Genomic DNA, 57,671 nt, shown 5'->3' on the forward strand with positions numbered 1-57,671 from the left:
ATTCGATATTGCTGTCCCACTACCCCAAAAGGTAAACCCTTTGGTTTAGGCTCTTCCCCTTTCGCTCACCACTACTTGGGGAATCTCTATTGATTTCTTTTCCTCCAGCTACTAAGATGTTTCAGTTCGCTGGGTTGGCTCATACCTGTCTATATATTCAACAGGCTGTACATAGGGTTGCCCCATTCGGACACCTCCGGCTCAATGTTTGCTTCCAACTCCCCGGAGTATTTCGTCGGTAACCACGTCCTTCTTCGCCTCTGTGTGCCTAGGTATCCACCATTAGCCCTTATTAGCTTGACCACAATACATTGGTTTCCACCTGCATCCACTCAACACCCATTGGATGTCTGTGTCTGCCTGCTTATAAATCGCGTTTCTATGCAGTTTTCAAGGTTCTGGCTAGGCATTCACCCAGCAGTCTAACGAGTTTCTCTCTATTAGTTGCTGACTTTTTCCTAATTCTTTTTTTGTTAGCTTCTCGCTTCAGGTGGAGGTTAGCGGACTCGAACCGCTGACATCCTGCTTGCAAAGCAGGCGCTCTACCAACTGAGCTAAACCCCCATCATGAATTTTGGATCTTGGATTTGCGATTTTAGATTTAAAAATACAATCTAAAATCCAAAATTTAAAATCTAAAATTCTTCAGGTGGGCCATCCTGGACTCGAACCAGGGACCTCACCCTTATCAGGGGTGCGCTCTAACCACCTGAGCTAATAGCCCATATCGAACCAAATCATAGTTTGAAAGCTTCAACAATATCTACGACCGACCTAGAGTAGACCATCTCACTTCCTATTTGCTTTGTGCTTTCGGTCACTGAGTTGGGTAGGTCTCCCTAAAAAGGAGGTGATCCAGCCACACCTTCCGGTACGGCTACCTTGTTACGACTTCACCCCAGTCACCAGCACTGCCTTAGGCATCCTCCTCTCCGAAAAGTTGGAGTAATGACTTCGGGCGTTGCCAGCTTCCATGGTGTGACGGGCGGTGTGTACAAGGCCCGGGAACGAATTCACTGCAGTATGCTGACCTGCAATTACTAGCGATTCCTCCTTCACGCAGGCGAGTTGCAGCCTGCGATCTGAACTGAGCTACGGTTTACGGGATTTGCTTGACATCGCTGTTTAGCTGCCCTCTGTCCGTAGCATTGTAGTACGTGTGTAGCCCAAGACGTAAGGGGCATGCTGACTTGACGTCATCCCCACCTTCCTCCGGTTTGTCACCGGCAGTCTCTCTAGAGTGCCCAACTTAATGCTGGCAACTAAAAACGAGGGTTGCGCTCGTTGCGGGACTTAACCCAACATCTCACGACACGAGCTGACGACAGCCATGCACCACCTGTGTTCGCGCTCCCTAAGGCACCTCTTCCTTTCAGAAAAGTTCGCGACATGTCAAGTCTTGGTAAGGTTCTTCGCGTTGCATCGAATTAAACCACATACTCCACCGCTTGTGCGGGCCCCCGTCAATTCCTTTGAGTTTCACACTTGCGTGCGTACTCCCCAGGCGGGATACTTAACGCGTTGGCTCCGGCACGGCTCGGGTCGATACAAGCCACGCCTAGTATCCATCGTTTACGGCTAGGACTACTGGGGTATCTAATCCCATTCGCTCCCCTAGCTTTCGTCCCTCAGTGTCAGTACAGGTCTAGCAGAACGCTTTCGCCACCGGTGTTCTTCCTGATCTCTACGCATTTCACCGCTACACCAGGAATTCCTTCTACCCCGACCGTACTCTAGCTATGTAGTTTCCACTGCCTTGATGAGGTTAAGCCTCATTCTTTGACAGCAGACTTACATTGCCACCTGCGGACCCTTTACGCCCAATCATTCCGGATAACGCTTGCATCCTCCGTATTACCGCGGCTGCTGGCACGGAGTTAGCCGATGCTTATTCCTCAGGTACCTTCATTTTTTTATTCCCTGAGAAAAGAGGTTTACAACCCAAGAGCCTTCCTCCCTCACGCGGTATTGCTCCGTCAGGCTTTCGCCCATTGCGGAAAATTCCCCACTGCTGCCTCCCGTAGGAGTCTGGGCCGTGTCTCAGTCCCAGTGTGGCTGATCATCCTCTCAGACCAGCTACTGATCGTCGCCTTGGTGCGCTCTTACCACACCAACTAGCTAATCAGACGCGAGCTCATCTCCAGGCAATAAATCTTTCACCTCTCGGCACATCCGGTATTAGCAGTCGTTTCCAACTGTTGTCCCCGACCTGGAGCCAGATTCTCACGCGTTACTCACCCGTCCGCCACTATCTCCGAAGAGACCGTTCGACTTGCATGTGTTAAGCATACCGCCAGCGTTCATCCTGAGCCAGGATCAAACTCTCCGTTTTGAAGATTTTGTTTTTAGCTCATTGGCTGCTCTTTTTACACCTCAGCCTGGTGTTTTTTATTTTCTTGACGCAGGCTATTGTTGTATACTAGCTTTCAAACTATAATATTTTCAAGGTTCGGTTCCCTTGGAAGCGTCGCTCTTTCGCGTCCGCCTCTCAGGCACTTATCCAATATATCTAACCCAACTAGAACTGTCAACTACTTTTCCATCTTTTTTTGGAAAATACTTTTTCGTCTCCTTAAAACTCGCCACTCAACAGCTTTTCAGGCAACAATAGTGTTGGCATTTTGCTGAGAAAGGGAGGGTAGAGCATGAATTTTCAATCGGTAATAGCTACGTTGCATCAGTTTTGGGGCGAGTCTCTTTCAGAGAGACCTGGCGGTCAACGCGGTTGTTTGATTGCCCAGCCTTACGATATTGAAAAGGGGGCTGGTACGAAAAATCCGCATACGTTTTTGCGGGCGTTGGGGCCGGAACCTTGGGCGGTGGCTTATGTTGAACCTTGTCGTCGTCCTACTGATGGGCGTTATGGTGAGAATCCTAATCGGTTTCAGCATTATTATCAGTACCAAGTTTTAATTAAGCCTTCGCCAGATAATATTCAGGAGATTTATCTTGATTCTTTACGGGCTTTGGGTATTCGTCCTGAAGATCATGATATTCGGTTTGTGGAGGATAACTGGGAAGATGCGACGGTGGGCGCTTGGGGTACTGGTTGGGAAGTTTGGTTGGATGGGATGGAAATTACTCAATTTACTTACTTCCAGCAGTGTGGAGGGATTGATTGTCGTCCGGTGTCGATTGAGATTACCTATGGTTTAGAACGGTTGGCGATGTATCTTCAGGAAGTTGAGGCGATTACTAAGATTCAGTGGACGGACAATATTACTTATGGTGATATTTTTCTGCAAAATGAGATTGAGCAGAGTACGTATAATTTTGAAGCATCTAATCCTGAGTTGCTGTTGACGTTGTTTAATTTGTATGAGCAGGAAGCTACTCAGTTAACGGAGAAGGGTTTGGTTTTACCCAGCTTGGATTATGTGATGAAGTGTTCGCATACTTTTAATTTGCTGGATGCTAGAGGTGTGATTTCTGTGACTGAACGCACTCGTTACATTGCTAGGATTCGTCATTTGGCGCGGAAGGTGGCTAATTTATATGTAGAACAAAGAGAAAAGTTGGGCTTTCCGTTGTTGAAAAAAGCCGCAGTGTAGCTTTGATTGGTAGTTTTTAATTGATTAGTGGAAAATGAAGAGAGTAACAAGTTACTGTATTTGATTCTCTCTTCATTGTTTTGGTGATTATTATGGTGGTTTTTGAGCAATTAGAAATTGGTGTTTACTTTCGTATACCTGGCATAAGTAGAAATTGTATCTACAGGAAGGCTAGTACTTCCCAGTGCAGCTTAAACTCTCTGCTACAGCCTATTAGAGCGAAAACGCAGGTTGTAACTTTGACTCCAACAGAAGTTAAGGCTTTTTTAGTAGCTAAACGAGATTATCTAGAAAGCTTAGTAAGTTTTTAGCGTTACTGAAAGTGTAAATCTGTCTCACGCATTCGCCGTTAGATGTTCTCGCAGAGTAGACGCAAAGGCGATGAGGATAGGGTGAGAAATGTTAGTTATGAGGTTTATTTTTCAATTGAGCTATTTTATGTTGATTGACTGATGCGATGATGGTTTTACTGTATTAAAATTTACAAAAATTGCGAATAAATATGGTGAATTGGAGTGAAGCTTTAGAACCGATCGCAGCTTGGTTTCGTTCTTTGGGTATCCCTCAACCGATTGTGCAGTGGGGACATCCTCTGATGATGGCGATTGTGATTTTTGTTTTGGGTAGCTATGTTGCTTGGGCTGGTTGGCAAGGTAAATTGCTGGAGGGGAAAGACAAGGATGCAGCTATTAAGAATCGAAGCAATCATCGACTCTTAGCACCTTGGCTATTTTTATTTTTGGCTGGTGGTTATACGGGTGGAGTGTTGTCTTTAGTGATGCAGCATAAACCACTGTTTGAAAGTCCTCATTTTTGGACTGGTTCGCTAGTTTTGGGGCTTTTACTCGTCAATGGTTTAATTTCTTTGAGTGGATTTGGTGGGGATAAGAAGGCGTTAAGAGCAGTTCATGCTTATTTGGGAACTGTGGCGATCGCAATTCTCTTCGTCCATGCGGTTTTAGGCTTTAATTTAGGTATCTCTTTGTAATCTAAACGATACAACATTATTTATAATATAAAGCCCGCATAGTCGGGCTTTGTTTGTCTAGACCTAATGAACTATACTTCACGAAACAACTATTAATAGTGCTGCTCTCAGGTGTTGCTAGAAGTCTTATGATTCAAGCCAGTGGTGTCATTATCTGCCTTAGCTACATTTTAGGATTGTTATTGACGGCGGTTCCTGGGGGCGGAGTATGGGTTTTAGTCTTAGGCATTGTATGTGCTGTTTTTTTTAGGAGAATAAAATCACAAAAATTTCTCCAGAAATCAACAACTGATACAACGTCTAATAGTTGGCAAGTGACTCCACTGGCACAAGTTTGGTTAATTGCTGGGTTTGTGGGCTTATTGGCAAGTTTCTATTTTCAATGGCGTGTACCTCAACCGACGGGAACAGATATTAGTAAATTTGTGCCGCCAGATGGAAATAACCAGGAACAGTTGGTAATTGTACGGGGGGAGGTAGCTAGTACTCCGCGTTTAACTCGCAGTCAACGGGGACAATTTTGGCTGGATGTGTCTCAGTTAAATGAAGTCAGAAATCAAAAAGATACACAACAAACTCAACAAGGGGCTACGGGTAAGTTATATGTGACTGTGCCAATACTGAAAGCAACTGGACTGCATCCTGGGCAAGAGATAGAGGTGACAGGGCTATTATATAGACCAAAAGCTGCTGTTAATCCCGGTGCTTTTGATTTTAAAAAGTATTTAGAACGCGAGGGAACATTTGCTGGGTTGATAGGACGGCAAATCAATATTGTGGATGAGGACAAACGGTGGGGATGGTGGCAAATTCGAGAAAAAATTGTGCGATCGCAAGTTCTGGGCTTAGACATACCAGAAGGGCCACTTGTAAGTGCAATGGTATTGGGTAGCAAAGCTGTTGATTTACCCTACGATATCCGCGATATGTTTGTACAGGCGGGTTTAGCCCATGCTTTGGCGGCTTCAGGGTTTCAAACTTCGCTGATTCTGGGTGTGATTTTACAGCTAACTAGGCGAGCGAAAAAAGTAACGCAAGTAAGTCTAGGTGCTTTGGGTTTGATAATTTTCCTCAGCCTGAGTGGATTTCAGCCTGCTGTACTGAGGGCTGTAGTTATGGGATTTGCAGCTTTGATTGGTTTGGCTTTAGATAGGAAGGTGAAACAGTTAGGTTCACTGTTATTAGCTGCAACTATATTATTGTTGTTTAATCCTTTGTGGATTTGGGATTTGGGTTTTGAGTTCAGTTTTTTGGCGACGTTGGGGTTAGTGGTGACTGTACCAGCAATTACTAATCTTTTGAGTTGGGTTCCGCCTGCGATCGCATCCTTAATTTCTGTTCCTCTGGCTGCTACAATTTGGACTTTACCTGTGCAACTATATGTGTTTGGTGTTGTGCCTGCTTACAGTTTGCCACTGAACATTATTACCACACCATTAATTTCTGTTATTAGTATTGGTGGCATTGTTAGTGCCATATTTACATTAATTTTACCTGGGGCTGGTAGCTTTGTTGCTGGGTTTCTGCACTATCCTACTGATTGGTTAATTAGGTTAGTGGAGTATTTCAGCAAATTACCAGGCAATTCTCTTATTATTGGTAGCATTTCCACTTGGCAGTTATTGAGTATTTATGCGCTAATTTCTCTAGTATGGTTGGTAGGTTGGTGGCAAAAACGCTGGTGGTTTGCAGGTTTAATTGGGTTTGGTTTAGTATTATTTCCCGCTTGGCATTCTGCCAGTACATTATTACGGATAACGGTATTAGAAGCTGGGGCTGAACCTGTTGTGGTTGTGCAGGATAGAGGAACGGTAACTCTAATTAACAGTGGTGATGAGGGTACGGGGCGCTTCACTATTTTACCTTTTTTACAACAGCAAGGGGTGAATCAAATTGATTGGGCGATCGCCACGGATTTTCAAGGTAATAACAATAATGCTTGGTTGGAAGTTCTGCAACGTCTGCAAGTTAAAAATTTTTATACCTATGCCACTAATAAAGAAAATTCTCTAACAGATCAAGCAATTCCTCAAGTATTGCAACAACAGAAAGGCATTTATCAGGTTTTACCTGTGGGGCAAACTATTAATCTTGGTTCTACGATAGCGCAGTTAATTAACGAACAACCAATTTTGCAGTTGCAACTTTTTGGACAGAGTTGGTTATTGGTAGGAGATGTAGAACCTAAAGAGGTAGAGAGAATTATGAAAACAGGGGCATGGCCGAGTCCGCAAGTATTGTGGTGTAATGCTGAGTCTTTAAAGGATTTGGTAACAATTTTGAAACCACAAGTGGCGATCGCTTCTTCTGGTAATGTTGAGAGTAAGGTCGTATCTGAACTCAGTAGCATACCTACTAAAATTTTTGTCACCGGACAAGATGGAGCGATTCAATGGACTCCTAATGGTGCGTTTGAGTCTTTTACTCAGGTGAGTGAGAGTAAATCTTCGGTGTTATAGTTGTGTGATGTTTTCTTTCACAAATGAAATACCTATATAGCTAGAAAAGTAGCTATATAGGCGAGAACATGGATAAATTATTCAATCTTTATAGTAAGTAGCTTTAGTGCTTGTCTCTGCTATTTATCAGAGCAATAACCATTAATTTCTTTAACGATTAAACCTTCTTCAACACTGCTCTTTTGCAAGTTAGCAAAAAAGCGATTTGCTGACTTGATGTCTTTTTTATTGATGGCTGTAGCTGCATCATTTAAACCCTTACTAATATCTTGATAGAGTTTGAGAAAACGTCCTTGGAAACCTTGTAGTTTTTCATCTTTAATTTCCAAGCCCTTCATCTCTGTGCTAACTTTGTCTATTTTACTAGCAAGTTCAGTTAAGCCTTGAGAGCCTTTAGCAGCTTTAGGATCTTTACCATATTGCTGACCTAATGTTGCTGCCTGATTAGCAACTTTGATAACTTTGTTACATTGAGAAATTTTACTTTCACCGCAACCTGTTAATAAAAAGGCGATCGCTGCTACTGTGGAAAATGTAGCGGTTGATTTATATATACGTAGCATATTTTTTATAACCCCTAAATATAAAACGCAAAAATTAGACTAAAACAACTTTTTGGCTGTTGTATTTAGTCCTGCTACTTTATAATTCATATTTTTTTAAATGTGTATGTAATTACACTCAGAACGCAAAAATTTAATATTTGTTATTGACTAGTCTCTAATAACTTACCAGTAGCATTGACTACAATTTGTGCTGCACCAAGAAAGAATGATTTCTCAATATTATTAGGTATATCGCTAGGTTGGTGATAGTGTGGCGTGCGGAGATTAGCAGTATCGGTCACTAACACAGCACCAACGCCTTGATACCAGAATGGAGCATGATCACTACGCAATGTGTCAGGTGTAAGTAAGCCTTTGAGGGGTATTGGTATAGTTAAAACGTTTGGCAGATTGGTTGTATTGGCATTACCAAAAGCATTAAGTAAAAATAAGTTCTCAGTATCACCAACCGCCACTAAGAAATCACCTTTATCGTTGGGTGGGGTAACGGGTAATCCAGGCGGATATTTTTGACAGCCACTAGTGTAACAAGCATAACCAACCATATCCATAACTATCACACCCTGGAGTTTTTTCAGGCGTTGAGTATTAGTAATGAAGGCTTTACTACCAAGCAGTCCCGTTTCTTCGGAGTCAAAAAAAGCTAATTGCAAAGTCCTGGGTGTGGGATGGGAAGCAAATAATTTAGCTATTTCTAGTAACACAGCCACACCACTAGCATTATCATCAGCGCCAGGAGAGCCGGGTACAGTGTCATAATGAGCGCCTACTAAAATTGCACCGGCTGTGTTGTCAGTTCCCCGACGTTCAGCAGAGATATTAACACCATGAGGAAACTTTTCTAATTTAGGTGTCCAGCCAAATTCTCGTAGTTTATTAATGATATATGCGCGAGTGCGCGATCGCTCCTCTATCGTATAGCGTTGAAAATCTAATTTTTGAATATGTGCCAATAATCTATCATCAGATACTTGTAGATCATTCATCGTTTTCTGAGGCTCTGGTTGTGGTTGAGGTGTTGTGATTGGCACACTCTCCGTAATTTTAGGGGAAGATCGCTGTTCAAAAAAGGCGCTACCCCTACTACCTACAATGACAACCACTACTAACACCAGCAATGTCAGCCAAATGCGCTTTTTCATTATTAATACCAATAAGTTTGACAGTTTGTCTTTTGACAAAGTTACCAATATGACCTAAAGTTTTGCCCAGTTGTCAGTTGTCAGTGGTTAGTAGTTCTTTCTCCTCTACTCCCTCATCTCCACTCCCCACTCCCATCTATATGCTAGATTTATCACTCATCACCATCTTGGGGTTCTTAGGTAGTTTTGGGCATTGCTTCGGGATGTGCGGGCCACTAACTGTAGCCTTTTCCCTGTCTCATCAACACAACACTCCAGAGAAAGACTCTCAAGAAAAGTTGTCATCCCCAAAAACACAACCGACTTGGAAGCAGCAATTAAAGTTTCATTTTCTGCTTAACTTAGGACGGATGTTGAGTTATGGACTTGTAGGTGCTGGACTTGGGGGAGTGGGTTCAGTGCTATTACAAAGTGGACAGTTAGCGGGTGTTGGTAGCGACTTCCGCCGTATTATGGCGATTGTGACTGGAGTGATGTTGATTTGGTTTGGCTTAGGACAATTAGCACCAAATTTATTACCCCATATTCCTATATTGCATCCCATATTAAGAGGTAACTTGCACAACCGCCTGAGTACAGGAATGGTGAAACTCTCCCTACAGCAGCGATGGTGGACTCCTACACTTTTGGGTATGACTTGGGGTTTAATGCCCTGTGGCTTTCTCTACGCTGCGCAAATTAAAGCGGCACAGACAGGTAATTTATGGATGGGTGGGGCTACTATGTTGGCTTTTGGCTTAGGAACCATACCCACTATGTTAGGTGTGGGCGTGTCTAGTTCCTTGGTGAGTCAGGATAGGCGCAGTCAGTTATTCCGCTTAGGTGGTGTGATTACTCTAACTATTGGGTTAATCACCTTGCTACGAACTGGTGACACAATGGTAGATTACACTGGACACGCAGCTTTACTCTGCTTAACTCTGGCGCTAATTGCCCGTCCTGTAAGTAGGTTGTGGGCATGGCCTTTACATTATCGCCGGGCGTTGGGGGTAGGGGCGTTTGTTTTATCTGTAGTACACACTACTCACATGATTGAACATTCATTGCAGTGGAATTTTGCCGCCTTTTCCTTTTTACCGCCACAATTTCAGTTGGGGATGGCTGCTGGTACTGTAGCATTAGTATTGATGACCCCCGCAGCTTTCACAAGTTGGGAATCACTGCAAAAATCTTTAGGCAAACACTGGCGACAACTTCATTTATTGAGTGTACCAGCTTTGCTTTTGAGTGCAATTCATACTGTGTTGATTGGCTCTCATTATTTGGGTTCTCTGCAATTAAATTGGGGGAATAAGTTAGCAACAGTGCTGTTAGCAATTGTGACTCTCGGCGTGTTGCTTGTAAGAACACAGTTTTTTTGGTCAAAGTTAGCCGTAGAAAAATTTTATGTTCCCCCTAACAAATCACGCTAAAAAAACCCAAGAAAAACAGCAGGTGTATTCTCAACCCTCAACCGCAGCATTAAAGTACCTCATATTACTAGGTTGTGCCATCTCCATTACAGGTGTTTATCCAGCTAGCGCCCATAAGGTAGAGACAGCAACAGATGTAGGCGCTACTCTACACATTGAACCAAATGATAATCCCCGTGCTGGAGAATCGACACAAGCTTGGTTTGCCCTCACTCGTAAAGGTGGTCAAGCAATTCCTCTCCAACAGTGTAATTGTCAGTTAGCCGTTTACGCTCAACCCCACACACCAGACGAACCAGCGTTATTGGAACCATCATTAAAGCCTGTGAATGCCGAAATTTATCAGGGTATACCAGGCGCAGATATTACTTTTCCCAAACCAGGAATTTATCAACTACAGCTAAGTGGTAAACCGACAACTGGGGCAAATTTTAAAGCATTTAAGTTTGCTTTTGAAGTAACTGTAGCGGCTGGAACTAGAGTAGATACAGCAAAGCCCCAAGATTTGAAAGATAATAACTCAGTTGGAGTAAAGGCTGAATCTAACTCTATCCCAATTTGGGCGATCGCACTGCCCATTTTCATTGTCTTAGGTACGTTATTCGCCATTTGGCAAAATAAAAAGAGATGAGTCATGCCAATCCAAAATTAAGAAAGTGAAATTTAGCATCGGTTTGGGCGTTTTGTTATATGTATGGTTAGCAGGAAAGCACCTCCAAGCTTTTAACCCAACGTTATTAGGCTTAAGAGCTTAATTCTTGGTTAGTCCGTATGGATAACAATAAATTTTGTTTATCGATTTGAGAAATAAAAATATTTGCTTCTATCGTTGAAAGTATTTAAAGTTAAACTAGCCAGCGACTAAGGAGTTAGTGTAGTTTCCCGCAAGCTATAGCTGAAGGAAACATCATTAGCAAGTTAGTAGCATTAGGTGTTAGTTAAAAACATTACGCCTGTGGAACTCTCTAACAAATCTGAATATGCACTTTTAGCCTTGTTGGAACTGGCGGATCGTTACACCAGTGGCGAATCCCTGCAAATTCGACAGATGGCTGTGTTGCAAGATATACCTAATCGATATTTAGAACAACTACTAGCTACTTTAAGGCGACGAGGTTTAATTAAAAGTATTCGCGGCGCTAAAGGAGGCTACGTCTTAGCACGAGACCCGCGTACAATTACTCTACTGGATGCAGTCAGCTGTATGGAAGGTATCGATGCAGTTGCGCCAGGGGTAGATAAAAATACTACACACATTGAAACTCAACTCATCCAAGAAGTTTGGCAAGAAGCTTGTCAGGCGGCTAATGCAGTTTTACAAAAGTACACACTCCAAGACCTTTGCGATCGCCGCGCTATCCACGGCAACAAGGAATTAATGTACTATATTTAACTGCTAGTAGTAAGAACTTTAGTTCTAGCTGAATCTCAGCACTAAAGTCCTTACTACGGAATAAACGTCAAAACTCTAACAAGTTGGCTGAATTACTGTCTAAAAATAGAGTTGCTTGTGGTTGTCGGCGTAAAACAGAAGCTGGACAAGCTTTATCAATTACACCTTGTAACAATTGCTTGACAATCTGTGCTTTCCGTTTCCCTGGCGCGAGACACAATATTTTTCTAGCGGAACAGATTAAAGGCAAAGTCACAGTAAAAGCATATTGAGGTACATGATCAATATTAGGAAATTGACCTGTATTCACTTGTTGTTGGCGGTTTACAGAGTCTAGTTTTACCAACTTGACACTGTAAGGGTCTTGGAAATTCGCTACTGACGGATCATTAAAAGCCAAGTGTCCATTTTCGCCAATACCTAGACAGCATAAATCTATAGGTTGTGCTTGCAGCAATTGAGAATAGCGATCGCATTCTGCCAAGGGTTGCAACGTATCACCCTCAATATAATGGAATTTTTGCGGACTAACTCGCTTTTCTACACGTTCCCGTAGATAACGGCGAAAACTTGCAGGATGATCAGCCGTAATTCCTAAATATTCATCTAAATGAAACAAAGTAACTTTTGACCAATCTACGCCACCCAAAGCAATCAAAGCATCCAAAAATTTGAGTTGAGAATTTCCTGTCGCTAACACAACAGCAGCCGTCTGTTGTTGTTCAAGTACAGATTGCAAATACTTACTGACAATTGCTGCAACATCAAAAGCCATGTCGGCTTCAGATTTGTAAATTTGTACCGATAGATGATCAACATGGAAAAAGTTTGTAGCGGCTACCATATTGGGGATTGGGGATTGAGGAATTTTAGATTTTAGATTTTGGATTTTGGATTGAATGTCTCAAATTTAAAATCGTATATCCAAGATCGCATCAGGATGAAGACGAAACAGGACTCTAATTTAAGCTTCCATCTCTATCAGCTAGATGACTTACGAACACAAAACAATGTAGACTATGGGGGTTAAGTTAATAATTATTTACATTTTACCTAAACCTCATGCTATCTGCCATTCTTTTTGACTTGGACGGTACTATTGTCAATAGTGACCCCATACATTACCAAGCTTGGCAACAAATATTGTTGAGATACAATATAGAAATTGATGAAGTATTTTACAAATCCCGAATTAGTGGTCGGTTAAATCCAGAAATTGTTCAAGATATTTTGCCAGAACTGTCAGTAGCAGAAGGTGTAAAGTTTGCAGATGAGAAAGAAGCACTGTTTCGTCAATTAGCTTCTTATCTGCAACCACTAGATGGATTTGCTGAACTGCTAGAGTGGACGAAAACACATAATTTAAAGCGTGCTTTAGTAACGAATGCGCCGAGATTAAATGCAAAGTTTATGTTAGACGTATTAGGAATAACAGCAGCGTTTGACCAAATTGTTATAGCTGATGATTGTGTAGCGGGTAAACCAAACCCAGCACCGTATCAAGTTGCTTTAAGTAAGTTAAAAATTACAGCAGAAAATGCGATCGCTTTAGAAGACTCGCCTTCAGGGATTCGTGCAGCCGTAGGTGCAGGTATTCAGACTATTGGTATTGCCTCCACTCATGAACCCGAAGTTTTACAAAAAGTCGGTGCATTTATGGTAGTTCCTGATTTTACAGATTTGCATCTTTGGACATTACTTAATTCATCAATTGAAGGAGATTTGAGTTTATTGCAGAAAAATTAAAAATTATTGATTAAACTTATCTCTTCCGCTTCCTACTCATCCTGATGTACGCATATAGATTCAATTACCTTTACTCATACTAATTATTTCCATAATTTTCTCAAACTGAAAATTCTGAGCTAAATCTGCAAAATAGTTTTTTAAATCTACATTTTCACAGCTTTGTTCTTCAATTAATTGAAAAATTAAGTCATCGCTACATTGGGCAGCAGCATTATACAAACTTATTAACCACTCTTGTGGTAGTGTTGCTAGTAGAGGTAATACATCATTAGATGCGACAATTTTCTCGCTGTTCTTGAGGCAAGAACAAGTATCTTCTTGATAAATATATTGTATATTTAGATATTGATTAATTTTTTCTAGAATTTGTTGTTCTGAGAAAGGCTTATTAATCAAATCATCACAGCCTACTTGGAGCATTGTTTGACGTTGTTCTTCAAAAGCGTGAGCAGTCAAAGCAATAATAATTGTGTGGGGATTAGGAATTAACGGTTGATTTTCTTGTTCATAGACGCGAATGAAGTGGGTAGCTGTGTAACCATCCATAATTGGCATTCGCATATCCATAAAAATTAATTGTGGATGCCATTGTTGCCAGATAGAAACTGCTTCTTGTCCGTTTGTGGCTTCTCGCACCACAAAGCCAACAGATGATAAAACTTTTACCAGCAACAGCCGACTATCAACCACATCATCTACTACTAAAATTCTGTGTTCTCTTTGCTGGGATGCTAAACCAAGAACAAAGCGTACACTTGGCTGAGGGGAAATTTCACCCGCAGATACTAAATCTACCTTTATATGGAAACTAAATGTACTTCCTACTCCTACAGTACTAGTAACGCTAATATCTCCTCCCATCAGTTGCACATATTTACGGCTAATGGCTAAACCTAGTCCTGTACCTTGTTGTGAGTTTCTGCCAGCTTCGGTTTGTCCAAAAGCTTCAAACAACATACCCATTTCATCATCACAGATACCAATACCAGTATCTTCTATTTCAAAGATGAGGGAGTAGGGAGTGCTGAGTGCGTGGTTTCTCTGCTCTCCTGTTTCACTGCTTTCTCCTATTCCTCTCTCTTCCATTCTTACCCGCAAGGTAACACTACCAGTTTCAGTAAATTTGGTGGCATTGCCTAAGATGTTGAGTAAGACTTGACGTAGTTTACTTTCGTCGGCGCGGATGTGTCGGACGATGTTAGTTGCGTATTCAAATTTGAGTTGTAAACCTTTGGCGGCTGCGCGTCCTTGCATCATTTCTTGCAAGTTATCTAAGAGGTGAATTAAATCAAAGTTATGAACATTTAATGTAATTTTGCCGGCTTCAATTTTTGACATTTCTAGAATGTCGTTAATCAAGTCGAGTAGATGTTCTCCTGCACGGTTAATAATGGTCAGATTCTTTTGATGTTCGGCTGATAGTGTTTTGTCTCGGCTCATGATTTGTGCGAAACCTAAAATTGCGTTGAGAGGTGTGCGCAATTCGTGGCTCATGTTAGCGAGAAATTCGCTTTTGGCTCTATTGGCTGCGTCTGCGGCAAAGGCAGCTGCTTGTAATGCTTGTGATTGGCTTTGGGTTTGTGTCAAAAGTTGTGCTTGTTGCAAAGCTACTTCTAGTTGATTGCCAATTTGCCTTACGATGTTGATTTCGCCAGTTTTCCATTGACGAGGGCCAGAGTTTTGATAAGTTGCTAATAATCCCCAAACTTGGTTTCCAGATAAAATAGGGACGATAATATAAGCTTTTGCTTGCAAGCTTTCTAAAAATTCGATATAACAATTATCAAATCCAGCTTGGTAAATATTTGGAATACAAAGGCAGTTAGACTCTGGGGTAGCTGAGGAGTTATTGGTAATCTCCAGAAGCTTGGCAAGACAATATTCGTTTTCTAGGGTATTTTCTGCCAAATTGAGATCATCTTTGTGTGCTTCTATCAGAGAAATCCAACCTTCACGGACAGATTCAGCGACAAATTCACCTTTCCTCTGGGAATTGAAACGATAAACTAGAACACGATCGCAGTTAAGAACTTGTCTTAATTCTTCGGTAGTAGCGGCAAATATTGTTTCTAAATCTAAAGTCTGGCGCATTCTTTGAATTACTTGTGCGATCGCTCTTTGCCTTTCGGCACTTTCTCTAAGTGCTTCTTCTACAAGTTTGCGATCGCTAATCTCTACTATGACTGTACCCACACCAGAAAGCTGATTATTCTCCCCAGGAATGGGAAAATAAGAAACTAAAAAATGACGCAGCCTATCTGCTTGGTTGGCGACTGGAAGGCTCAATTCTAAATTAAGTATTGGTTGGCCTGTTAAGAGTACCTGTTGGCAATATGGGGTAATTAGGGGAGCAATTTGTGGTGCTATTTCTTGGAGAGTTTTACCAATGTGTGCTTGTGCCGATTTACCATGAATATCTGCTATCAACTCGTTGATTTGCACAAACCGCAGTTGATTATCTAAAATACTCATACCTACAGGAGCGCCACTGAAAAAGGCATTCAGACGAGCTTCGCGCAGTTGTAATTCTTTTTCTAAAATTTTGCGTTCTGTAACGTCTTTATGAGTACCAGTCATCCGTAAAGGAGTACCCTGTTCATCCCGTTCTACAATTTGACCACGAGATTGTATCCATTTCCAATCGCCAGAAACGCAAAGCAATCGTACCTCTATCTCATAAATGGGAGTAATACCTTGCAGATGGCAAGTAATTGCTGATCTAACGGCTGGTAAATCTTCAGGATGTATTAGTTGCCTAAGTGGTAATTGATCATCTTCCTTTTCCTGCTCTGGGTAGCCTAGCATTTTTTGCCAGCGACAATCCCGATAAATTTTACCCGTCTTAAGATTCCAATCCCACAAACCTAAATCGCTGGCTTCTAAGGCTAGTTGTAAACGTTCTTCGCTGTTACGATGAGCTGCTTCTATTAGCTTACGTTCAATCAATGCACCGAGTTGGGTGGCTACAGCACCCAATAGCATCAGGAGGCGTTTATCTACTAGGGTGGAACTGCGTTTGAAAAATATCAAAACGGCTAATACTTCTTTTCTAGCAATGATGGGAATACCAAAACCAGCTCTTAACCCTACTTTTGCGGCTTGTGGCGATCGCAAAAACTGCGGCGGCTTTAACTGAGAGATATCTTCTATCCATTCTGGTTGCTGAGTTTGCCAAACTCTTCCGGGTAGTCCTTCACCTGGTGCAATGGTTAGATTTTGACTTTGGTAACAAAATTCTTCTAAATCGCTTTCTTCACAGTAACAAACCAAACTATGCTCTAAAACCAGAGATTCACGCTTGGGTGTCCATGCTTCACCAAAATCCCAGCCAATAGTTTGACAAATCACCCGTAATACTAAGGTTAAGGCATTTTTCACATCAAATGCACGGGCGATCGCTTGGGTTGTTAAAAGTAATAAGCGGCTTTCTGCTTCTGCTTGTTTGCGTTCTGTAATGTCTTTAGCTGTACCCAAAATATACTTTTGTCCATCAATTTCTATTAATTCTGCACTAAACAGTGCCGTCTTAATTTCTCCACTACTAGTGCGAAAATCTACTTCATGGTTGCGAATGGTTTTAGTTTGTTCCAGAATTTGAGCGAGGAAATAAGGCTCTTGTATATTTACCCAAATATTTAATTCTTTATCAGTATTGCCAATGACTTGAGAACGATGATATCCAAATAGGCGACAAAAGCTATCATTAACTTCAATATAACGAGTTTCTGGATAAGTACACAGAACAATGGGGTCGGGGGATGCTCTAAAGGCTGATGCTAGTTTTTGTTCGGAAATGCGATATGCTGCTTGCACACGTTGTCTTTCTCGTGCTTCCAATGCCAAGGAGGCTAAATTAGTTAAAGAACGAGCAAAATTTTGGTCTTCTGGTGTCCAATGATGAGCTATTCCTACTGTTTCCAGGGATAAAACCCCTACAGTTTTACCTGCTAGACGAATAGGTGTATCTAATAAGGAGATAATATTTAAGGGAGTTAAGTAATTCTCAGAAAGTTCTCTAGTTTTGGGATCTGTATGAGCATGATCTGCGGCGATCGCTTCCTCCTGATGTAAAGCTTGAAAATAAGCTGGATAATCTGCTGCTAATACACATAATCCTTCACTATGTTGATTACGACTATATTCAAATAGGTCGATACATTGAATTTGAGTAGCTGTTTCGTTATATAACCAAATACTAGCTCGCTCCACATGTAGATTTTGAGAAGCCACAGTTGTAATTTCTGCAAAAGCTGCTTTTACATCACCTTGATATAATATTTTATTCTTGGCTAATTCTGTTAAGACTAAATTATGCTTGTAAAGCTTGATAGTGTTATTTTGTAAAAATTGTGGCGTTTTATTTTGACTCTCCAGCTTTTTATCTTTATTGACTATTATTGAATCTAACAGTTGATTATGTGTTTTCTTATTATTTATTTCTGCTATCTGCAAGCAACATTCTTGATTGCTTCCTAAACCATCTTCAACATAATTATTATCTTTATAATAATTTCGCAAATTTAACTGATTATTAATTCGGATAAAACATTCGTCCTTGCGTAAAGGCTTACTAATAAAATCAGATATACCTAATTGAAAATAAGTATAATTTTTCGATAAATTATCTAAATGTGTCAACAAAATTATATTTATATACTGAGTTGCTTTTTCAGCTTTTAATTCTTGACAAATAAAATATCCATCATTTTTATTAATAGAATCATTTATGAAAATCAGATTGGGCATGAAATCAATAACACTACTAATTGACACATTAGCAGCATTAATTTGGTGTAATAAATACTTTTTTTCTGCAAAAAACTCAGATAAGGTAGACCAAATTTCCCAAGAATTATCAATTAATAAGATTTTTGGTTGTTGATAATCTATAACCATATTATCTAGCTAAATAGCAGGTTTTTAACAGACAGAGTAAATAAAAAAGGGAAAAATAATTAAAATCAATAAATGCCATAGAACTAGCAAATTTATGACGAAAATTAGTCAATTGGTAATACTCATCTCCACAATTATCCACAACTATAACTCACATTTGTTACAGACATGATAAGGGAATAGGTAAGTAAGGGGGTGAGGGGGATGTAGCTTTAGCTTCTCTTTCAGAGACGCTACCGCGAACCCGCAGGGTGGGAGTAGAGGGAGATGAGGAAGAGTAACTATGGACTATTAACTGTTGACTGTTGACTAATAACCTCACAACTTCCTCATGTTATAGCTATAAAGTTTTGCTAATGACTCTTAGGCGATCGCCATTATGGTGATAGAACAAATATGAGTGCAACGCAATCCACACCAAGTCCCAAGTGTTCCTCTGTGTATGGGCCTGTCAAATCTTGGCGATTTGGAAATTCTTTGGGTATCGATCCGATTGGGGTTGTGTCTACCTGCTCGTTTAACTGTGTTTACTGTCAGTTAGGAAAAATTCAAACACATACCAGTCAGCGTCAGATTTTTGTGCCTACATCCCAAATTATTGAGGATTTGCAAGCGCTTACTCTTGATGAACAAGTAGATGTAGTTACCCTCAGTGGAAGTGGCGAACCTACTTTAGCATTAAATTTAGGGGAAATTTTGGCGATCGCAAAACAACTCACAAAACGACCAACAGTAGTTTTAACCAACGCCACATTACTCAGAAATACTCAAGTCCGTCATGCTTTAAAATCAGCAGACATTGTTGCTGCTAAATTAGACGCAATTTCGTCAAATCAATTGCAGCGCGTCAACCAACCTGTAGCGACAATTAATTTACCACACATCCTTGCAGGTATCGAACAATTTCGAGGGGAATATCCAGGGACTCTAGCTATTCAAACTATGGTGTTGTCTCCTTGGACAACGGAAATGATAGAAATTTACATTCAACTTATACAGCGTTTACAACCTAATGAAATTCAACTTAACGTTCCCACTCGTCCCCGTACCTTAGTTCGACAATTAGAAGCAAGAGGGAATGATGCAACTGGATTAATCTCTGAGGCTATGCACCAACTTAAATGTATCAGTGCTGAGATTATCACCACACTAGCTAACACAATCAACTGTGCGACAAATATTCCAGTACGGTACGCGCCGATGAATTAGGGAAGATGAGGGGGATGAGGGGGATGAGAAGCCAAATTAAACAAAGCAGATAAGGGATCAAATTCTTTCCCCACTCCCCCCACTCCCTCCATAGCTAACACACCACAATTCCAAGGAGGAAATATATGGAAACTCAATCAACCAACCCATCAATTACACTTCCAGAAATTCCCCCTGGCTATCTCAACATCATGGGTTACATTGATGAGTCAGAGGTAAATGGCCCCGGTTGTCGTGCTGTTGTTTGGGTGCAAGGTTGTCCCCGTGAGTGTCCGGGGTGCTTTAATCCTGATTCTTGGCCATTTGAAGTCAACCAATTAGTTTCTGTAGATTCTCTCGTCGAGCAAATTTTGAGCAAACCGCAAAATCAAGGCGTAACATTCTCTGGCGGAGAACCATTTTATCAAGCAACAGCATTGGCGGAACTCGCGCGTAAGTTGAAAGCTGCTGGTTTAAATGTCATGTCATTTACAGGCTTCACCCTCAAACAATTACAATCTGAATCTGCGCCTCCTGGTTCTCAAGCATTATTAGAACAACTAGATATCTTAATTGATGGGCCGTTTGTTGAGTCTTTAGCAATCAATTCTCCAGATTCTCCTGTTTCTTCCCGAAATCAAAAAGTTCGCGTTTTTAACCCCGCCTTTGCAGATAAAATTACTTGGGCTAGTGACCAAATAGAAGTCCATATCCTCAAAGATGGGAATCGTATTGTTACGGGGTATCAAGGTTGGTTGGAATTGACATGATTAATTTGTAATGGGCTAACGCCCCGCTCCGCTAACGTAATTCGTAATTGGGTTTTGTGTAGGCTATATACTTTGACACAAAACCTTTTTTAATAGTTATGTTGACTTTAACGCAACTTAAACCAGCAAATCCTGATTTAGCAGTTACTCTGACTTTGGCGCTGACAGCAGAAGAACGGACTCGCTCTCGTCACCGTTTTGAGGTAGAAGATGGAAAGGTAGTATTTTTACGCTTACCTAGAGGTACAGTTTTGCGGGATGGGGATATCCTTCAAGATGAAACTAATGAAAATTTAATTAGAGTTGTAGCTAAACCAGAACCAGTGTTAACTGTGATTGCTTCAACTCCGCTTTTGTTGATGCGAGCAGCTTATCATTTAGGTAATCGTCATGTGCCTGTCGAGATTACCTCAAATTATTTACGTTTATTGCCTGATCCAGTGTTGCGTACAATGTTAGAACACATGGGGTTAGAAATTACTGCCGAAGTTCTTCCCTTTCAGCCAGAATTAGGTGCTTATGGACACCATCACGCTCACTGATAGCCATTTTTTACATATATTACAACTAGCTAGTTCTACTTTACCTGTAGGAGCGTACAGCTATTCCGAAGGGTTAGAGACATTAGTAGAAAATGGAGCGATCGCTAATCAAGGTACTCTGCAACAATGGTTAGAAGCTGAATTAAAATACGGGGCAATTCGCCTAGAAGCGGCTGTGATGGTAAGAGCCATGCAGGCTGCCACAATAGGAGAGATGGAAACATTACGCTATTGGAATTTTTGGTTATCTGCGGCCAGAGAAACCCAAGAATTACGCAACTCTAGCTGGCAGATGGGGCGATCGCTCATGCAGTTACTTAGTACAATACAACCACAAATTCAACCTTTCGCTGAGACTGTAGGCAATCCTTGTAATTATGCGGTTGCTTTTGGTATTGCTGCTGCTCATTGGCAAATTGATATTCCAGTTTCATTATTAGCATACCTACATAGTTGGGTAACTAATTCAATTACTGCGGGTGTCAAACTCATCCCCTTGGGACAAACAGCCGGACAAGAATTATTACTACAATTACAACCCTTAATTATTCATACAGAAGTAGAAATCATAGCTTTAAAAGATGACGAAATTGCTTGTTGTAGTTGGGGTTTATCCCTGGCAAGTATGCAGCACGAAACACAATATACTAGGTTATTTAGAAGTTGAGCTTAATGTGATGTTAATGGGAAAAGTAATTATGAACAATATACAGAATTACCTATTTAGATTAAGATTTAAATTAAAATAAATTGTAAAAATTATCACAATAAAGTGCCATCAAAGCCAACCTCTAGTCAAGCAATAGCTTGTGTTTATATTTGTCAGTCCCTATCAGATATGTTGCAGCCAATACAATTATTTAGATATGATGAATTATATAAACATATATTTACATTAGCTGGTATTAACGAGGGGATAGAAGTAATCATTTTTGAAAATGGAGAATGGGAGTTTAACGAAAATGACCAAACTTGATTTTGGACAAATGACCCGTCAAGAATTAAAAGCATATATCCGAGAAAACCCTACTGATGATGAAGCAATCAGAGAATTATTTCTTAAACGCCGTAGCCCTCATACTAAAATCTATCCTTCCCCAGAAAACATGACTAAGGAAGAGTTGTTAGATATTTTTAGACAAAAAAATGATAGTTAAGTACAGAATGAAATTACAACAGCAAAGATAAAAAATTATAAACGGTTTTCTTATTAGAGGCAATAAAGTGAATTAATTTTATTGTTTTTACTTTATCTTTACAAAAGGCAAGCGCCGTTAGAGGTGCTTGACTTAAGAACTATTTGCAAAGAACATATGAACGCTTTTCGTGTTGGGGTAGCTGGCCCAGTTGGTTCAGGGAAAACGGCTTTAGTCGATGCTTTGTGTAAAGCGTTGCGCGATCGCTATAAATTGGCGGTGGTGACAAATGATATATATACTCAAGAAGACGCTCAATTTTTGGTACGTTCTCAAGCTTTGACTAGCGATCGCATTTTAGGTGTAGAAACTGGCGGTTGTCCACACACGGCAATTCGAGAAGATGCTTCGATGAATTTGGCAGCAATCGAACAGCTAGAACAACGTTTTACCGATTTAGATTTAGTCTTTTTAGAGAGTGGTGGAGATAATTTAGCCGCTACCTTTAGTCCTGAATTAGTAGATTTAACAATTTATGTAATTGATGTTGCCGCAGGTGATAAAATCCCCCGTAAAGGCGGCCCAGGAATTACCAAATCCGATTTATTAGTAATCAATAAAACTGACCTTGCACCTTACGTTGGTGCAGATTTAAACGTCATGGAAAGAGACGCAAAAAAAATGCGTGGTGATAAACCCTTCATTTTTACCAACTTAAAAACTCAGCAAGGACTCACCAACGTAATTGAATTTGTCTGCACTCACATCTGTTGAGAAACCAAGATAAAAAAAATCACTATTGACTACTGACTATGGACTATGGACTAATGACTATGGACTCTTACGGGTTCGCTAGTCGCTCATGGGGGTTTCCCCCATGACCTCGCTAGCTCACTAATGACTAATGACCAATGACTAACCTACAAATTTTTCTCGACATTGCGACAGAAGCAGCTCTAGCTGCGGGTGCGGTTTTACAGGGTTACTTAGGTAAGGTAGAAGACGCAGTTACAGAAAAAGGTCGTCCCGGTGATTTAGTTACCGCCGCCGATAAAGCTTCGGAAGCAGTAATTTTAGAAGTTTTGCGTCGTCACTTTCCTCAACACTCAATTCTGGCTGAGGAGTCGGGGAAACTGGGAAATCAAGATAATGAATATCTTTGGGCGATAGATCCCCTTGATGGGACGACTAATTATGCTCACCAATACCCTGCTTTTTGCGTATCTATTGGGTTATTAATTAATGGTGTTCCCCAAGTAGGGGCAATTTACGACCCCTTTCATGATGAATTATTCCGTGCGGCGGCTAGTTTAGGTGCGACACGCAACCGTCATCCTATTAAAGTTTCCAATACATCGGCATTAAACAAAAGCTTATTAGTAACTGGATTCGCCTACGATCGCCGCGAAACATCAGATAATAACTATGCAGAATTTTGTCATCTTACCCATCTCACCCAAGGCGTGAGGCGTAGCGGTTCAGCAGCCTTAGATTTAGCTCATGTGGCTTGTGGGCGAGTCGATGGTTATTGGGAAAGAGGAATAGCGCCTTGGGATGTCGTCGCTGGGGTCATTTTGTTACAAGAAGCAGGCGGTAAAGTTACTGCTTATGATGGGACTCCTTTAAAAATTGAGTCTGGTAGGATTCTGGCAACTAATGGTTATCTTCATAACAATTTAAGTCAGGCATTGATGCAAACGCCACCCCTGTCAGCTTGGGAGTAATTCGTTATAATCTGTAGCTCTGATTTACTTACGTAGTATCTACGAGAAATTACTGATAAAATAAATTAGTTGTTTTGTTATCTCCCTTCTCATATTGGGAGATTGGAGGTTTTCCTTCTGCCTCCCCAATAAATTAAAGATTCACAAAGAGTAGCAAATATTTTCTATAAACCACTGACGTTTACCCGATCAAGCGCAGTAAACTAGAAAAAATCTTACGGCTCTCTTGGTGCAAAACCGCTATATGTCTCTCAGAATAGATCGTGGATTATTTCGATACGATTTCATAGACCATCACGCAATCTTGTGTGTAAGTGTTGACGCGGATGTCAAAGAAATCCGCAAGCGATATCTGAAAATTGCTCGTCACTTACACCCCGATAGCAGTGCTATCACCACCGAGACAGAAAAAAAATTAGCCAGCGAACTATTATCCAAGTTGGTTAACCCAGCTTACGAGACACTATCAGCAGAAAGAACTCGTTCTGAGTACATCATAGTGTTATCGCAAATAGGTAAGCGCTTATTACAAGAATCGGCTTCGATAGAACTGACTACTGATTTAGGCAAACAGCTAGCATCAGCGCCCAATGTTGATCTACTTTATAAAAGTGCGATCGCCAAAATTGCAGAAACTCAGTATAGTTCGCTCAAAGAGGTGATTACTGTCATTTCTCAAATCAGCGAGTTAAATTTGGTTTACTTAATGCGGACGGCTGGGAAAACTTTTGCTGCACCAGCCGCTAAACCTTTGGTTAACCCTACTTCCACCCCAACAAAGGATGCGTCACCACCTCCACCAGAACCTCCTAAAGAAGACTCATCTATTGAACAGTATCTACGCCGCGCTCAAACTTTGATTGACAAAAATCAATTTTCCCCAGCCGAAGTAGAGTTAAAAGACGCGCTGAAAATAGCACCTAAGAGTAGCCGTTGTCATAGTTTGTTGGCCTTTGTTTATCTCAAGCAAAATAAACTGAAAATGGCCAAAATTCATTTTGATAATGCACTCAAGTTAGATCCTCAAGATAAAACAGCGTTAGCGTGGAAACCTAAAATAGATAAGGCTCTAGGTCAACAACCTAGTAGTTCTAATGCCAATACATCTGCCAATAATAGCAATAAACAGCCAGAGAAATCTGGAGGTGGTTTGTTCGGTGGGTTGTTTGGTGGTAAGAAAAAGTAGTTAGTTATTCAAGCTAAGTGCTATTACAGGATAGCCGCAGGTTCTTAAACCAAATTGGATAGATTGTTTTGATTCAAACTACTGAAATAGACCATGAATCAAAGGTTTTCCATCCTCAATCTAAAATCTAAAATCCAAAATTGGTATAACCTTCAAAATGGTATGATACACCAGCTGATTATTAGCAACCACAAGGTACTTGAGGCAAATCTTTCTAGTCGCGTGTACATCAGCGTGGGAATCACAAAACGGAGGATTAATGGTGTATCAACCAGCAGCGGGAGCAAGGGATTTATTACCCTTAGATGTTGCTCAAAAACGCTGGATTGAAGATAAGTTACAACAAGTGTTTCACCGTTGGGGTTATCACAGAATCATCACCTCAACATTGGAACGTATGGATACTTTGATGGCGGGTGAAGCAATTCAACGTCAGATGGTAATTCAACTGCAAAATTCAGAGGATGAAGAATTAGGGCTGCGTCCAGAGTTGACAGCTTCTATTGCTCGTGCTGTTGTTACACGCATGGCAAATGTTACTTATCCGCAGCGCCTGTACTATAATGCCAACGTCTTCCGCCGCATCTGGGAAAATCGCCATAATCGCCAACAAGAGTTTTATCAAGCTGGCGTGGAATTATTGGGTGTTGGTGGACTGTTGGCTAATGCAGAAGTTTTGCTGTTAGTGGGTAATTGCTTGACAGCACTAGGTTTGCAGGATTGGCATTTAATTTTAGGTGAAGCAGGAATCACGCGATCGCTTTTGAATGCTTTCCCTGTAAATATACGTGCCAAAGTTCGCAGTGCGATCGCTCATCTTGATCGCATTACTATAGATACTCTGCCTTTAACTGACGAACTGCGCGAACGTGCCAGAATTATGCTAGATTTGCGCGGAAACAGCGCCGATGTATTGCAGAAAGTCAGTAGCTTAAATTTAGACGCAGAACAACAAGAAGCGGTCAACAATCTCAAATCTTTAGTAGAGTTATTAGAATCTGGGGGTCAATTTCCCGTAATCCTTGACCTGAGCCTGATTCAAACCATAGACTACTACACGGGTATTGTCTTTGAAATTGTTAGCAGTACCGATGCACAAGCCAGAACTTTAGGGCGTGGTGGACGTTACGACCAACTTTTAGGGCTGTATCATCCCCAAGGAGAAAATATTCCAGGGATTGGATTTGTCCTCAACATCGAAGATTTATATCAAGTTCTGTTATCTACTCAGCAATTACCACACCAAACTCCGGCCAGTGATTGGTTAGTTGTCCCAGAAACACCAAAAGCCCATAGTGCAGCCTTAGCCTACGCACAAAAGCTACGTGAATCTGCTGAGTTAGTTAGAGTAGAAATAGACTTAGGCGGTAAAGATAAGCCAGCCATTCAACAATACGCTCGCGATCGCGGTATTGCCCAGATCGCTTGGATTAAAGCCGACGGATCACCAATAATTGAAAAGGTAAGTCCATAGTCCATAGTCCATAGTCCATAGTTAAAAAATCTTTTGACTGTTGACTGTTGACTAATGACTAATGACTAATGACTAAAGAGAGGGAATATGCCACACACTATTGTTACTGATGTTTGTGAAGGTGTTGCTGACTGCGTAGATGCTTGTCCAGTAGCTTGTATTCATGACGGGCCTGGTAAAAATGCTAAGGGAACTGACTGGTACTGGATTGATTTCTCTACTTGTATTGATTGTGGTATCTGTCTACAAGTATGCCCAGTAGAAAATGCGATCGTTCCAGAAGAAAGACCTGATTTACAAAAAACACCGTAATTACAGTTACGTACTTAAGGAACTTATTTTTATTAGCAGGCATCTTCTTCACTGAAGATTGCCTATTTTTTTGGTAAAAGTACAGAATCCTAATTGATACCAAATTTGATTAGTTACTTACAATATGGTTGGTTTAGTTGGTAATTGTCTTTTACTATTACCAATTACTCATAACCCATTACCAACCCTCACAATTTGGTAAGTGTTTAAGCGGACATGATATGAAATTATCAAAAAATATAAAAGATTGGTAAATTTATTGTAAATAATAAACAGCATCATAGTAATTTAACAATAATTACACGGTTGCGGACTTAACTAGTCAATCTTTTTGTGTTAATAATGGACTGTCTACTAACATGATTATTGATTGATATTCACTAAAATCATAACAGCTTATTAACTAAACTACTTTATCTAAGGTGGTAAAAGTACTTACATATTAAAAAATAATAATAAGAACTCATGAAAAGGCTAAGTGTTTTACCTACTGTTCAGTTCTGCGTTTTGAGTCTGTCTTGTGGAGCAATTAACTTGCTACCACTTCAAAAAGCTACAGCCGCAACCCTTGACCTTACCTTTACACGCTTGAAATTGAAAGGACAAGAAGTAATTAATTTGAATTTAGAAAATAAAGCCGGAACCGCTATTTATATAGCCAGTCTACCAACTGATTATGATATTACTGCTATTAAAATCAGTGACATAAATCTACGTGGAGGTTCTCCAGGTAAGTTTAGTGGTTTTGATTTAGATGCAATCAAAATCAGTAAGCAGTTGATTACTGATCTTGAACAGATCAAAACACTTCCAGGAGGATTAGACGTATTTGATTTCACTCCAGCAGGTACTATTTTTACACCAGGACAAAAGCGTGATCCTGGCAATTCAAAGTTCAGTCCTTTATTTCGAGGCGACTATTTATTCGGCTCTAAAAAATGTGGTGGTACTATCTGTGTAGATAACAATATTGCCACATTAGATAATTTCGATGCCTTTGCCACAACTGATGCAAGAGCCAGAGGATTTATAAGCCTTGGTGATAAGGGGGAACTTTTATTTAACCTTACCAAAACAATCTCTAGCCTTAAACAAGAACCACTATATTTATATATTGGCGAAGTAGGAGCTAATAAAGAAGAAGCAACGGGTCGGATAACTGCGTTTGGCAGAAAAAGGAGGGTTCCAGAACCCTCTGACTTAGGTGCTTTATCTCTAATGGGACTCTACTTAACAACACGTATCAAGAAGAGAAAGAAGCCTGCTTCCCTGTTCAGATGCGGGAGGCTGAAGAGGCTATTTATAAAGTAAAAATAAAATTCCACACCAGCGTTTAAAGTCTTCTGGCTTTAAGCTTTTTACTTATTTATATGTCATTAATGCTACCCAACTCTCACTTATTTGTCCCAGGTATTTGGGACTTTTGCAAGAGGTCTATTGAATAGCTGTATCAACTCTGTCCCGAAAATTTTCGATAGTACCAACTGATTTCCTGACTCGGTTTTTGATCGGAAATCAATAATGTTCAATATCGTTTCGCTTGCTGTACAAAAGCTATAGGATTTAGAAATAGTAAATGTTTTCGGAGAGTGCCAGAAGAAGGATATATTTAACCACGAAGTTACAGAGGTACAGAGTTAATAGGATGTGCATTGCTACCTTATAAATGGGATTTTTCAAATATCATTAAATGCTGTTGAGGTAATATATTTTTAGTTTCTCGCCACGTTAACCCAACAGTCGCCATTTCTTCCTTGACTTGTTTTTGCGTCATCTTGTGCAGACGCTTAATCATAATAAAAGGATTTTCGCCTCTGTACTCCACTAATGCTACCCTACCACCTGGTTTGAGTGCTTTGACAATCCCCTGCATGACTTCTTGGGGATATTCAAACTCATGGTAAGCATCAACCATCAACGCTAAATCTACACTTGCTGGTAGAAGGTGAGGATTATCTGGTGTTGCCAAAATAGGCTCAACATTGGTGATATTCTTCTCTTGTGTGAAAAACTCTAAAATTTCCAACATTTCCGGCTGAATATCTACAGCAAATACTTTTCCATCTGTCAGCAAAGGTGCAATTTGTAAGCTAATGTAACCTGTTCCTGCACCTATATCTGCTACAACATCATCTGATTTTAAATTGAGGCTGTTAATTAACTTACTCGGCTGTTCCTCAACTTCCCGGCTGGGTCTTTCTAACCAACCTGCACCTGTATGTCCCATGAATTTGGCAATTTCCCGCCCCATGTAATATTTACCAATACCATCGGGACTATGAATAGCGCGTTGTTCGTACACAGATGAAGGACTCGCTGTGGTAGCAGCAGTATCCACCAGCCAACACCCGATAATTAAGCCAACAATTGCTAAAAAATGCCACACTCTATAAATCATCACCACACCCTAAAAATGTTGTTCCCTTCTTAAATTACAAAACTTTTTAATTCACGCTGACCCCATTCTTCCCCAACTCTTTCTGCTACCAAAGGTCTGACAATAAACTTAGGTGAATGACCATCTTTAACATCAACTCGCACACCAGAATAAGCTAGTCGCTTTTGGAAATTTTGTTCACTACGTCCTACATATAGTATTGAGTCTGCAACTTTCCGCAGAGAACGGCTATTAAAATCATCAAAAATTTCCATTAATTCCGTCCCTTCGGAGCGTTGGCGACGAGGACGGCGACCGCTACCACCAGAAATAATACAATTGATGTGGGAGTCGGCATAGCCTGTATCAACTGTGCAAAGATGTTCTAAACAGTGGGCATGACCGTTAAAAATTACATCCACAATGGGGCGTTCTTTAACTAAAGAACCAAGAGTTTCTGCAACTTGGTCGAGTACCCAACGCAAGCGGTGACGCACGGCTAATGTTTGCGCCTGACTCCACTTAGTCGCCTCTGTCACGTAGGGGGGATGGTGGAAAAAGAGGATTCTTCCTCTAACTTCCTTGGTGTTCCAAGATTCAATTAATCGCTGGCGTAACCAGTCTAGTTGTTCAAAGTCGATGTTTAGCGTGTTGTGGGATGCGAGTTGTTTTTCAATGTCAATTTTTACTTCATTGATTTGGTCTAACTTGGCGCTGAGGTCGTCGAGTTGTTCAGCATCATCGGGTTTGTCTGGATTTAGGCGATCGCACTGGGCTAAAATCTGTACTTCTTCGGTGTCTATTTCTTGGCGACGCTTTTGCAACTCCCGACGGTAAATATCTCCAGCTTGGGTTGTGGGTAAAGGCGAGGGTTCATTCCAAGTATTAGAATCAAGGGCAAAAAAATCAATCCCACCGTAACGGAAACTGTAATAACGGTTGGGTACACGGGTAAAAATTCCTGGCAAATAACGCAGACAACGACCATTATCAGTTTTACCAGTGTAGTGTAAATCTAAATAACGCGGTAAATTTTCTGGGGCGATCGCAGCGAGATAATCAATAAAAGCTCTAGCATAAGCATCACCTTGATTAGAACCATGCCAACCAATTTCAAAATCCTTGTAACGTAGCATCCGCCGTAACCGTAAGGTGCTACCAGTTAACCAGCGATACATCTTAGGCACATCATAATAGTCGTGATTGCCTGGGACTGGTAAAAACGGTAGATTAAAAATCATGCGATCGTAAGCAATATGCTCATGATTCTCACCACCAATCAAAAATTCCCGGTAAGGTTCGATAAAACTGGTCGGGTAATACTCATGGGAACCTACAACATAAATCACATCGCCAGTGTGTAGTACAAAACGGCACTCATCCTTATGTGCCAACATCATTTCTGCGACTTTTCTTTGGGGATGCTGTCCGTAATGTGGCTTTGTACCACTATCACCAATGACCATAAACGAAAATTCTGGGTCATCATCCCGGCCATCGTCTATTACCAGACTAGTTTGGTCAATTCCTCGCTGCACAAGACTCGGATGCTTCCATCGCACCCTTTCCTTCATCTTCTGAATTTTTACAGGAATTGATGGTTCAGAAATTAGTTTCATAGGTAAGTACCGCTAATCATTTTTTTAACGTAGAGGGATGCAAAGTCTTCTCCGCGTTCCTCTGCGCCTACCTCCGCGTTCCTCTGCGTTGAGAAAAAAATCCCCTCCTTATTGATAACCCGCAGCCTGTAACAAAAACAGCCTGGCATAAAGTCCACCATCGGCAAGTAACTCCTCATGAGTTCCCTGTTCTACCACTTCTCCATTTTCAACCACTAAAATTTTGTCAGCCATCCTCACAGTCGAAAAGCGATGGGAAATCAAGAATACCATTTGATTTTGAGTTACGGTGCGAAAATGGTTAAAAATCTCATACTCAGCTTGAGCATCTATGGCTGATGTCGGTTCATCTAAGACCAAAATATCAGCCTGAGTCCGCATAAAAGCACGGGCTAGAGCGATTTTTTGCCATTGTCCCCCTGATAATTCCTGCCCTCCCTTAAACCAACGTCCCAACTGCGTCTGAAAACTTGCAGGTAATTTTTCAATAAACTGTTGTGCTAGACCTTTCTCGGCTGCTACTTGCCAACGGTTGGTATCGCCTAAATTCTCCACATCACCCACACCAATATTTTCGCCCACTGTAAACTGGTAGCGGACAAAGTTTTGAAAAATTACCCCAATGCGACGGCGTAATGCGTCTACATTCCATTCTTGCAAGTCCACCCCATCTAATAAAATCCTGCCTGAGTCTGGTGTGTAAAGTCTGGTAAGTAGTTTTATTAAAGTAGTTTTGCCAGAACCATTCTCACCCACAATTGCCAGTTTTTCCCCAGGTTTTAAATGCAGGGATATATTGCGTAACGCGGTTTTAGAACTACCAGGATAAGTAAAAGAGACATTTTCAAACCGAACACCATCTTGGGGCTTGGTACCTCTAGTGGCGTTCCCCCAAGGTTGAGTGACTTTCTCTTCTAAAAACTCATACAGGTTAGAAAGATACAAGTTATCTTCATACATCCCACCAATGGAAGTGAGGGCGTTAGCAAAGGTAGACTGTCCTTGACGAAAGACGGTAATATACATCGTCATATCGCCCAAAGAAATCTCACCCAAAACCGTTTCTAGCACTATCCAGGCGTAGGCAACATAAAAGGCAGCCGTACTCACCAAACTTAGCAGATATCCCCACATTCCCCGGCGTACAGTTAAATCTCTGTCTTCGCCATATAGTTGATTAAATACATTGTGGTATCTGCCCAACAGCATCTGGCCTAGTTGATAGAGTTTGACTTCCGTCACGAAATCTTCTCTACCAAGTAAGTTCTCAATATAATGCTGCTGACGGGTTTCTGGCGCACGCCAACTAAATAAACGAAAGGCTTCACCAGCAAATCTAGTTTCGGATATAAATGCAGGCATAGCTGCCAAAATTAACACCAACACAGCCCATAGTGAGAAATTTACTAGCAAAACGCCGTAAGTCACCAATGACAGGGCATTCTGTACTAAACCAAAGGTGCGGTTAACTAAAGAAAGAGGACGTATTGAAGCTTCTCGTCGGGCGTTGGTAATTTTGTCATAAAACTCTGAATTTTCAAAATGAGTCAAATCCAAGGTTAAAGCTTTTTCTAAAATCAGGACATTGACTCGTTGACCAAGTAACACCCGCAATAAAGATTGGCAAATAGTCAACCCTCTTTGACTACCTGCTAGTAAAGCTACTGCGATCGCTTCCAAGCCCACATAAAATAATGGTTGGTAAATATTGACAACACCATTACCACCTGAGTTAACCTGTGATGACGTAACTACCGCATCCACAATTAACTTGCCGATATAGGCGATCGCCGCAGGTAACAGCCCAGCTACTAGAGTTAGAGTAGCCAGAATAATAGTCATAGTGCGGCTAGTAGTCCACACCAAGTTTATCGCTCTGCCGCTATAGCGAAAAACAGCCAGTGATTGGCGCAGGTTATTTCGTCGCTTTTTACTCATCATTATTCTTTTTATAGCGCGAATATACCATCCTTGCCTGTGTTTGCTATTGCTGGGGTATTGGCGACTGGGGACTGGGATCACTCACTACAAACAATTAAGTGAAACCGCTTACTCTTCTGTGACTTTACCCATAACTTTGCCGCTACTGGAACCATAACTTTGCCGTCAACAACACTATAACCCTTATTCTTGCGTCAGCTAATTCTGGATGAAATTGACACTTTGGAAGCATAACTTTGCCGTTAGTCCGAAATGGAAGGATAAGCTTGCCGTGAGTCCAATCAAGCATCGAAAGTAGGAAAGCATTGAATGTTTTAGGATTGAGCAGAAGCGGTTTATTCTGGTATGCGATAGAAACTTTCAACTATCAGTCTTGTGTCAGTAAGAGCTAATTTGTGAACTAAAGTAAAATACTTACTTTGTAAGGGTTTCGGAAATTTGAGTTAATACAGCGCTTATTCGCTGAAACTTCAACCTAGTCATAAGTTGAGTCTCCTTAAGATTTTATTTACTAATCAGCTTTAACTACTGAAGTAGTATAATATTTTCCTAACCAGTGAGAACATTGCGAATAATAACCTAAACTGGATTGCCAGTCTAACCAAAGTAGTTGGTGATGACAATGAGGGCAATTTTGCACAAGAGAATATTGATGTATTAAACAAACTCTTGCATCTTTAAATTTTTCTGGCAATTTCCATCTATGACAGCCATATTACTTCAAAGTGAGGAATATGTAGACTTAACGTTTAAGCTAAGAGGCGAACCAATTCCTCTTGATAATGGTTATATGATCTATAGTGCTTTGTCCAGAATTTGTCCTAGCCTTCACAAATTAGAGTCTATTGGGATTCATCCTATTGCTGGAATACCGACCAGGAACAATTTGATTGAACTCACCCTTCAATCCCGTCTAAAAATTCGGATTAATCATCAACAAATTCCTTTAATTTATCCTTATTTAGCGGGTCAAGCTTTCCATATAGGTCAAAATTTTTATCAGCTAGATATTCCCGACTACAAACCATTAGTTTCTTCAGAAAGTGTCTATTCCAGATTAGTGATAATTAAAGGGTTTCAAGACTCTATTAACTTTATTGAAGCTGTTCAAAGGCAACTGGATAATTTAGGAATAACCCTCTTCTGTCACTTTCCGAGTATTCTAAATAAAAGGATGAAAAGAAAAAACTCTGGAAGGAAAGCAGGGCAATGGATGTAGAATTACAAATCCTGAAACATTTGGCAAGAGATGCGCAGCCAACAGTTGCGCTCGTAGATGAATATTGTGCAGAGTACAAAGACCTGTTCAAAGAAGTAAGAAATTATGAATGTTTCAAATATTTACACTTAGGCATAATTTCACCAATCAAAAGAAAATCATTACCAGAGATAGCAAAAGTAGTCAGTATAAACTCAGCCCAATCATTACATCATTTTATAGCCAATTCATACTGGTCAGTAAATGAGTTGAAGAGCCGAAGATTAAAGAAAATAAAAAGAGCATTAAATGGTCAGACAATTACGGTAGTAATAGATGAAACCGGAGACAGAAAAAAAGGTAAAAAGACAGATTATGTAGCTAGACAATATTTAGGAAGTGTGGGAAAAGTAGATAAAGGGATAGTTTCAGTTAACGCTTATGGAGTTTATGCCAACATAACTTTCCCATTAATTTTCAAAGTATTTAAACCAAAAGGAACACTAAAGGATTCAGATAAATATAAAACTAAAATAGAGTTAGCATCAGAAATAATTACAGAGTTAATGGAATTAGATTTCAATATTGAATTAGTATTGGCTGATAGTTTGTATGGTGAAAGTAGCCAATTTATTAGAAAACTGGCTGAATATGGCTTAGGTTATGTGGTATCAATCAGAAGTAATCATGGAGTCTGGCTGCCAGCAGGGCAGAGCGTTAGGGCGAATAAGTGGTGCAAATTTGAAAGAACATTTAGTAACCAAAAATCAGAAACTAGATATATTAGAGAAATAGTTTATGGTAAAAAAGGAGCCATAACTTACTGGGAAATAACAACTGATCCAGAAACTATGCCAGAAAATTCTACTTCATTTGTCATGACTAATCTTTCAGGGAACCTCAAGAAAATTTTAGGCGACTTATATGGGTTAAGAACTTGGGTAGAATATGGTTTTTGGCAGTGTAAACAGGAACTGGGCTGGACAGACTACAGATTTACAAATTTTCAACATATTGAGAAATGGTGGGAGATTATTTTTTGTGTCTACACAATGATTAGTTATTGATGAAATATTAACCCAGATACCAAAGAACTTTGATAAACTCATCTTTATTCCCCATCGGTTCTTGCATTTATTTCCGCTTCATGCACTCCCAGTAACAAGTCAAAAGTATCAAGATTCGCCTTGTCTTCTAGATTTATTTCCTGCTGGTGTGAGTTATGCACCTAGTTGTCAACTTCTGCAACAAGTACAACAGCGTCAACGTCCTGATTTTCAATCTCTGTTTGCGATTCAAAACCCTACAGAAGACCTTGATTTCACAGATTTGGAAGTAGAAACAATATTATCTTACTTCCCTTCATATCAAGTATTAACAAAAAAACAAGCCACCAAAAATGCTATATATGAAGCAGCAACACAACTACAACAAGTAAATTATGTCCACTTCTCCTGTCACGGCTACTTTAACTTTGAATCACCCCTAAAGTCTGCTTTAGTTTTGGCAGATGAGACAAATTCAACATCATCAATTAACCAGATTAATGCCATAAGTGATATTCTTTCACAAGAAGGGGAAAAAATAATTAATTTAGAAGAGTCACATTTCCTTGAACCTATCCCACGAATAAAATTCTGTTAATCCAGATGTGAATTGTCGCAAGAGAAAGAAAACCGTTGAAGCAGGCAGAAATTCTTTCCCACCGAACAACGAGTCGGCGATATTTTCTTTGAAACCAAGCAAAACAGCGCTCTTGTTGAAAACGCGGAACAGAAATTTTAATTGGTCTACCCCGATTTTTTCGATTCTTCCAAACACGCGCGCGGCAATTGAGGTCTGATTCCACGTTTACGCAATGCAGCCCGTTTGTCCTTGGAATCATAGCCTTTGTCAGCAGCCAGAACTTTAACACGTTTACGAGGTCTACCGGGTCTATTCGTTTTAACTTTGACACTATCTAACAGTGGTATCACTTGATCTGTTTCACTACCGTTGGCTGGAGTTGTGCGATTAGCCAAGGGCATACCATTACCATCAGTTAAGGTGTGTATTAAAATTCCCTTACCTTTATGACCGTACTTAACGCCTTCACCGCCACCTTTGCCAGGGGGAAAAAGACCCATCAACAGCACCGTAATTCCAGTTGATTAGGCTTCTTTCCTCTGCAATTCCTAGTATCCTTGCTTGTAAACTTTCCAAAGTTCCGTCCGTTTCCCAACGTTGCAACCATCTGTGCGCTGCACTTTTTGATGCCCAGATTTCTCCTGTGGGAGCATCACACCAACGGCATCCTGTTATCAATATATACAATAACGTGTTCAGTACATGACGAAATGGTGCATGAGGCATTCCCCTTCCTCTGTTTTCTGGTTCCTTGGGGAATATATCTTCAAACAACTTCCACTCCATATCACTTAACCCTTCAAATTTCCCCGCCATACCCTGATACAACTTACCGTTTTCAACAGCAGATTATCATATTGCTGGTATTAGTGGGATAGGTTCTTACTTTGAAGGATATATTTAACCTCAATCTTAGTCAATGTAGGCTAGTCACTCTTTCAGCTTGTGAAACTGGGTTGACAGACTTTACCAGCCTCAGTGATGAGTATATTGGCTTGCCAAGTGGCTTTTTAGTTGCGGGCAGTTCCAGCGTGGTTAGCACCCTCTGGTCAGTACAAGATTTTTCTACGGCACTCTTAATGATTAAGTTTTACAATAATCTGCAAAATCACACATCAGTAGCTTATGCACTTAACCAAGCCCAACTCTGGTTAAGAAATATCACAAAAACTGAATTAGAACAATGGATAGAATATAAGCAGTTACCGCTTAATCCAAAACTGAGAATTGCTATAAGCCAACGTCTTCATCAATTGCCTAATAATTTTCAAGTATTTCAGTTACCATTTTATTGGGCTGGATTTTGTGCTATTGGTCAATGAAATAAAATATTTAAATTGGAGCATGAGAGTCAAAAATTAAAAATAGAAACTATTTGGTAACTACTAATAGCAGAACTATAAAAAATTAAATTGCTTTTAACAACTTACAAACCCCATTCATACTTTTATGAATGGGGTTCATTTAATCTAGTTATTTATAGTCTGGCTTGAGTTTTTCGATTTGTTTATCTTCTTCTATTTGATGGGTATCTCCTGTTAATCTGCTTTCTCTTTTGTCTACATCAGTAGTAACATTGACTCCTTTTAGACTAACTTCTAGATGAAAAAAGTATCGACCGTTTATCATATAAATCGTAGTGAGATAGCCTAAAGCAAATATCAACACTCCGCAAAGTGGTAAAGTAATTTGCCAAATAGAAAAGTTGCGTTTCATAGCTTGTTGAACCTAACATTGCTTGCTGAATCTCTATCACTACAAACAGGAAAAATTCTGCATTTTAAGTAAAGTTTTGTCTTATGTTGTAAAAACTGTTTAGTAGTAGTTTGTCTGAAATGTAGGTTTTTCTAATACAAGCTATAAAATCCCCGTTTGTTTTTGCACTCTATCGTGTGATAACTTCTAATTTTGCCCCTGCATTCTTTTAGCTAACTGAGCATAAATCACATCCAACCACACAGGAATAACAGGCTTACCTTCAACTAAGGAAGCGATCGCTTTTTCTCGGTCAAACTCCACAAGGGAAAGCATCAGCCCTGTTCCTCCCTTGGTAGCTTTTTCTCCTACTGCTCCCAACAGCATAAAACGCTTTTCCTGACCAGATTTAAACAATTCCGACTCCTTGTCTTTCAGGGTGGCCGCCGTCTGATACTGACTTGGAAATAGATTTCTATATGTGCTGGTGTACGCAGTTCATGAAAACTGTTGGCGAAAGTGTTACAAACGGATAAACAAAAGTTTTACAACTAAATGGATGCCTGAGCCAGAGAGGTGACTTTCTGGCTTAGGCATCCAACTAAAAACCGCAACCATAGATCGAAGGTTTGAGGTTGCGTAATACTTTCAGATACAAAGATGTATTACATTCGCCAACAGTATCACTTTTGGTAATCTTGGTTGGGACAAGGCAGAAGGAAGGAGGAAGAAAAAATTCCCACAATTGAAGCTCTGCTTGGATTATAGAACATCTGCATCACAACAAAGCTTTTTGCGATCGCCCCCAAAAGGTCACAAGTCCCAATGAGGATAACAAAACGTCTTAAAACCTTCTGCCTTCTGCCTCCAGCATAGCTGCCTTAAAGTGCATAACCTTTCATCATCACCAAAATCTTACAAGAACCCATAACCTTGCCGCCCTTTATTGGAACCATAAGCTTGCCGTTGCGGCAAAGTTATGGGTAAAGTCACAAATAACTATCAGTCTATACCTTTAATATCAATGGGGGTGGAGGGACTTGAACCCTCACGACCGTTTAAGGTCAACGGATTTTCATTCTCCCGCAGCTTTCGCTACTGCCTAATGGCTTTGAGAATTGGACTCTCTCTTTACCCTCGTCTTGACGTTAGGGTAGCTCCCGTCGAGTCTCTGCACCTTCCCAATTATCTTGGGCTTGGCTCAGGATTGCCGTGTCTGTGAACAGATTTAGGTTTCCCTGAGTTTGAGAGCATCCACTTAAAGAATTTCTTCTTTAAGGCTCAATTTATTTAAGTCCGTAGCGTCTGCCATTCCGCCACACCCCCCCATTTTGTTGGGGTTTTGTTATTTTTTGGAGGTAGCAAATACCCCCTCATCTATTCCACCACTAATTGCGCATTTTGTCCAACAGATTGAAAGATTTTTATCTTAACTCAGAGATTTGCTTTTTCTAGCTAAGAGTTACTTTTGCTTCCTTGGACTAGCTAAGGTTAGCATCTTCAATCTTGCCTGACAAGAGCAGCGCTTGTTTACTGGCTTCGCCATTGTAGCATTATTTTCTAATTTTGGTCAGCAAGAATCAGGAATTTTTTCTGGACTCATTTAAAAGCTCAATAGTTAAGCTTCCTTCTGGCTTCCAGTTCAGCCTATGATGGAAAACAGATGCACCAATTAATCTAATCCACCCAAAACAAAGGATTTATGATTGTACCCCTGCTATATCTGGCTTTAGCCGGAGCCTATTTATTAGTTGTGCCAGTCGCTTTACTGTTTTACTTGAACGCGCGCTGGTATGTGGTTAGCTCATTTGAGCGCACCTTTATGTATTTTCTGGTGTTCCTGTTTTTTCCAGGGCTATTGGTTTTATCGCCATTTATCAACCTGCGCCCCCGTCCACGTAAAATCGAAGTTTAATTAAGATTGGTAGGTCATAATCTCATGCGACGTATTGATGCTATTGGCATTGGCTTGGGAATTTTTATTGTCGGTGGTTTGGCATATCTAGGATTCCAAGTATTCGGTTTAGATGGTCAACAAGCTGGTATTTGGAGCCAAGTCGTACTAGTCATCGGATTGATTGGCTGGTTAGCAACCTATGTCTTACGTGCGGTGGGAAACAGTATGACCTACCATCAACAACGGGAAGACTATGAGCAAGCCTTCTTCCAAAAACGGCTAGATGAACTTTCCCCTGAAGAATTAGCCAAAATTCAGGCGGAAATTGAGCGAGAGGAAAAGAATCAAGCTTAATGCTAAGTGAGCATTTGATATGTACCATCACTGCTAACTTATTCGCTTGAAAATTTATAGATACAATAAAACCCGCTATAGCGGGTTTTGTTTTTTGTTGTGGGTGTTATCAGTGTGTCTTAGTGGTTTAATATAGCCCTCGTCACATAGATTAGGAAATTTCAAAGCTTGAATGCTAAAAAACAATAGTAGGACTTTACCTCTTAGTTTGCGTGCAACGAAATCCACTTTGCTATCTCGGCAAAAGCCTTCTCTAAGAGAGGCTAACTAACGCTAACGTGGAGCCTCTCTTTTCGTATAGTGTCCTTTAGGGAAGGAGAAGAGAAGAAGGCAAGTGAACTCATCTCCTGCCATACATGATTTTTCACCGCAGAGACATAAAGATATAGAGTTAAAAAGTTACTAACAACAAAATAATTATGAAATTGATGTTAATTTTTAGTAAAGTTTAATTGTTTATTTCATAAACTAAAAAGCAAATATTTATTATTGTAACAATTGACTTAAATATGTATTTTATATATAGTATATTTACACCTAGTTAAGTAATAACACTATAGTTAAAATCACTTTGGTAAATCTAACTAAGTAGGTTTAATTTATTTTATATCAACCTTATATAGAAGATTAATAATCGTGGCGTTAATAATAGTGTTGTAATTTGCCTCTAACTAAGAAAAATATTTTTGTTCCCTGACAGACAAGGTTTAATTTACCGATTTTTCAATAACTTGCGCTAAATCATTGATTTAGATACTGGCATAGTAATCTCTACAGTAAAGATAAAGCGCATCTTTATTAAGATAAGGTATTACACATCATTAATGACATAAATTTTGCCACTAAATTACGAATTAGTGACTAGATTGTGCTGGTTCAGTTATTAATAATTATCTTGAAATTTTTGATTATGCAGAAGTCCTTCTGGAGTATCACTTTAGGATGCAGTTTACTGTCGCCAGCAATAGTTATTCCTACCGCTCAAGCAGTATCCTTAGAATTAATACCAGCAGTTCAAACGGTTAAGGTTGGTGATTCTTTAGAGGTTGACGTAAGAATTTCTGGATTAGGTGATTTTCAAGCACCTTCTATGAGTGGTTTTGCTCTTGGTTTATCATTCGACCCTTCTTTACTCAAATTTAAGAGTTTATCATTTGGCGATCGCCTTTTAGGCAATTTAGTAGGCTTATCACCAGAGACAACATTTAGTGATTTTCAAACCAATGGAGGATTAGTCAGTTTCAGTCAAGTTTCTTTAGATGATGAGTTTAGCCTGAATAAAGCACAACCAGCCAGTTTTATCCTTGGTACAGTCAGTTTTACTGCGGTTCGTGCTGGTAATAGTCTCTTAAGCTTATCTTTTAATGATGATAGCTTCATTGATGAGCAGGGAAACCCTCTACTGTTATCAACCATCCCCAAAGGTGCGTCTATAACGATCAACAACGGCTCAACTCAAGTTCCTGAACCTAATTTTAATTGGTTAGCATTAGGTTTAGTGGCATTAGGAGCTACATTCATTAACAAGAAGACGAATTTAAGTATTTAAAAAATATTTAGCAAAACATTCGCTTTCATTCTTGTGATTTCATCTAAATATGCGGTGGTTATTAACCACCCTCTTTTTCTTGCTGGCTACTAAAACACATCAATTAAGTAGTCAATCACTCATAAATTGTTTTTGTTGACTAATTCCTAATAGAAATAATGTCAACATCTTGTATTTTGGAAAGGTGTATTGTGGAAGACTTGCAAAATAACGACCAGACCTCAACTCTCTCTGACCTACATTCAGTCTATATGCAGACTGATTCAATTACACCTAAGCCTAATTATAATAGAATTGCCCTTAACACTTCTGCAATTCCTTTAATAGAAGATGGCTTTTTAGCAGGAGATGCCAATAATGATGGTGGCTTATCTAATTTGGATGTAGACATTATTCTTAAGGATAGGGATAAGCCCATTGTAGGAGTTAATGATCCTCGTGACTTTAACGGTGATGGCAAAATTACCATTGTAGATGTCAGAAGCTTAGGTCTATCTATTACTGGAAATAAAGATAAAACTCCACCCATTTTGTCAGCATCTTTAGCTAATGATACAAATCAAAATGGTGGGACAAACACCGATAAAATTACTGCTGACCCAACAATTAAAGGTAGTGTCACAGATGCCAGCCGGATAACCCGCATCCAAGCAGGTTTAAATAATACAAATATTAATAAATATACTAATATTAGAGGTGTTATTGCTGCTGATGGGAGCTTTACTTTAACACCAGAACAATTAACACAAATAAACAATAATATACCTCTGGCTCAAGGGCAACATACTCTACATTTAATTGCCAAAGACCAATGGAATAATACCACCACTTTTGATTTAACCTTCACATTGGATAGTAATAGTCCCACTATTACTGCGGCGCTGACTAACGATACAGGTAGTAGCGCTAACGATAAGATTACCAAGGATGCAGCTATTACTGGTAGTATTAATGATTTGAACCAGATAGTTTCATTTAAAGCTGGATTTGATAATACACTCACCAGTAATTTTGTTGATGTTCTAGGAAGTTTGCAAGGAAATACATTTACTTTTGAGCAAAACAAAATTAAAGAAATCAATGGTGGTGATTTAAGTAATGGTTCACATACATTAAAGTTAATAGCCACTGATATTGCAGGTAATACAGCTAACTTTGAATATTCCTTTACCTTAGATGCTCTTAGTCCCCAAAGACCAGGGTTAATGCTAGATTCATTATTTGATTCTGCACCTATTGGGGATTCGCAAACAACATTTGCCACAGTGGATTTAATTGGGCAAACAGAAGCTAATGCCACTGTAATTCTACAAGGAACTGGAAAGTCAATTACTGCTGATGGCACTGGTAAATATAAATTCACTGGTGTGGAGTTGCAACTAGGCGATAACTCCTTCACAGCCATTGCTACAGATAAAGCAGGAAACACTAGTACATTTACAGAAATAGTTAAGCGAGTTAATACAGATAATGGTGATGTAGTCCTTGATTGGAACGCCATACTTTTAAATGCGATTTATACAGATAAGACAGCCCCACCCGTTGCTACTCGCAATATGGCGATCGCACAAACTGCTGTGTTTGATGCGATAAATAGTATTACAAAGACTTATAAGAATTACTATTTTAGTGGTACTGCGCCCCTCGGTGCATCCGCAGAAGCCGCCGCAGCAGCAGCCGCCCACAGGGTTTTAATCAACCTATATCCGGGGCAAATCTCCTACTTTGATACCGCCCTTGTTGCCTCTCTGGCAAAAATTACTGATGGTGCGGCAGAAGATGCGGGGGTAACATTTGGACGAACAGTAGCCGATAGTATTTTATCCTTGCGGAGTACAGATGGCGCAAATAACACCGTTACTTATACACCTGGAACCAACCCAGGCGACTGGCAACCAACAGCCCCAGGATTTGCACCAGCATTGTTACCTCAATGGGGACAAGTTACGCCCTTTGCCTTGACTAGTGGGGATCAATTCCGTCCCAATGGACAACCAGCTTTAAATAGTCAGCAGTATACCGACGATTACAACCAAGTCAAGGAATTAGGAAAGAAAGACAGCACTACTCGCACAGCCGAACAGACGGAGATTGCTTTATTCTGGGCTAATGGTACAGGAACATTTACACCCCCTGGGCATTGGAATCAAATAGCCCAAAATGTGGTAGCTAACAAAGGTAATTCCCTAATTGATAATGCTCGTTTATTTGCCTTGTTGGATGTTTCCATTGCAGACGCGGGTATTGCTGCTTGGGATGCCAAATATCATTACAACTTCTGGCGACCAATTACAGCTATTCAAAAAGGCGATACAGATGGTAATCCTAATACTACTGCTGACCCAAATTGGACACCATTACTGACAACGCCACCATTCCCAGATTACATTTCGGGACACAGTACATTCAGTGGTGCAGCAGCAACAGTATTAACATCATTGCTGGGTGATAATGTCAGTTTTAGAGTTAATTCTCTCGGCTTACCGGGAGTTTATCGCCAATTCAACAGCTTTACCGCCGCCGCCGATGAAGCAGGTATTAGTAGAGTATATGGCGGTATTCATTTCAACACAGCCAACGTAGATGGAATAGCTACAGGTAAATCTATAGGTAACTACGTTCTGCAAAACCTGTTAGCGCCGGTGAGTGATACTCAACCGCCAGTAATTGGAGTCACTTTAGCTAATGATAGTGGAAGTAATGGGAGCGATCGCATCACCTCAGACCCAAATATCAAAGGCACTCTCAGCGATACCAGCCAAATAGTTAAGTTAACAGCCAAACTCAATTCTGGCAACTTTGTTGATGTTTTATCTAAGTTAAATCCAAATGGTAGTTTTACCTTAGATAAAGCCACACTGACACAAATTAATGGTGGACAATTACCAGATGGTACTTATCAACTAAGTTTGCAAGCTGAAGATAAATTTGGTAATGCTAGTGAAACAAAACTAGAATTTACTCTCGATAGCAGCAAACCAGTAGCACCAACCGAGTTAAAAATTAAAGACGACACTGATACCGTCACTAAGAACAACAAGCCTACCATCATTGGTAAAGCCGAAACCGGTTCCCTCGTACAAATATTTGATGGGCAAACAAAAATAGGTCAGACAACGGCTGTTAATGGCACATGGGAAATTACCCCATCTCAACTGAGCGATGGTGTGAAAAATTTAACAGTTAATGCAATTGATGTTGCAGGCAATGTTAGTGAGAACGCCTCACTACAAATCACAGTTGATACTATTGCACCACAAATTAATTTAACTACTCCCCAAGCCAACGCTCAATTAACCGCAGGAGCGAAACTACAAGGTAGCCTTGATGGTACTGGTTCAACTATTAGCAAATTAACCTACCGCTTCAACAATGGGAATGAAGTGGAAGTGCCTGTAAATACTCAAGGTCAATTTAATGCTGATTTAAACTTAACAGGTTTATCTGGGCAACAAAACCTCATTATCACCTCAGTAGATTTAGCGGGTAATACCACTCAAACAAGCATTCCTGTAACTATTAGTATTGTCAATTCCGACACCACACCACCTACAGTTACTATTAGCAGTACCGCATCAACTGCTGTTTCCTACATTGAACTCACCTTTAACGAAGCTATAACAGATAGCTCCTTTGCCGCAGATAAATATAGTTTGAAAATTGCTGGTGGCACACAAGATGGTCAAACAGTGCCAATTAGCTCAGTTCAAAAACTCAGTTCCACCTTAGTCAGACTGAATTTAGCCGCAGCTTTCACTTCCGGTAACTATAAACTAACCATTGCCTCCGGTATTACCGATTTAGCAGGTAACGCTACTACTGCCGCTCAAGTATTTGATATTAATGTCGCGGCTGCACCTGTGATAATTTCCCCCAGTGATGGCGAAGCAATGGTAGGACTCAACCGGGAAACCATTGTCCGTTTTGGTAAGAAAGTCGATCCGACTACAGTTAATAGTGAAGACTTCTACCTCATTGCCAACGGTAGAAGAATCGAGGGAGAAATTAAAGTTTCCTCCACAGAAGAATTTGCTACTTTCTTCTACAAAAATCCCTTACCCTCATCAACAGAAGTACGAGTTTTTGTTGATGGAAGTAAGATTATCGGACGTGATGGAGTCGCTATTGATGGTGATGGCGATGGACAAGCAGGAGGAATAGCCACTGCCGACTTTACCACCCTTCCTATCACCAGGATTAAAGGTACTGATGTTTGGGGTTATGTCTACGACTCTTACAACAAAAACCCCGATGGTTCCAATATTCCTATCAAGGGTGTAACAATTCGCCTTGATGCCTTGCCAGATGTGTTTGCAGTCACTGATGAAAAAGGTTATTTCATCCTCAAAGATGTCCCCGCACCAGAGTTCTTTGTCTACATTGACGGTTCAACAGCTACAGGTGCGCCAGAAGCTTCACAGTACGCCAGCTTAGGGAAACCATTCCACAGTGTACCGGGACAATCTACTCAATTATTCATGGATGGAGTGCCGTTTAATGTCTACTTACCACCAATGGCGAAAAGTGATATTCAACAGCTTTCTACCACTGAAGATACTAAAGTAGGTTTTGGCGAAACTGCTCAAGCATTCTTAGAGAAGCAGTTTCCCAATGTTGATCCAGAGTTGTGGAAAGAAGTCAAGGTAACATTTAATCCTGGTTCTGCTCAAGATGACCAAGGCAATAGAGCAACCCAAGCAACGATTATACCTGTAGATCCTCAGCGTTTACCAGCACCTTTACCACCAGGAGTTGATCCTAAATTGGTGATTTCCATTCAAGCTGGCGGTGCAAATGGATTTAATCGTGAAGCTGATGGTGGTGCAACTAACTTTGATGTGCCTGCACCTATCCAGTTCCCGAATTTGGATGGGTTGAGGCCAGGGGAAAAGAGTTTGTTCTGGTCGTTCGACCATGATGCAGGTAAATGGATAGTCATTGGTACAGGAACCGTTAGTGAAGATGGTAAGACGGTTGTTTCTGACCCTGGTGTTGGAGTGTTAGCACCGGGTTGGCACTTTACACAGCCAGGAACACCCAATAGTCCACCACCACCACCGCCACCACCACCACCAGGATGTAAGCCTAATCCTGCTAAAGTTGAATGTCTTAAAGTAGCCTTGGAAAATTATGCTGTATGTTTAGCAACATGGGGCTTACTTGGAACTATATTGACAGGTGTACCTGGTGGATTAGTAGGCATCATAGCTTGTACGGCTCAGTTTACCCTGGATGTACATCGGTGTGATAAGTTACCTAATTGCTTGCCAAATACTTCTGCTGCTAGGAGCTTAAATCCTTTTGTTAATGCACTCAGCGATAGTCTTACAGGTGATGCAAAAGGAGATAAAATAGCAGCTATTGGTAGCCAAATAGTCAATCTTCTCTCTCCTTACGCACTTGATGGGCAGACCACTATTCCATTAGATGTTCAAGCTCAAATAGAGCAATTAGCCGCGCAAGCAAATGATATTGCCGGTGGTGATGCTATAGCATATATGCGTAACCTTGTTCTTCAGTCAGAACTAGCAAATGCTGGTATTGAAGAATCATATGGAAACGCACCTTCTTATGGAGTTTTATACGCGGCACAAATACAAGGAGCAAATGGTGAAACTTTTGTAGTGCGTGGTCAAACTACTGCTGATGGACAATACACTATAATCGTTCCTCGCAATGGTACTATTCAGTTTGTAAGTTTCTATGACCCATTAACTAACTCTTATGGAGTAGTAACTCCACGTCTTGATCCTAGTGCTACATATCAGTTACCCCGTTTGACCCTTGTACAAGTAGATGAGAATTTTGCAGACTCTGATAAAGATGGTTTAGTTGATGTTGTGGAGTTTGTTTACGGCACAAGCAGTAACAAATCTGATACAGATAAGGATGGTATTAATGACTTCGCTGAAATCAAACAAGGATTAGACCCTCTCAATGGTCGCGGCTTCCCCACCGGCATTATCTCTAGCCTACCTTTACAAGGTGAAGCGAAAGCTGTTGTAGTTGAAGGTTCTGTAACTAACGCTGAAACACAGACTGCTTACATCGCCACAGGTTCCTATGGTTTAGCAATTGTTAACGCTTCTCAATTCAATAACCCAGTTGTATTAGGTCAACTTAATCTCTCTGGTGATGCTACCGATGTGGCGGTTGATGCCAAATTGAATATTGCGGCTGTGGCTACTAACTCTGGTGGGTTGCAGTTAGTTGATGTCTCGGATGGTATGGTTCCCACCTTGAGACAAACACTCAATTTAGCAGTTAACCAAGTAGAAGTGGCTGACGGTATCGCCTATGCAACTGTGAATAATGTACTTTATGCGGTTGATTTGGCTACTGGTGAACAGTTGCAAAGCTTTACCTTACCTGGAAATGGCACTGTGACAGGTTTAGCTCGTGAAGGTACTAAACTCTACGCTTTTGTCAGTGGTTCTGATACATTCTCGGTCATAGATATCACCTCGGAAGGGTCTGCTGCTGTTGTTGGTCAACTCAATGTGAATGTGGCTTCTTCAGATGTAGGCTTGTTTGTGGGTAATGGGGTTGCTTACTTAGCTGGTAGCGGTTTACGGACAATCAATGTATCCAATCCCAGCAGTCCTACACTGATTAGTGATGCTGACCAGTTCTTTACCGCTAGGGGTCTAACACTGAATGGTTCAGGATTGGCTTTAGTAGCCGCAGAAGGTCAAGGATTAGCCGTTTACAGTTCAACTGATCCTCAAGATACTGATGCTTTCTTGACTGTATTTGATACACCTGGGTTTGCCTATGATGCGGCAGTGGCATCTGGTATTGCCTTCGTCGCTGATGGTAATAGCGGCTTGCAAGTGATTAACTATCTAGGTTTTGATAATAAAGGTCAAGCACCAACTATTACCCTCAATACCACCGCAATTGACCTCGACCCCAATACCCCAGGTATCCAAGTCCAAGAAGGTTCCACTATACCCCTGCGTGCAAATGTCTCTGATGATGTGCAAGTCCGCAATGTGGAGTTACTCGTCAATGGTCAAGTAGTCAGCAATGATGTTTCCTTCCCTTGGGATTTATCAGTTATTGCGCCTAAGATTACAGCAGATGTCAAAACAGTTGATTTACAAGTCCGGGCAACTGATACTGGTGGTAATATTGCCCTATCCAATGTCCTCACCTTGAACTTGAGCGAAGATAAGTTTGCACCAAAAGTTCTCGGCACAACACCCAGCGAAGATTCACGGCGTAAAGAAATACCCTCAATTGCCGTTCGATTTGATGAAGCAATTGATACTACTAAACTCAACCTATCGGGTATCACCTTAACTAATCTGGGTAAAGATGGCGTTTTAGGTGGCGGTGATGATGTGGTGACATCGGTGAGTAGCTTGCTGACAAGAAGTTTTGACCGTACCCTTGTCATCTCACCTGGTAATGAGCTATCTGTAGGTAATTATCAACTGAAAATTGACCCAAGTATTATTGCTGACCGTGCAGGTAATGCTTTAACCAGCCCCTTCACCTTAGAGTTTACCAAACGTCCCCTTACCACCCCTTTAACTTTAGGTACTACTATTACAAGTAGCCTTGTAGAGCCGGGAGACAACGAGGTTTATACCTTCACTGGTACTCCTGGGCAACGTATCTTGTTTGATAACCTCAATAACAGTTCTACCAGTATTTACGCTCAGTTACAGAGTCCGAGTGGCATTTCATTAGGTAATTACTTCTACTACGGCAATGATAGCCAACCCTTCACTCTGACGGAGACAGGCACTTATCGCGTCACCATCCAATCAACAAATAATGCCACAGGTAACTACAGTTTCCGCTTGCTAGACGCAAGTGCAGCACCAACCATTACTCTAGGAACAACAGTTACAAATACCTTAAATCCGGGTTTAGAAACTGATGTTTACAGAATTAATGGTACAGCCGGGCAAAGACTATTCTTTGATTCCTTAGCAACTGCATCAGGCGCAAGTTGGTATCTGTACAATTCTGGTAATCAGTACATAACTGGTTCTAGCCTCAGCAGTGACTTTGAAACAACCTTAACCAACACAGGCACATATTTGTTAGTGCTAGATGGTAATAACAGCAATGGTAATACCAACTACAGTTTCAAAGTCACTAACCCGCCAACAACAACCACAGCACTAACATTAAGCAACACCGTTACCAGCACCATCTCCCAACCAGGAGAAACAGATGAATACACCTTTACAGGTACAGCCGGGCAACGCCTGTACTACGACGGCTTAATTAACAACAATACTTCGACCATTTACGCCCAGTTAATCAGCCCCAGTGGACAACAGGTATTCTACAACGGTGATGCCGATAGCGATCGCGCCCCCTTCACCCTGACAGAAACAGGCACTTACCGACTCATCATTGATGGTTATTTAGATAACACAGGCGATTACAGTTTCCGCTTAGTTGATGCCTCGGCTGCACCAACTATCACCCTGGATAGCACCATTAGCAACAACCTCACCCCCGGACTAGAAGCTGATGTCTACCGTATCAATGGCACAGCCGGACAACGTTTATTCTTTAATTCCTTAGCTAATGCCACAAATGGTTCTTGGTATCTGTACGGCGTAAATAATCAGTACATTACTGCTGCTAGCCTCAGCAGTGACTTTGAAACAACCTTAACCAACACAGGCACATATTTGTTAGTGCTAGATGGTAATAACAGCAATGGTAATACCAACTACAGTTTCAAAGTCACTAACCCGCCAACAACAACCACAGCACTAACATTAAGCAACACCGTTACCAGCACCATCTCCCAACCAGGAGAAACAGATGAATACACCTTTACAGGTACAGCCGGGCAACGCCTGTACTACGACGGCTTAATTAACAACAATACTTCGACCATTTACGCCCAGTTAATCAGCCCCAGTGGACAACAGGTATTCTACAACGGTGATGCCGATAGCGATCGCGCCCCCTTCACCCTGACAGAAACAGGCGCTTACCGACTCATCATTGATGGTTATTTAGATAACACAGGTGATTACAGTTTCCGCTTAGTTGATGCCTCGGCTGCACCAACTATCACCCTGGATAACACCATCAGCAACACCCTTACCCCTGGACTAGAAGCCGATGTTTACCGCATCAATGGTACTGCTGGACAAAGACTGTTCTTTAATTCCTTAGCTAATGCCACAAATGGTTCTTGGTATCTGTACGGCGTAAATAATCAGTACATTGCTGGTAGCAACTTAAGTACTGACTTTGAAGTTACCTTAACCAACACAGGTACATATTTGTTGGTGCTGGATGGTAATAATAGCAACGGTAATACCAACTACAGTTTCAAAGTTACTAATTCTGGTTTGAACAGTACCACAGCATTGACTTTAGGTAATACAATCACCAGTACCATATCTCAGCCAGGGGAAACAGATGAATACACCTTCACAGGTACAGCAGGGCAACGCCTGTACTACGACGCACTGATTAATAACAATGCTTCGACCATTTACGCCCAGTTAATCAGCCCCAGTGGACAACAGATATTCTATGTTGATGCGGATAGCGATCTCACCCCCTTCACCTTAACGGAAACAGGTACTTACAAACTCATCATTGATGGTTATTTTGATAACACAGGTGATTACAGTTTCCGCTTAGTTGATGCTGGTGCTACATCTGCAATCACTTTGGGAACAACAATCACTAACATTCTCAATCCTGGTTTAAAAACTGACATCTACCGCATCAATGGTACGGCTGGGCAAAAACTGCGCTTTGATGCCTTAACTAGCGGGTTTGTTAGTGGTAACTGGACAATATACGGTACTGGCAATCAATATGTAGCTGCTACTAACCTGGGCAATGACTTTGAAGTCACATTACAAAATAGCGGTACTTATTTGTTAGTGCTGGATGGCTATAACAACAGTGGCACTGTCAACTACAGTTTCACTGTCACAGATATCAGCGATGCACCCGTAGCAGCCAGTGGATTTAATAGTATCAAGACTGGTACAATCGCTGCTGGTGGACAAGATACCTATACATTTACTGCATCTGCTGGCTTGTTAGTCTACTTCGATGGTCAAAGCGCCAATAATAACATCATTGCAGAATTGCGGGATACAAATGGTCAATATCTCACTGCCAGCGCTACCAATTCAGACACACAGCTAATTCGTGTACCAAAATCGGGAACTTATACCTTAGCAGTTAAAGGTGCGAATGCCAGCAGTACAGGCAGCTATCGTTTCCAAGTTCTCGATATTGCAGCTGCCGCCACCGATATCAGTTTCAACACCCCAGCCACCAGAAGCTTAACTAATGGTGCCGAAACAGTCGTCTATCGATTTACAGGCACACCTGGACAGACACTTTACTATGATGCTTTGCAAAGTGATGCTGATACGGTTAACGCTCAGTTAGTTAGCCCAAGCAGTAACATTTTTGAAATCAATTCAGACAGTGATAGAAATATCTTCACATTGACTGAAGGTGGAACTTATTACTTACTGTTGAAAGGACATAACGCCTCTGCGGCTGATTTCAGTTTCCGCTTAATTAATGCGAGTGCTGCCACTGCTGTCACCTTAGACACCACAGTAGCAGATACCCTCACACCAGGACTAGCCACCAACATCTACCGCATCAATGGTACAGCCGGACAAAAACTGTTCTTTGATTCCTTAATCAACAGTTTCGTCAGTGCCAATTGGACATTGTACGGGCCTGGTAATCAGTATGTAACTGGTACTAACCTCAGCAGTGACTTTGAAACCACCCTCACTAATACTGGAACTTATCTGTTAGTCATCGATGGCTACAACAGCAACAACAACCCAATTAACTACAGTTTCAAAGTTACTAACCCCCCAACCACAACCACAGCATTAACTATAGGTAACACGGTTACTAGTACCATCTCTCAAGTTGGGGAAACCGATGAGTACACCTTTACAGGTACAGCCGGACAACGCCTGTACTACGACGCACTGATTAATAACAATGCTTCTACTATCTACGCTCAGTTAATCAGTCCCAGTGGACAACAGGTATTCTATAACGGTGATGCTGATAGCGATCGCACCCCCTTCACCCTGACAGAAACAGGTACTTACCGACTCATCCTTGATGGCAATGGTAATAGTACAGGTGACTATAGCTTCCGCTTACTTGATGCCTCTGCTGCTACTGCTATCACCTTTGATACCAGCATTACCAATACCCTCACACCAGGATTAGAAACTGACATCTACCGCATTAACGGTACAGCCGGACAAAAACTGTTCTTTAATTCCTTAATTAGTAGTTTCGTCAGTGCCACATGGACACTATACAGTCCTAGCAATCAGTATGTAACTAATGCTAACCTCAGCAGTGACTTTGAAACCACCCTCACTAATACTGGAACTTATCTGTTAGTCATCGATGGTTACAACAGCAACAACAGCCCCATTAACTACAACTTCCAAGTCACCAACCCCCCAACCACAACCACAGCATTAACTATAGGCAACACGGTTACTAGTACCATCTCTCAAGTTGGGGAAACCGATGAGTACACCTTTACAGGTACAGCCGGACAACGCCTGTACTACGACGCACTGATTAATAACAATGCTTCTACTATCTACGCTCAGTTAATCAGCCCCAGTGGACAACAGGTATTTTATAACGGTGATGCCGATAGCGATCGCACTCCTTTTACATTGACAGAAACAGGCACTTACCGACTGGTTATAGATGGTTATTTTGATAACACAGGCGATTACAGTTTCCGCCTAATTGATGCCTCTGCTGTTACTCCTGTGACTTTAGACACCACCATCACCAATACCCTTACACCAGGACTAGCCACCAATATCTACCGCATCAATGGTACAGCCGGACAAAAACTGTTCTTTGATTCCTTAATCAACAGTTTCGTCAGTGCCAATTGGACATTGTATAGTCCTGGTAATCAATATGTAACTGGTGCTAACCTCAGCAGTGACTTTGAAATCACCCTCACTAATACTGGAACTTATCTGTTAGTCATCGATGGCTACAACAGCAACAACAACCCAATTAACTACAGTTTCAAAGTTACTAACCCCCCAACCACAACCACAGCATTAACTATAGGTAACACGGTTACTAGTACCATCTCTCAAGTTGGGGAAACCGATGAGTACACCTTTACAGGTACAGCCGGACAACGCCTCTACTACGATGGACTGATTAACAACAATACTTTCACCATTTACGCCCAGTTAATCAGTCCCAGTGGACAACAGGTATTCTATAACGGTGATGCCGATAGCGATCGCACTCCTTTTACATTGACAGAAACAGGTACTTACCGACTCATCCTCGATGGCAATGGTAATAGTACAGGTGATTATAGTTTCCGTTTAATTGATGCCTCTGCTGCCCCTAGTGTCACCTTAGACCAAACTATCACAAATACCTTGAATCCAGGCTTAGAAACTGACATCTACCGTATTAACGGTACAGCCGGACAGCAACTAAGTTTTGATTCACTAATTGGCAGTTTCGTTAATGCCAATTGGACACTGTACAACCAAGGAAACCAGTTTATAACAAACAGAAACCTCGGTAATGACTTTGTAATCACCTTAACCAATGATGGTACTTATCTTTTAGTTCTTGATGGATATCTACCTAATGGCACCATCAACTATAGATTCCAAGTCTCAAATGCCTAAACCTGTTGAATTGTGCTGAAAGCAACGGCATAAGTCTAAAGATAGGGGTCAGTTGTTTGTTACTATTGACTACTGACCACTGACCACTGACTACTGACTAATGAGCGTTATTGCCGATCGCTTCCAAACTCTCAGACGGAATCAAGAGTGCGCTCTGATTCCGTTTATTACTGCTGGTGATCCTAATTTAGAAACTACAGCCGCCGCTTTAAAAATATTAGATAGCAATGGTGCTGACTTTATTGAGTTAGGCCTGCCCTACTCTGATCCTCTGGCGGATGGGCCTGTAATTCAAGCAGCTGCTACTCGTGCTTTACAAAACGGCACAAAACTGGAGAATGTACTGGAAATGTTAAGAGCCACTACTCCCAGTTTGCAAGCGCCAATCATCTTATTTGCCTACTACAATCCCATTCTGCACCGGGGCATTGACCAGTTTCTCGATCAAATTGTGGCGGCTGGTGTTGCTGGTTTGGTTGTGCCTGATTTACCTTTGGAAGAAGCCGCAGGACTATTAAAACCAGCAAGTGAAAAGGGTATAGATTTAACTTTATTGATTGCCCCTACCAGTTCATCCGAAAGAATAGAAGCGATCGCTAATTCATCCCAAGGATTCATCTATTTGGTCAGTGTAACAGGCGTAACAGGGGTGCGATCGCAACTAGAAACCCGTGTATCTGATTTATTACAACAAATCCGCCATGTAACAGATAAACCTATTGGTGTCGGTTTTGGTATTTCCCAGCCAGAACAAGCTACTCAGGTCAAACAATGGGGCGCAGATGCAGCTATTGTGGGTAGTGCCTTTGTTCAACGTTTAGCCGAGGGAACACCAGAACAGGGACTCAGTGCGATCGCGGGATTTTGTCAAAGTCTCAAAGCAGCCATCAAAACATCTTGATGATTTCGGGAAAGTAGATTAAAAAGTATAACAGTATAGTTTTTTTACTCTGATTGTGCTGGACAATTCCATATTTATGGTCTTGAATATTAACATTAGATACTAAGCAGTAAAAAAACTAGCTGATACAGCAGCTTATATTTTGGGTATTATGTGTATTAAGTAGGCTATAAAAACTATGAGTGTGAGAGGAAGTCAGTCAAAAGTTATGAAAATTACATCGCAGATGAGAGGTAAAGGCGATGAGTGAAAGTATGGCATTTATCGGCGGTGTCGCCGTAGCAGGACTGGCGGCTCTCTTAATGCTCAAGGGAACCAACACCTCCCTACAGCCTAACTTTGGTGTTGCTTCACAAATGCCAGCAACCGTAGTAGCACCTCAAGTCATCCCGCCACAGTATCAACCACCCTACGGGCAGCCAGCATATAATAACCCCCAACCAACGGCTCCTAATCCCGTGCAGAGCGTGGAATTTGAACGCTTGAAGATGGATTTTGAGCGGCTAAAATACGATAACGAGCAATTAAAAAATCAAAACCAACAACTCCAGTCCCAATTTCAAAACTGGAATAATGCTCAACAAATAGCATTAGCCCAGCAAAATACTCAAAGAGCCGCATCTGCTGTATTACCCGCTCAAGCTAGTTGGTGGTCTTCGCCTATTGTTTGGGCTGTTGGTGGTGCGGCTTTAACCGTTGGCGGTGGTATTGTAGTTGCTGGCGTGTTATCTTTATTCTCTTCACGCCCACGTTCTACCCGCACTGTACAAGTTATTCATCCGTATCCCAACAATACACAACCTCTGGTTCCTGTACGTCGGGCTGAGTTTCTACCCCCTGGAATGGAAACAAGACGAGTGGAAGCTCACGAATATGATGAAATGAGATAAGGAAGTAGAGGACAGGGAGGAAGCATAATTTTCACCTGTCCTCACTCCCTTAGAGCAGCTTTGCTTGCAAATTTGTTCTATTAATCTGAAGTTGGGTTTGCTCGGTAATAGGTAATAGGAAATTGGTAATTGAGTTGTGTCATTACCAATCAATCAGTTTTGTGGGAAGGTATATTTATGCCTCAAAACCGACGAATGCCCTTAGCAGTAATTATCACTATTGGCATCTTGGTGGTATTTTTCAGCATTAGCAGTTTCCAAGCTATACCTGCACAATCTCAGGAAGTTCAGCCACCTATACTCGCTGCAAGTGTTGACCTGGGAAGTTCATTTAAGCAGATGGGCGTTAAAGGTTCGATTCTGATTTACGATCGCCACAACAAAAAATTTTACGAACACAACCCTTCGCGCAACTCCCAAGCCTTCTTTCCCGCATCGACTTTCAAAATTTTTAACTCTCTTGTAGCCTTAGAGACTGGGGTAATTCCCAATGATGTGGCTGTTTTGACCTGGGATGGTATTCAGCGCCAATTCCCGATATGGAACCAAGACACCAACATCCGCCAAGCATTCAAAAATTCAACAGTGTGGTTTTATCAAGTACTAGCTCGCAGAGTTGGTTATCAACGGATGAATCAATTCATCCAGCAAGTTGGTTATGGCAACCATCAAATTGGTACACCTGAGCAAATTGACAGATTTTGGTTAGAAGGACCACTACAAATTACACCCAGACAACAGATTGAGTTTCTGCAACGTCTTCAAAGTCAGGAGTTACTCTTCTCACAAAGGACTTTAGATTTAGTTCAAGACATAATGGTTTACGAAAGTACCCCAGACTATATATTGCGAGGAAAGACAGGCTGGGTAACAAGTCTCACTCCTAATATTGGTTGGTTTGTAGGATATTTGGAACAGAGAAATAATGTGTATTTCTTTGCGACAAATATTGATATGCGTAATGAGAATGATGCTTCTGCTCGAATTGAAATTACTCGGCGCAGTCTCAAAGCTTTAGGATTATTATGAAGCGCCGTTGAGTTTAGGCGATCGCGCCACTATGCTTGTAACAGCAATGCTATATAGTGTTAATCAAGAACATATATATACTTTGCACTTTTAGAAATATCTCCTTCGCTATACTTAGCTATGCCTCTTTTTTTAATTAGTAAAAAATAGGCTGAACCGGGGATTAAACATTATGGAAAATAATTTAATAAATGCCAGCCTGTCTACACAAAGTCTTACTTTTAGACCAGGCACTAATCCAGCCTCTTTTACAGTAACGGTTAACAATGATAGTAGCCAATTTGCTAGTTTTCAAGTTGATATTTCTGCCGCAGGAGAGCAGCGTAATACAGAATACCAGTGGTATAAACTCGAACCAGAATTAGCAGCAACTAAACCTCCAGGTAGTAGTACAGACTTTCAAGTCTTTATTTTTAATACACCAATTCCCGGATTTGTCGGTGCTGTTGACTTAAAGATTAGAATTTTTTCGCCACAGCTTGGACAAGAACGGCGGCTGTTGTTACGGCTGACAATCGAGCGAGATAATCAACCCACGGTCTTAAGTGTAGAATTGCCTGTCAGGGCATTCCAAGTTTATCCTCGGAATACGATAGATGTACCAGTCCGGGTCAGGAATTTAAGCCAACAATCGACTAATGCTAAATTACGTTTTGTTGGTGTGGATTCGTCTTGGTTGAGTGGTAATGTAGAAAGACAATTTGCCTTAGAGCCTGGTGGCTATGCAGAAGTAACTTTTCAATGTCAACCTCCATCTGTTGTGCAGTCACCTAGTCAAAATTATCCATTCAGTATTGAAGCTACAAGTAATAATGGATACCCAGCTAGTGCTACAGGTAACATAGAAGTTTTACCTGTAGGATTTGTAGAGTTTGATGTTCCGCAAAAACATCAAAAAATTCCTAGTCAATCATCATGGTTGCCTCAGAGGAAGTCTGATACAGCTGCTTTTGAACTAATCTTCAAGAATGCCAGCAACCTCTATCAAGAGGTGAATGTGAGTATTCAAGGTAGAGATTGGCGAAAATGTACTTACAATACTGTTCCCGAAACAGCTAATTTACGTTTAGGTGAAACAAGTAAAGTTAGCCTGAATGTGAAAACACAACGGCCTTGGGTGGGGATAGGTAAGACTTTGCTGCTAGAAGCCAAAGCTGATTTACTTGACCAACGTTTAGGGACTACAGACCCGGCAACGCAGACTCTAGAATTACAGAGTTTACCAATTATTCCCCTCTGGGTACAACTGGCAATTTTGGCACTCATCGCCTTGTTGTTGGCTTTGTTACTGGGACGGGAACCAATTATGCACACTCGTTCTGTAAACTCCGTCGCTTTTAGCGGTAATGCTTTGCTGGCGCTGAGTGGTTCGGATGATTGTACATTAAGGTTGTGGAAAATAAATAATGGTGAGAGTATAGCCC

General features: G+C 40.9%; 41 protein-coding genes, 2 tRNA genes, 2 rRNA genes and 1 pseudogene (2 of these 46 cut by a window edge). 31 read left to right on the forward strand and 15 right to left on the reverse strand.

The features are described from left to right. The 4 genes from NSMS1_RS07580 to NSMS1_RS07595 form a co-directional block, all read right to left on the reverse strand. Window positions 1–303: ribosomal RNA gene (locus NSMS1_RS07580) — 23S ribosomal RNA — on the reverse strand; it reaches 2,525 nt to the left of the window's first position. A 188-nt stretch (window positions 304–491) separates the two neighbouring features. Further along, window positions 492–564 (reverse strand) — tRNA-Ala (locus NSMS1_RS07585). An 86-nt stretch (window positions 565–650) separates the two neighbouring features. Next, window positions 651–724 (reverse strand) — tRNA-Ile (locus tag NSMS1_RS07590). 119 nt (window positions 725–843) lie between these two features. Continuing rightward, window positions 844–2,332, reverse strand: a 16S ribosomal RNA gene (locus NSMS1_RS07595). The 16S and 23S rRNA genes sit together here with 2 tRNA genes alongside, the layout of an rRNA operon. Before the next feature lie 313 nt (window positions 2,333–2,645). On the opposite strand from NSMS1_RS07595, the gene glyQ reads away from it, so the two are divergent. The 3 genes from glyQ to NSMS1_RS07610 all read left to right on the forward strand — a co-directional run bounded on the left by glyQ (window position 2,646) and on the right by NSMS1_RS07610 (window position 6,998). Beyond that, window positions 2,646–3,551 carry a glycine--tRNA ligase subunit alpha gene (gene glyQ, locus NSMS1_RS07600; RefSeq protein WP_224092284.1) on the forward strand — a complete coding sequence of 302 codons (906 nt, stop codon included), beginning with the start codon at window positions 2,646–2,648 and terminating at the stop codon, window positions 3,549–3,551. A 502-nt stretch (window positions 3,552–4,053) separates the two neighbouring features. Beyond that, window positions 4,054–4,539 (forward strand): DUF4079 domain-containing protein, encoded by a 486-nt coding sequence (locus NSMS1_RS07605; RefSeq protein ID WP_224092286.1) that lies wholly within the window; start codon window positions 4,054–4,056, stop codon window positions 4,537–4,539. 128 nt (window positions 4,540–4,667) lie between these two features. Beyond that, window positions 4,668–6,998 (forward strand): ComEC/Rec2 family competence protein, encoded by a 2,331-nt coding sequence (locus NSMS1_RS07610; RefSeq protein WP_224092288.1) that lies wholly within the window; start codon window positions 4,668–4,670, stop codon window positions 6,996–6,998. 119 nt (window positions 6,999–7,117) lie between these two features. On the opposite strand, the gene NSMS1_RS07615 is transcribed toward NSMS1_RS07610, so the two are convergent. Further along, window positions 7,118–7,561 carry a hypothetical protein gene (locus tag NSMS1_RS07615; RefSeq protein ID WP_224092290.1) on the reverse strand — a complete coding sequence of 148 codons (444 nt, stop codon included), beginning with the start codon at window positions 7,559–7,561 and terminating at the stop codon, window positions 7,118–7,120. A gap of 143 nt (window positions 7,562–7,704) precedes the next feature. Continuing rightward, on the reverse strand, window positions 7,705–8,706 hold the full coding sequence (locus NSMS1_RS07620) for a M20/M25/M40 family metallo-hydrolase (protein ID WP_224092292.1): 1,002 nt from the start codon (window positions 8,704–8,706) through the stop codon (window positions 7,705–7,707). Between the two features lie 140 nt (window positions 8,707–8,846). On the opposite strand from NSMS1_RS07620, the gene NSMS1_RS07625 reads away from it, so the two are divergent. The 3 genes from NSMS1_RS07625 to NSMS1_RS07635 all read left to right on the forward strand — a co-directional run bounded on the left by NSMS1_RS07625 (window position 8,847) and on the right by NSMS1_RS07635 (window position 11,511). After that, window positions 8,847–10,118: a sulfite exporter TauE/SafE family protein gene (locus tag NSMS1_RS07625; protein WP_224095151.1), complete on the forward strand. Its 1,272-nt coding sequence runs from the start codon at window positions 8,847–8,849 to the stop codon at window positions 10,116–10,118. Beyond that, the gene (locus NSMS1_RS07630; RefSeq protein ID WP_224092293.1) at window positions 10,093–10,749 is read left to right on the forward strand and encodes a hypothetical protein; all 657 of its coding nucleotides are present in this window, start codon (window positions 10,093–10,095) and stop codon (window positions 10,747–10,749) included. Before NSMS1_RS07625 ends, NSMS1_RS07630 begins: the two co-directional genes overlap by 26 nt. A 324-nt stretch (window positions 10,750–11,073) precedes the next feature. Next, window positions 11,074–11,511 carry an Rrf2 family transcriptional regulator gene (locus tag NSMS1_RS07635; protein WP_224092295.1) on the forward strand — a complete coding sequence of 146 codons (438 nt, stop codon included), beginning with the start codon at window positions 11,074–11,076 and terminating at the stop codon, window positions 11,509–11,511. Between the two features lie 67 nt (window positions 11,512–11,578). On the opposite strand, the gene NSMS1_RS07640 is transcribed toward NSMS1_RS07635, so the two are convergent. Then, window positions 11,579–12,355 carry a glucosamine-6-phosphate deaminase gene (locus tag NSMS1_RS07640; protein WP_224092296.1) on the reverse strand — a complete coding sequence of 259 codons (777 nt, stop codon included), beginning with the start codon at window positions 12,353–12,355 and terminating at the stop codon, window positions 11,579–11,581. A 218-nt stretch (window positions 12,356–12,573) separates the two neighbouring features. Here NSMS1_RS07640 and NSMS1_RS07645 point away from each other — a divergent pair, with 218 nt between their 5' ends. Then, window positions 12,574–13,257 (forward strand): HAD family hydrolase, encoded by a 684-nt coding sequence (locus NSMS1_RS07645; RefSeq protein ID WP_224092298.1) that lies wholly within the window; start codon window positions 12,574–12,576, stop codon window positions 13,255–13,257. A 60-nt stretch (window positions 13,258–13,317) separates the two neighbouring features. Here the strand turns inward: NSMS1_RS07645 and NSMS1_RS07650 are convergent, their stop codons facing one another. Then, complete coding sequence (locus tag NSMS1_RS07650) at window positions 13,318–18,156, reverse strand: GAF domain-containing protein (RefSeq protein WP_224092299.1); 4,839 nt, start codon at window positions 18,154–18,156, stop codon at window positions 13,318–13,320. A gap of 396 nt (window positions 18,157–18,552) precedes the next feature. Between NSMS1_RS07650 and NSMS1_RS07655 the strand changes: the two genes are divergently transcribed. The 12 genes from NSMS1_RS07655 (at window position 18,553) to NSMS1_RS07710 (ending at window position 27,799) form a co-directional block, all read left to right on the forward strand. Beyond that, window positions 18,553–19,365 carry a radical SAM protein gene (locus NSMS1_RS07655; RefSeq protein WP_224092301.1) on the forward strand — a complete coding sequence of 271 codons (813 nt, stop codon included), beginning with the start codon at window positions 18,553–18,555 and terminating at the stop codon, window positions 19,363–19,365. A 125-nt stretch (window positions 19,366–19,490) separates the two neighbouring features. Then, window positions 19,491–20,114, forward strand: a complete 624-nt coding sequence (locus NSMS1_RS07660; protein WP_224092303.1) for a 4Fe-4S single cluster domain-containing protein — start codon at window positions 19,491–19,493, stop codon at window positions 20,112–20,114. Window positions 20,115–20,212: 98 nt separating this feature from the next. Then, window positions 20,213–20,656 (forward strand): urease accessory protein UreE, encoded by a 444-nt coding sequence (gene ureE, locus NSMS1_RS07665; protein WP_224092305.1) that lies wholly within the window; start codon window positions 20,213–20,215, stop codon window positions 20,654–20,656. After that, window positions 20,634–21,323: an urease accessory protein UreF gene (locus NSMS1_RS07670; RefSeq protein ID WP_224092307.1), complete on the forward strand. Its 690-nt coding sequence runs from the start codon at window positions 20,634–20,636 to the stop codon at window positions 21,321–21,323. The genes ureE and NSMS1_RS07670 overlap by 23 nt, the downstream gene beginning before the upstream one ends. Window positions 21,324–21,428: 105 nt before the next feature. Next, window positions 21,429–21,632: a DUF6888 family protein gene (locus NSMS1_RS07675; RefSeq protein WP_224092309.1), complete on the forward strand. Its 204-nt coding sequence runs from the start codon at window positions 21,429–21,431 to the stop codon at window positions 21,630–21,632. Next, window positions 21,619–21,813, forward strand: a complete 195-nt coding sequence (locus tag NSMS1_RS07680; RefSeq protein WP_224092310.1) for a DUF6887 family protein — start codon at window positions 21,619–21,621, stop codon at window positions 21,811–21,813. The genes NSMS1_RS07675 and NSMS1_RS07680 overlap by 14 nt, the downstream gene beginning before the upstream one ends. A gap of 156 nt (window positions 21,814–21,969) precedes the next feature. Then, window positions 21,970–22,566 (forward strand): urease accessory protein UreG, encoded by a 597-nt coding sequence (ureG, locus tag NSMS1_RS07685; RefSeq protein ID WP_224092312.1) that lies wholly within the window; start codon window positions 21,970–21,972, stop codon window positions 22,564–22,566. A 137-nt stretch (window positions 22,567–22,703) separates the two neighbouring features. Next, the gene (locus NSMS1_RS07690) at window positions 22,704–23,516 is read left to right on the forward strand and encodes an inositol monophosphatase family protein (protein ID WP_224092314.1); all 813 of its coding nucleotides are present in this window, start codon (window positions 22,704–22,706) and stop codon (window positions 23,514–23,516) included. A gap of 244 nt (window positions 23,517–23,760) precedes the next feature. Next, window positions 23,761–24,702, forward strand: coding sequence for a J domain-containing protein (locus tag NSMS1_RS07695; protein WP_224092315.1), 942 nt, complete (start codon window positions 23,761–23,763; stop codon window positions 24,700–24,702). Between the two features lie 259 nt (window positions 24,703–24,961). Further along, window positions 24,962–26,176 (forward strand): ATP phosphoribosyltransferase regulatory subunit, encoded by a 1,215-nt coding sequence (locus NSMS1_RS07700; protein WP_224092316.1) that lies wholly within the window; start codon window positions 24,962–24,964, stop codon window positions 26,174–26,176. An 87-nt stretch (window positions 26,177–26,263) separates the two neighbouring features. Continuing rightward, complete coding sequence (locus tag NSMS1_RS07705; protein WP_067766133.1) at window positions 26,264–26,488, forward strand: indolepyruvate ferredoxin oxidoreductase subunit alpha; 225 nt, start codon at window positions 26,264–26,266, stop codon at window positions 26,486–26,488. Between the two features lie 465 nt (window positions 26,489–26,953). Next, complete coding sequence (locus tag NSMS1_RS07710) at window positions 26,954–27,799, forward strand: PEP-CTERM sorting domain-containing protein (RefSeq protein ID WP_224092317.1); 846 nt, start codon at window positions 26,954–26,956, stop codon at window positions 27,797–27,799. A gap of 349 nt (window positions 27,800–28,148) precedes the next feature. On the opposite strand, the gene NSMS1_RS07720 is transcribed toward NSMS1_RS07710, so the two are convergent. The 3 genes from NSMS1_RS07720 to NSMS1_RS07730 form a co-directional block, all read right to left on the reverse strand. Then, window positions 28,149–28,889 carry a class I SAM-dependent methyltransferase gene (locus tag NSMS1_RS07720; RefSeq protein ID WP_224092318.1) on the reverse strand — a complete coding sequence of 247 codons (741 nt, stop codon included), beginning with the start codon at window positions 28,887–28,889 and terminating at the stop codon, window positions 28,149–28,151. 26 nt (window positions 28,890–28,915) lie between these two features. Then, entirely contained in the window at window positions 28,916–30,484 is a 1,569-nt protein-coding gene (locus NSMS1_RS07725) for a metallophosphoesterase family protein (protein WP_224092319.1), read from the reverse strand. A 108-nt stretch (window positions 30,485–30,592) separates the two neighbouring features. After that, a complete protein-coding gene (locus tag NSMS1_RS07730; RefSeq protein ID WP_224092320.1) occupies window positions 30,593–32,425 on the reverse strand; it encodes an ABC transporter ATP-binding protein in 1,833 nt (610 codons plus the stop codon). 703 nt (window positions 32,426–33,128) lie between these two features. On the opposite strand from NSMS1_RS07730, the gene cas6 reads away from it, so the two are divergent. From cas6 to NSMS1_RS07745, 3 genes and pseudogenes are all read left to right on the forward strand, one after another. Further along, on the forward strand, window positions 33,129–33,644 hold the full coding sequence (gene cas6, locus NSMS1_RS07735) for a type I-MYXAN CRISPR-associated protein Cas6/Cmx6 (RefSeq protein WP_224092321.1): 516 nt from the start codon (window positions 33,129–33,131) through the stop codon (window positions 33,642–33,644). Beyond that, window positions 33,635–34,684, forward strand: a pseudogene (locus tag NSMS1_RS07740) (IS701 family transposase); the annotation flags it as partial. The gene cas6 and the pseudogene NSMS1_RS07740, both read left to right, overlap by 10 nt. A gap of 22 nt (window positions 34,685–34,706) precedes the next feature. Next, entirely contained in the window at window positions 34,707–35,267 is a 561-nt protein-coding gene (locus tag NSMS1_RS07745) for a CHAT domain-containing protein (RefSeq protein WP_224095153.1), read from the forward strand. A 146-nt stretch (window positions 35,268–35,413) separates the two neighbouring features. Here NSMS1_RS07745 and NSMS1_RS07750 read toward each other — a convergent pair whose 3' ends face one another. Together NSMS1_RS07750 and NSMS1_RS07755 are read right to left on the reverse strand one after the other, a co-directional pair. Next, window positions 35,414–35,749, reverse strand: a complete 336-nt coding sequence (locus tag NSMS1_RS07750; RefSeq protein WP_224085446.1) for a transposase — start codon at window positions 35,747–35,749, stop codon at window positions 35,414–35,416. Next, window positions 35,715–36,065 (reverse strand): transposase, encoded by a 351-nt coding sequence (locus NSMS1_RS07755; protein ID WP_224085447.1) that lies wholly within the window; start codon window positions 36,063–36,065, stop codon window positions 35,715–35,717. Before NSMS1_RS07755 ends, NSMS1_RS07750 begins: the two co-directional genes overlap by 35 nt. Window positions 36,066–36,136: 71 nt before the next feature. Here NSMS1_RS07755 and NSMS1_RS07760 point away from each other — a divergent pair, with 71 nt between their 5' ends. Continuing rightward, complete coding sequence (locus tag NSMS1_RS07760) at window positions 36,137–36,571, forward strand: CHAT domain-containing protein (protein ID WP_224092323.1); 435 nt, start codon at window positions 36,137–36,139, stop codon at window positions 36,569–36,571. A 151-nt stretch (window positions 36,572–36,722) separates the two neighbouring features. On the opposite strand, the gene NSMS1_RS07765 is transcribed toward NSMS1_RS07760, so the two are convergent. Together NSMS1_RS07765 and NSMS1_RS07770 are read right to left on the reverse strand one after the other, a co-directional pair. Then, entirely contained in the window at window positions 36,723–36,965 is a 243-nt protein-coding gene (locus tag NSMS1_RS07765) for a hypothetical protein (protein ID WP_224092324.1), read from the reverse strand. Between the two features lie 186 nt (window positions 36,966–37,151). Further along, complete coding sequence (locus NSMS1_RS07770; protein ID WP_224092325.1) at window positions 37,152–37,361, reverse strand: hypothetical protein; 210 nt, start codon at window positions 37,359–37,361, stop codon at window positions 37,152–37,154. Between the two features lie 1,285 nt (window positions 37,362–38,646). Here NSMS1_RS07770 and ndhL point away from each other — a divergent pair. The 8 genes from ndhL to NSMS1_RS07810 all read left to right on the forward strand — a co-directional run. Continuing rightward, window positions 38,647–38,859: an NAD(P)H-quinone oxidoreductase subunit L gene (gene ndhL / locus NSMS1_RS07775; protein WP_224092326.1), complete on the forward strand. Its 213-nt coding sequence runs from the start codon at window positions 38,647–38,649 to the stop codon at window positions 38,857–38,859. Between the two features lie 24 nt (window positions 38,860–38,883). Continuing rightward, on the forward strand, window positions 38,884–39,195 hold the full coding sequence (locus NSMS1_RS07780) for a DUF3007 family protein (protein WP_224092327.1): 312 nt from the start codon (window positions 38,884–38,886) through the stop codon (window positions 39,193–39,195). Window positions 39,196–40,105: 910 nt separating this feature from the next. Beyond that, window positions 40,106–40,744 carry a cohesin domain-containing protein gene (locus NSMS1_RS07785; RefSeq protein ID WP_224092328.1) on the forward strand — a complete coding sequence of 213 codons (639 nt, stop codon included), beginning with the start codon at window positions 40,106–40,108 and terminating at the stop codon, window positions 40,742–40,744. A gap of 158 nt (window positions 40,745–40,902) precedes the next feature. After that, the gene (locus NSMS1_RS07790; RefSeq protein WP_224092329.1) at window positions 40,903–53,427 is read left to right on the forward strand and encodes an Ig-like domain-containing protein; all 12,525 of its coding nucleotides are present in this window, start codon (window positions 40,903–40,905) and stop codon (window positions 53,425–53,427) included. Window positions 53,428–53,527: 100 nt separating this feature from the next. Further along, complete coding sequence (trpA, locus tag NSMS1_RS07795) at window positions 53,528–54,328, forward strand: tryptophan synthase subunit alpha (protein WP_224092330.1); 801 nt, start codon at window positions 53,528–53,530, stop codon at window positions 54,326–54,328. Window positions 54,329–54,570: 242 nt separating this feature from the next. Further along, a complete protein-coding gene (locus NSMS1_RS07800; protein ID WP_224092332.1) occupies window positions 54,571–55,218 on the forward strand; it encodes a heterocyst differentiation related protein in 648 nt (215 codons plus the stop codon). A gap of 177 nt (window positions 55,219–55,395) precedes the next feature. Beyond that, window positions 55,396–56,247, forward strand: coding sequence for a class D beta-lactamase (blaOXA, locus tag NSMS1_RS07805; RefSeq protein WP_224092334.1), 852 nt, complete (start codon window positions 55,396–55,398; stop codon window positions 56,245–56,247). 172 nt (window positions 56,248–56,419) lie between these two features. Then, window positions 56,420–57,671, forward strand: partial view of a hypothetical protein gene (locus NSMS1_RS07810; protein WP_224092336.1) — the 5' portion only. The gene runs 974 nt beyond the window's last position; 1,252 of the gene's 2,226 nt are visible here — the first part of the coding sequence; its start codon is at window positions 56,420–56,422; the stop codon falls past the right edge of the window.

This window comes from Nostoc sp. MS1 (genome assembly GCF_019976755.1).
Classification (GTDB): Bacteria; Cyanobacteriota; Cyanobacteriia; order Cyanobacteriales; family Nostocaceae; genus Trichormus.

Coding starts and splice junctions, on each gene's coding strand:
- glyQ (WP_224092284.1), top strand. CDS start 2,646: ATGAATTTTCAATCGGTAATAGCTACGTTGCATCAGTTTTGGGGCGAG.
- NSMS1_RS07605 (WP_224092286.1), top strand. CDS start 4,054: ATGGTGAATTGGAGTGAAGCTTTAGAACCGATCGCAGCTTGGTTTCGT.
- NSMS1_RS07610 (WP_224092288.1), top strand. CDS start 4,668: ATGATTCAAGCCAGTGGTGTCATTATCTGCCTTAGCTACATTTTAGGA.
- NSMS1_RS07615 (WP_224092290.1), bottom strand. CDS start 7,561: ATGCTACGTATATATAAATCAACCGCTACATTTTCCACAGTAGCAGCG.
- NSMS1_RS07620 (WP_224092292.1), bottom strand. CDS start 8,706: ATGAAAAAGCGCATTTGGCTGACATTGCTGGTGTTAGTAGTGGTTGTC.
- NSMS1_RS07625 (WP_224095151.1), top strand. CDS start 8,847: ATGCTAGATTTATCACTCATCACCATCTTGGGGTTCTTAGGTAGTTTT.
- NSMS1_RS07630 (WP_224092293.1), top strand. CDS start 10,093: ATGTTCCCCCTAACAAATCACGCTAAAAAAACCCAAGAAAAACAGCAG.
- NSMS1_RS07640 (WP_224092296.1), bottom strand. CDS start 12,355: ATGGTAGCCGCTACAAACTTTTTCCATGTTGATCATCTATCGGTACAA.
- NSMS1_RS07645 (WP_224092298.1), top strand. CDS start 12,574: ATGCTATCTGCCATTCTTTTTGACTTGGACGGTACTATTGTCAATAGT.
- NSMS1_RS07650 (WP_224092299.1), bottom strand. CDS start 18,156: ATGGTTATAGATTATCAACAACCAAAAATCTTATTAATTGATAATTCT.
- NSMS1_RS07655 (WP_224092301.1), top strand. CDS start 18,553: ATGAGTGCAACGCAATCCACACCAAGTCCCAAGTGTTCCTCTGTGTAT.
- NSMS1_RS07660 (WP_224092303.1), top strand. CDS start 19,491: ATGGAAACTCAATCAACCAACCCATCAATTACACTTCCAGAAATTCCC.
- ureE (WP_224092305.1), top strand. CDS start 20,213: ATGTTGACTTTAACGCAACTTAAACCAGCAAATCCTGATTTAGCAGTT.
- NSMS1_RS07670 (WP_224092307.1), top strand. CDS start 20,634: ATGGACACCATCACGCTCACTGATAGCCATTTTTTACATATATTACAA.
- NSMS1_RS07680 (WP_224092310.1), top strand. CDS start 21,619: ATGACCAAACTTGATTTTGGACAAATGACCCGTCAAGAATTAAAAGCA.
- ureG (WP_224092312.1), top strand. CDS start 21,970: ATGAACGCTTTTCGTGTTGGGGTAGCTGGCCCAGTTGGTTCAGGGAAA.
- NSMS1_RS07690 (WP_224092314.1), top strand. CDS start 22,704: ATGACTAACCTACAAATTTTTCTCGACATTGCGACAGAAGCAGCTCTA.
- NSMS1_RS07695 (WP_224092315.1), top strand. CDS start 23,761: ATGTCTCTCAGAATAGATCGTGGATTATTTCGATACGATTTCATAGAC.
- NSMS1_RS07700 (WP_224092316.1), top strand. CDS start 24,962: ATGGTGTATCAACCAGCAGCGGGAGCAAGGGATTTATTACCCTTAGAT.
- NSMS1_RS07705 (WP_067766133.1), top strand. CDS start 26,264: ATGCCACACACTATTGTTACTGATGTTTGTGAAGGTGTTGCTGACTGC.
- NSMS1_RS07710 (WP_224092317.1), top strand. CDS start 26,954: ATGAAAAGGCTAAGTGTTTTACCTACTGTTCAGTTCTGCGTTTTGAGT.
- NSMS1_RS07725 (WP_224092319.1), bottom strand. CDS start 30,484: ATGAAACTAATTTCTGAACCATCAATTCCTGTAAAAATTCAGAAGATG.
- NSMS1_RS07730 (WP_224092320.1), bottom strand. CDS start 32,425: ATGATGAGTAAAAAGCGACGAAATAACCTGCGCCAATCACTGGCTGTT.
- cas6 (WP_224092321.1), top strand. CDS start 33,129: ATGACAGCCATATTACTTCAAAGTGAGGAATATGTAGACTTAACGTTT.
- NSMS1_RS07750 (WP_224085446.1), bottom strand. CDS start 35,749: ATGGGTCTTTTTCCCCCTGGCAAAGGTGGCGGTGAAGGCGTTAAGTAC.
- NSMS1_RS07755 (WP_224085447.1), bottom strand. CDS start 36,065: ATGGCGGGGAAATTTGAAGGGTTAAGTGATATGGAGTGGAAGTTGTTT.
- NSMS1_RS07765 (WP_224092324.1), bottom strand. CDS start 36,965: ATGAAACGCAACTTTTCTATTTGGCAAATTACTTTACCACTTTGCGGA.
- ndhL (WP_224092326.1), top strand. CDS start 38,647: ATGATTGTACCCCTGCTATATCTGGCTTTAGCCGGAGCCTATTTATTA.
- NSMS1_RS07780 (WP_224092327.1), top strand. CDS start 38,884: ATGCGACGTATTGATGCTATTGGCATTGGCTTGGGAATTTTTATTGTC.
- NSMS1_RS07785 (WP_224092328.1), top strand. CDS start 40,106: ATGCAGAAGTCCTTCTGGAGTATCACTTTAGGATGCAGTTTACTGTCG.
- NSMS1_RS07790 (WP_224092329.1), top strand. CDS start 40,903: ATGTCAACATCTTGTATTTTGGAAAGGTGTATTGTGGAAGACTTGCAA.
- trpA (WP_224092330.1), top strand. CDS start 53,528: ATGAGCGTTATTGCCGATCGCTTCCAAACTCTCAGACGGAATCAAGAG.
- NSMS1_RS07800 (WP_224092332.1), top strand. CDS start 54,571: ATGAGTGAAAGTATGGCATTTATCGGCGGTGTCGCCGTAGCAGGACTG.
- blaOXA (WP_224092334.1), top strand. CDS start 55,396: ATGCCTCAAAACCGACGAATGCCCTTAGCAGTAATTATCACTATTGGC.